Source organism: uncultured Phyllobacterium sp. (assembly GCF_902479695.1).
GTDB lineage: Bacteria > Pseudomonadota > Alphaproteobacteria > Rhizobiales > Rhizobiaceae > Phyllobacterium > Phyllobacterium calauticae.
This window is the reverse complement of the sequence record NZ_CABSQF010000031.1, coordinates 1-52,981: the sequence shown is the minus strand read 5'-3', so window position 1 is coordinate 52,981 and position 52,981 is coordinate 1. Positions and strand designations below refer to the sequence as shown.

The window sequence follows — 52,981 nt, the reverse complement described above, 5'->3', positions numbered from 1 at the left end:
AACTGATGGGCGCGGCCATTGTCGTGCGCTCCATGCTCGGCGTCAGCCCGTCCGCCTATGAGGAGGCCTGTGCGGTGCTCGGCCAGGAAAACGCCGCCATTGCCATGGCCTGCATCCTGCAAAGGGCCGATCAGATCAATTCGGCCGGCGGGTATCTGCGCTCCCTCACCGACAAGGCGGCCAAGGGCGAATTCTCCGTCTGGCCAATGCTGCTCGCCCAGCTCAGGGCCAATGGCACCCATGTCAGACTGGTCAAAGGGCAGCTGGAATGACGCCGATGCCACGCGCCAACCCACCGTTTCGCGGGCGAAACCACCAGGAAAAACCCCAGCAAATCCAGCATGTACAAACGCGCAAGACGCAAGAAAACGAACAGTTGTATATGCCGATAAGAGAAAAACATCGGCGAGTACGCGGGTGACGGGACAGAGCGAAAAGGGCAGGGGAGGCTTAAAACGTTGAGCAGAAGCAGGAAAAGCAAGCAAATCAGCCCTCAGCACGGCCACAGAACGAAATTCGCCCTGTAAGGCAGCCCGGCAGGCGCATATCGCATTCGGGATCATGGTTAAGAGAAGATTATCAGTCCATGATAAAGAATCTATCGTCGAAATAGGTGCGGGTTAGGATAAATAATATAATAAAAACAATGAATGATAGACTCTAGCGAATATAAAAGCCCGTGGCTCAACAGGATTCTGAGCGTCCATGTTGAGTCCTCGCGGCATATCGGCGCGAGCTGCTAAATCCCTGTCCCGTCGAGCTCGCGCGCGTCGTCGCCTTCCCATGGTGACGGCATGGAGCTGCCATCGAGATTGGCAGTGGGCATTGGCATCCAGCATTTCAATTCCGGCTCGGCATATTCGACGAGGCGGCCAGGCGAGGAATCGGAAGCACGCCAGCCTTCTGTGCCGAACTGATCACCCTTCGACCAATAGGCAAGGTCGACTTCTGCCGGCCCCTGTTCGGATGGCCGAATCGTGACGAGGATCCGCCGGCCATCTCTCGGCGCGGCTGCCATGTGGCGCCAGCGGTCAGGCTCATTCATCATTTTTCCTCCTGCCTTGCGGTGGATTGCAAGTGTTGCCTCGTCATCAAAAACGGTCAACTCAAATTATTTGACAGCCAACATGCGCATTCCACTGCAAGCCACCGCTTGATAACAAGTGCGCGGCGGCTGGGAGATCGCTCAAGAGCCAGCGACGACCGATGTGAGAATGCCGAGCAAATATATGAGACGTTTGTTTCCGCTGCGACCACACCAAAACCGAGGGTCTTTATATGGGATATGTCTCGTCGAAATTTCAGTTGCGGGTAAGAATGCGCGTCCTGCGATTAAACCGTTCATGCAATTTAGGACTGGCCAGAATTGTCCAGCGATGGATCGCAGAATGATCGATCAAAATGACGGCCCTTGAACATCACCATTCCCGTCTTCACCATTCGGCAAAGGAGCCGTCCTTGTGCCGCCAGATCGGGTTGCGCCAGCGGTGTCCTTCCTTGGCGCGTTCGATGACGTATTCCTCATTGATTTCAATACCGAGGCCGGGGCCTTCCGGAATTGCCACATAACCATCCTCGTAGTGAAAGACGGATTTGTCCTTGGCGTAGTCGAGCAAATCATTGGTACTGTTATAGTGGATACCGAGGCTTTGTTCCTGGATGAAGGCGTTGTAACTGACAGCATCAAGCTGCAGGCAAGCTGCCAGTGCAATTGGGCCAAGCGGGCAATGGGGTGCCAGCGCCACGTCGTAGGCTTCGGCCATGGCTGCGATCTTGCGGCATTCCGTAATGCCGCCCGCGTGAGACAGGTCGGGCTGGATGATATCAACGGCCCCTTGCTCAAGAACGCTCTTGAAATCCCAGCGGCTATAAAGGCGCTCGCCCAGTGCAATCGGCGCTGATGAAAAAGCGGCAATTTCCTTGAGCGCCTCACGGTTCTCGCTCAGCACCGGTTCTTCGATGAACATCAGGCGATAGGGATCGAGTTCCTTGACCAGTGCCCGTGCCATCGGCCGGTGAACACGGCCGTGAAAATCGACGGCAATGCCGATGTTCGGTCCGACTGCCTGGCGAACAGTCGCGACACGCTCGATGACGGCATCGATCTTGTCGTGGCTGTCCACGATCTGCAATTCTTCCGTGCCGTTCATCTTGAGTGCGGTGAAGCCGCGGCTGGTGACGTCAAGGGCGCCGGCGGCGATGTCAGCCGGCCGGTCACCGCCGATCCAGGAATATACCTTGATCCGGTCGCGGAGTTTGCCGCCGAGAAGCGCATGGACAGGCACGCCCAGTGCTTTGCCCTTGATGTCCCAAAGCGCCTGATCGACACCGGCGATCGCACTCATCAGGATGGGGCCGCCGCGATAGAAGGCGCCGCGATACATCACTGTCCAGTGATCCTCGATCAGACGCGGATCCTTGCCGATCAGATAATCGGCAAGTTCTGTGATCGCGGTTTCAACCGTGTGCGCCCGGCCTTCGACAACGGGTTCGCCCCAGCCGCTGACACCCTCGTCGGTTTCAATTTTCAGAAAGAGCCAGCGCGGGGGAACAATGAATGTCTTGAGTGCGGTGATTTTCATCGTCTGTCTGACCTTTAAACGGTTTTGCCTGCATTGATGGATTTTGCCGCGGCAAGATCGCGTGCGGCGAGGTCCAGGATGTCACTGGCGGCCTTGCGTGCAGCGGCAGCGTCGCGCATCCGCAATGCTTCGACCATGGCGCGGTGCGCTTTGATCGCTTCGCTTCTCTGATCGTTGGAAGTGGTGGCGGTGGTTTCGAGAACGAATTTCAGTGCCGCGTCGATCAGTCCGCCAATCTGACGGAACACCGGGTTGTGGCTTGCCGCGTACAGAATCTGGTGGAACGCTATGTCTGAACGCGAGAACTGCTCCACATCGTTCGCTGCGTCGGCCATGCCCTGCCAGGCAAGCTCGAGATCGGCGATTTCCTGCAGCGTGGCCCTGCTCGCTGCAAGTTCCGCAACCAGCGGTTCTATGGCGCGGCGTGTTTCAAGGATGGCGTCGAACAGGCGGTCGTCCAGGAGGTGCGGCGCATGCCATTCCAGCACCTGGGGGTCGATGATGTTCCAGTTATCCGGATCACATACGGTTGTTCCGATGCGCGGACGGCTGCTGACCAATCCCTTGGCGGCCAAAACCTTCAGCGCCTCCCGGATAACCGTCCGGCTAACGCCATAGGCGTCGCCGAGGTCGCTTTCCCGCGGCAAAAGGCTGCCGCTTGGATAACGGCCGGCAAATATGTCACGTGCAAGCGCGCGCACCACATCCGGCATCACGCGGGGGCGGCGTGTTTTCTGCGCGCCTGCAGTCGACGGATCAGTGGCTTGGCTCATCATTTCTTCCCCTCTGTGACGCGACGGCGTCACAGCCTTATCGATCATCGTGTCGAGAATTCCAATCCCTCGAGCAATAGACTATTTATCATACCAGAGCAATTGACTAGTATGATAAAAATGATTAATTGTACCATCACGATCGGAAAACGGGATCGTGCTTTTGGGAGGAATGACAATGAATTTAATCAAGACGGCGATTCTCGCCGGCGCACTCGCAACGATGTCTGTCGTGTCCATGGTTCCTGCCAGTGCGCAGGATGCCAAAATCGGATTCATCGTGAAACAGCCGGAGGAGCCCTGGTTCCAGGATGAGTGGAAATTTGCCGACCAGGCAGCCAAGGAGAAGGGATTTACCCTCGTCAAGATTGGCGCTGAGGATGGCGAGAAGCTGATGTCGGCAATCGACAATCTTGGCGCGCAAGGCGCTCAGGGCTTTGTCGTCTGCACGCCCGATGTGAAGCTTGGACCGGGCATTGTGGCGAAGGCGGCTGCGAACAATCTCAAGATGATGACGGTCGATGACCGTTTGGTCGATGCCGCCGGCAAACCGCTTGAGGATGTGCCGCATATGGGGATTTCCGCCACCAAGATCGGCGAAGCCGTCGGGCAGGGCATCGTTGACGAGATGAAGGCACGCGGCTGGAAGCCGGAAGAAGTGGGGGCCATTCGCGTTTCCTACGATCAGCTGCCGACGGCCGTTGACCGTGTCGAGGGTGCCATTTCGGTGCTGAAGGCAAATGGCTTCAAGGCTGAGAACATCTTTCCGGCGCCTCAGGCCAAGACGGATACCGAAGCTGCTCTGAATGCTGCAACCGTGGTGTTGAATGCGCATGCCGGTATCAAGAAGTGGGTCGCTTTCGGCCTCAATGACGAGGCGGTGCTCGGCGCTGTGCGCGCGACGGAGAGTGTGGGCATTCCGGCAGACGGTGTGATCGGCGTTGGCATCGGCGGGGCGGACTCGGCGATCAACGAGTTCAAGAAGCCGACCGCTACCGGTTTTGTCGGGACTGTTATCATTTCCCCCAAGCGTCATGGCTATGAGACCGCCACCAACATGTATGAGTGGGTGGCGAACGGCAAGCAGCCGGAAAAGCTTACCCTGACATCGGGCGCTCTCGCCAAGCGGGATACCTTCCAGCAGGTACGCAAGGAACTCGGTATCGAGTAATCCTCGCCGTATATTGAAATCCCTGGCGGCGGTTTGTTCCGCCGCCAAGCTGGAGGGGAAGCCACGTGTCGTTTTTACAGTTCACAAATCTTACGAAGACCTATCCCGGCGTGAAAGCGCTGTCCGGCATCAGTTTCGATGTACGCAAGGGTGCCGTGCATGGATTGATGGGTGAGAACGGTGCCGGTAAATCAACCCTCATCCGAATTCTGTCCGGAGATCAGCATGCGAACGAGGGCGAAATACGCATTGACGGCGACGTTCAGGCGTATGGCTCTTCAAGAGACGCCTTCGAACATGGTGTGATCGTCATCCACCAGGAGCTGCAGCTCGTACCCGAGTTGAGCGTGGCGGAAAACCTGTATCTAGGCCGGTTCCCGGCAAAGGCGGGTGTAGTTGCCTCTGCAAAAATGTTCGCCGATGTTACCGAAAAACTGAAGAATGCAGGAATCGATATCGACCCGCGCCAGAAGGTAAAGACGCTGTCCATCGGTGAACGGCAGATGGTGGAAATCGCCAAGGCAGTGATGCTCGATGCACGGGTGATTGCCCTTGATGAGCCGACCTCTTCGCTTTCTTCCCGCGAAAGTGAAATTCTTTTCACGCTGATTGACCGCTTGCGGGCCGAAGGCAAGGTTATCCTCTATGTTTCGCATCGGCTGGATGAGGTTTTCAGGCTTTGCGACAGTTTGACGGTTTTGCGCGATGGCAAGCTCGCAGCACACCATGAGACTTTGCAAGGTGTAACGCGTGATCAGATCGTAGCCGAAATGGTCGGGCGGGAAATCAACGATATCTGGGGCTGGCGTGGCCGTGAGGCAGGCGCCGTGCGTCTGAAGGTGGAGAATGTTTCCGGAGAACGCCTGCCGGAGCCTGCGAGCTTTGATGTGCGCGCCGGCGAGATTGTCGGCTTCTTCGGCCTTATCGGTGCGGGCCGTTCCGAACTGATGCGACTGGTCTTTGGAGCCGATCCGCAGTTTTCCGGTGCAACCTCGATCGACGGTGCCCAGGTGAAAGCCGGGAACCCGCGTCAGGCGATCCGGTCGGGGATTGTTCTGTGCTCGGAGGACCGCAAGCATGACGGTATTCTCCAGGGGCGCTCGATCGAAGAGAACATCAATGTTTCGTCACGCCGCCATTACAGCCCGTTCGGATTGCTTGACCGGAAGAGGGAGGTGGAGGTTGCGGAAACCTTCATCAAGCGCCTGAAGGTACGCACCCCTTCGCGCAAGCAGGACATCGTCAACCTCTCCGGCGGCAATCAGCAGAAAGTCATATTGGGTCGCTGGCTGGCGGAGCAGGGTGTGAAGGTCCTGATCGTCGATGAACCGACGCGTGGCATCGATGTCGGCGCCAAGTCCGAAATCTACGAGATTCTCTACGAACTTGCCGAAAGCGGGATGGGCATCGTCGTGGTTTCGAGCGAACTGCCCGAGGTGATGGGTATCTGTGACCGTATCCTGGTCATGTGCGCCGGGAAAATCGCGGCCGGGTTGAACCGTGACCAGTTTGAAGAAAATGCGATCCTGGCAGCGGCGCTTCCGGACGTGAAGCAGCCAACAGAAATTGCGTATTGAGGACACAGGCATGACCAATCAGTTGAAGAAGATTTTGCTGGGGGACCAGGGCATCGTCCTGATTTTCATCGTGGCCTTCACGATCGTGGCATTGCTGGTTCCCAATTTCCTGACCGAACGCAATATGCTTGGCCTGCTGCAGTCGGTGGTTACGGTGGGGATTGTCGCCTGCACCATGATGTTTTGTCTCGCAGCACGGGACTTCGATCTGTCGGTCGGCTCGACTGCGGCTTTCACCGGGATGGTCGCTGTCATGGCGTCGAACACCACCGGATCAATCCTGGTCGGGATCGGTGCAGCACTTCTGTGCGGTGCGTTCGTCGGGTTCGTCAACGGCTTCGTCATTGCAAAGTTCAGGATCAACGCGCTCATCACCACACTGGCGACCATGCAGATTGTGCGTGGCCTTGCCCTGATATCGTCGGATGGGCGCGCCATAGGTATCAATGATCCGGGTTTCTATCAGTTGGCGCTCTCGAAATTGTTCGGCATCCCGACGCCGGTCTGGATACTTGCTGGCCTCTTCGTGATCTTTGGCTTTGTCTTGAACCGCACGGTCTTCGGCAAGAATACCCTGGCCATTGGCGGCAATCCGGAGGCTTCGCGCCTTGCCGGCGTCAATGTCGACAAGACCAGAATCTGGATTTTTGCCTTGCAAGGTGTGGTCTGTGCCGTGGCGGGGATATTGCTCGCGTCCCGTATTACATCAGGTCAACCGAATGCGGCAGTCGGCCTTGAACTTTCAGTCATATCCGCCTGTGTTCTCGGCGGCGTATCGCTTGCGGGCGGACGAGCCACGATGGCGGGTGTCATTGTGGGCGTGATGATCATGGGCATTGCGGAGAACGTCATGAACCTCATGAACATTCCCGCCTTCTATCAGTATATCGTGCGCGGCCTCATCCTGCTCTTGGCGGTGATGCTCGACAATCTGCGGTCCAGCGCATTCATCAGGCGATAAAATGCCATCCGGGAAACAGTCAGTTCCAGCGGATTTTCTGGTCCTGCACAATGCGCATATGACTGTCCGCGTCGCCTCAAAGGGCGGCGCGGTGGTGGATGGCAAGACGTCGGATGGCCGTTTCGTTCTGCGCCCTTACACCGGGACAGAACAGGAATTCACGGTGCAACGGGCGGCATGTTTTCCGCTTGTTCCAATCGGCAACCGGGTCGCTGGCAACGGTTTCCACTTTGGCGGCAAGCGTCGATCATTCGTTCCGAATACGCAGGAAAGCCTTTATCTCCATGGTGACGGCTGGCTTGGCGACTGGAATGTGCTGGAGGCATCGGTTGAAGCGGTGACACTGGAGTTCAGCAGGAAGGCGGATGAAAATTCCCCTTATGCTTACAGGGCAATGCAAACAATCCGGCTCACGGGCACCACGCTTGACATGCAGCTTTCCATAACCAATAGCGGCGACGAGACACTGCCTTTCGGTATTGGATTTCATCCCTTTTTTCCGCGAACGCCCAAAACCACCTTGAAGGCATCGGCAGTCCGTTGGTGGACGGAGGCGCCATCGCATCTTCCACATACCCTTGAAGCGCCGCCCGAGGATATGGTTTTTGCACGTTCGACATCGCTACCGGATCGCTGGATCAACAATGCATTCGAGGGTTGGGACGGCAAGGCCACCATTGCATGGCCGGAGCACAATCTTTCTCTCAGCGTGGAAGCCACGGAAGTCTTCGCGCGGTTCATGCTCTTTGCGCCAGACACTGACCGCAGTTTCTTCTGCTTCGAGCCGATGAGCCATACGCCGAATGCGCTGGCCTCGGTCGAAGCCGATCCCATGGGGCTCGCATTGCTGGCTCCGGCGGAGGAAATAAGCGGCGGACTATCACTGACAATTCTTGATGGGAGTGAAGTGCCATGACGAACCGACTTGCCGGAAAAAGGATAGTCATCACAGGCGCTGCGCAGGGGATTGGTCTGGCAATCACCGAGGCGTGCCTGGCGGAAGGTGCCCGGCTTTTTCTCATCGATCGGGACCGTGCATTGCTCGAAAGCGCGGTAGATGAATTGCGGGCAAGGTCAATTTCCGTTGGATTTGCCATAGCTGATATCAGCGATGCTGCGGCTGTTCTTGCCGCCGTCAATCAGGCTGCATCTGAAATCGGCGCGATCAACGCCCTGATCAACAATGCCGGCATCAATGTGTTCTCCACCCCTCTCGAAACCACGGAAGAGCAGTGGAACCGCAACTTTGATGTCAATGTCAAAGGCGCGTGGAACTGCAGCAAGGCTGTACTGCCATCGATGCTGGAGCAGGGTGGCGGCGTCATCCTGAACATCGCCTCGACACACAGCTTTACGATCATACCGCAGACTTTTCCCTATCCGGTCGCCAAACATGCCCTGCTTGGCCTGACCAAATCGCTTGCACTCGAATATGCGGGCAAAGGGGTGCGGGTGAACGCGCTGGCACCCGGCTATGTGGAAACGCAGAAGGTGCTCGACTACTGGAACAGCTTTGAAGACCCGGCTGTGGCGCGCGCCAAGACACTCGCCCTTCATCCGGGCGGGCGCATCGCCTCACCGCAGGAGATCGCGCAGGCGGCTGTGTTCATGATTTCCGATGAGTGCCCGTTCATGAACGCCGCCTGCCTTGTCGTGGACGGCGGTCTCAGCCAGCAGCAACACCCGAACAATTAGCAAAGACAGAGCATTTATCATGACGAAGAGACGATCCCAGCATTGGTTTGGCGGCAACGGCAAGGATGCATTCATCCATCGCAGCTGGATGAAAAATGGCGGATTGCCGGATGATGCCTTTGATGGCCGTCCGGTGATCGGTATCTGCAATACATTTTCTGAATTCACGCCGTGCAATGCGCATTTCCGCGGTCTCGTCGAACATATCAAGGCGGGCGTGCTGGAGGCGGGCGGGTTGCCGCTGGAATTCCCCGTCTTCTCCTGCGGCGAATCCAATCTGCGGCCAACGGCGATGCTGTTTCGCAATCTGGCGTCGATGGACGTCGAGGAATCGATCCGGGGCAATCCCATGGACGGCGTGGTCCTCATGGCAGGCTGCGACAAGACCACGCCATCCCTGGTCATGGGCGCGGCATCCTGCGACCTGCCGTCCATCGTGATATCGGGCGGCCCCATGCTGAACGGCCGCTTCAAGGGAAAGCAGATCGGTTCGGGAACGGATGTGTGGAAATTCTCGGAGGATGTCCGGGCAGGCGTCATGAGCGAACAGGAGTTTGCCAATGCTGAAAGTGCCATGTCCCGGTCGCCGGGACATTGCATGACCATGGGCACTGCGTCGACAATGGCATCGATGGTTGAGGCATTGGGAATTGCCCTGCCGGGAAATGCCGCCTATCCGGCGGTCGATGCGCATCGCGCACGCCTTGCCCGCATGACCGGGCGCCGTATCGTTGAGATGGTGCATGAAGATCTGCGGCTTTCGGCGATCTTGAAGCGCGAGGCGTTTGCCAATGCCATCCGGATAAACGGGGCTATCGGGGGCTCGACCAATGCCGTCGTTCATCTGCTGGCCATTGCCGGACGGATCGGTTGCGAATTGTCACTCGACGATTGGGACAGGTTCGGCCGCGACATTCCCACCATCCTTGATCTCATGCCGTCGGGGCGTTTCCTGATGGAGGATTTCTGTTACGCAGGCGGACTTCCGGCCGTCATGAAAGAGATAGCTGCCCTGATCGAGCTTGATGCAATGACCGTCACCGGCAAAACCGTGGGCGAAAACATTGCCCAGGCGGAAAATTTCGATCCGGAAGTTATCCGTCCGACGGAAAAAGCTTTGACGGCGCAAGGCGGCATAGCTGTGTTGCGCGGCAACCTTGCGCCCTCGGGCGCGATCATAAAGCCCTCCGCTGCATCGCCTGAACTCATGCGCCATCGCGGGCGTGCCGTGGTTTTTGAAGACATCGACCATTACAAGGCCGTCATTGACGATCCGGCGCTGGATATTGACGAAACCTGCATCATGGTACTGAAGAATTGCGGCCCCAAGGGGTATCCTGGAATGGCCGAGGTCGGCAACATGGCTCTGCCGCAGAAGCTGCTGCAGAAGGGCGTGCGCGACATGGTGCGTATCTCCGATGCTCGTATGTCAGGGACGGCATTCGGGACGGTTGTCCTCCACGTCGCACCGGAAGCGGCCGTCGGCGGTCCGCTGGCCCTGGTGCGCAACGGCGACTTCATCGAACTCGACGTCGAAGCACGCAAACTTCATCTGGATGTGTCTGACGCTGAACTGGACCTGCGCCGTCAGTCCTGGCAGGCTCCTGTCCCGGCTATGGAAGGCGGGTACCAGCATCTTTATACAGAGCGTGTTCTGCAGGCTGACCGCGGGGCTGACCTTGATTTTCTGGTGGGGTGTCGCGGTGCCGGGATACCGCGTGAGAGCCATTGAAGCTTCGCTCGCTTCAACCGACGGACTGCAGAAACCCCGTGGTATGCTGCAGGACCTTCTCCATATTGGCGCGTGCGGCTTCGGGATCGCCGCGCGCTATCGCATCGGCAACCTCGCCGTGATTGTCGAGGTTGTGGGTGAATGTGCCAACCGTATGGGGAAAAATGGCATCGAGAATGGACTCGATCGTCTGGCGCAGGCTCTGCAAAACAGGGTTGTGCGTTGCGTCCAGAATTGCGAGATGGAACTGCTTGTCGGCGAGTATGGCCTCCTGCGGTGATGCGCGGCCTGTCTTCATCCGTTCATAGGCTGCGACGATCTCCGCGCGCTGTTTCTGCGTTGCCCGCAGGGCGGCAAGAGCTGCAGCGCCAGGCTCGATGATCTGCCGTGCCTCGGCGAATGCCAGGAGATCACTCTTGGCGGCCTTGCCGTTTGCCAGCCAGCTGATGAGCTCGCCATCCATCCACATCCACTGCTCACGCGGGTTGACATGGGTTCCATGTCGCTGGCGCACGGTCACCAGGCCTTTGGCCGACAGGATCTTGGTGGCTTCGCGAATGACGGTACGGCTGACCTCGTATTCTTGCTCAAGCACCGTTTCCGAGGGCAGGAGTGCCCCGGGCGCAAACTCGCCGCTTGCGATGCGGGCCCCGAGCGCTGCCACTACAATCCGGGTTCGGTTCGGCTTCCGGATTCTCATGGCTTTTACCTCATCGACCAATTGTTGCGTGCTTCATCACCCATACACAATCGGGGTGGAACTCCAAAAAAGTTTCTTGCCTATCAAACATCATATGTTAAACGTATGATGTTTGATAGGCCGCTTGGGAGAGCGGCTCTGGGGAGGAATAAATGACTGCTTACAACACGTCCGACGCGATCAGGCGCGTCAACCGACGCATTTTGCCCTTTGTGATGCTGCTTTATCTGGTCGCCTATATCGACCGGTCGAACATCTCCGTAGCGGCATTGGGGATGAACGCGGAATTGCAACTGACAGAGCGCATGTACGGGATTGCGGCTGGCCTGTTCTTTGCCACCTACATCGTCTTCGAAATTCCCAGCAATATCGCGCTGACGCGATTTGGCGCACGCCGGTGGATCGCCCGCATCATGGTAACATGGGGAATCATCGCCGCAGGCATGGCGCTGGTAACAAGCGCTTACCAGCTTTACGGCATGCGGCTTCTGCTGGGCGCAGCGGAAGCCGGGTTTACACCGGGGATCATCTACTACCTTGCCAGATGGTATCCATCGAGGGATCGCGCCCATGCCATGTCGTTCTTCTATATCGGCGCCGCCCTTGCTTCCGTTGTCGGCTTGCCTCTTTCAGGATTGCTGTTGAATGCCCACGGTGTACTGGGCGTTTCGGGCTGGCGGTGGGTTTTCCTCATCGAAGGCGTACCGGCCATCCTGTTGGGTTTCCTGGTTCTCAGGTTCCTGCCGGACCGGCCCGCCGATGCACGCTGGCTGACGCCGGAGCAGCAGAGCGGTCTGGAACAGGCGATCCAGAGCGAACAGGCGGCGGTTGTATCACACAAGACCTCGTGGGTTGCAGCGTTTGCTGATATGCACATCTGGTTGCTGGCGGTGTTCTGGCTGCTGCAGGCCTTCGGCACAATCGGGTTGACACTTTTCATGCCTTTGATCGTCAAAGATCTGTCGGGCAGCAACAATCTGATCGTCAGTCTGCTTTCAGCAGTGCCATTTGTTGCAGCCTGCATTTTCATGTTTCTCAATGGCCGGCATTCCGATGCGACCGGCGAAAGAGCTCTGCATCTCGGCCTTCCTCTTGTCGCATCAGGCGTTGCGATCATCGCGGCAATCTTTTCCGGCGACATCTATGTCCGCTACGCCTTGCTCGTTCTTTCTGTTGGACTGAACTGGGCGGTCATTCCGATATTCTGGGCTGTCACCACGGAATATGTATCCGGCGTTGCCGCTGCTGTCTCCATCGCGTTGATCAACGCCCTTGCGAATGTCGCCGGTCTTGCTCTGCCACCGGTTATCGGCAGCATCCGGCAGGCAACAGGCAACTATAATATAGCCTTGGGCCTTGTTGCTGCTGCGCTTGTCATCGGCGGGATATTGGGCATTGCCCTTGCACGCCGTGCTCGTTCCAATCTGCCATTGCCTATTCTGGGGAAACAATTTTGAACGCTACATCCAATGATTTTTCCGGCATCCACGCCATTTTGTACGCCTTCTTCAATCGGGACGAAAAACTCGATCGCCAAGCCATGCGCAAGCAGACCGAGATTGCCATTTCGACCGGCGTGCAGGGTATCGCCGCGCTTGGGTTGGCGACGGAAGTCGCCAAATTGACCGAACATGAGAGGCGGACGGTTATGGATTGGCTGGCCGAGGACAATGCCGGACGCCTGCCGCTGGCCTTTACGATCTTCGGCACGTCTGTTGCCGAACAGATCGCGCAGGTGCGCCATGCCGAACGGGTGGGGGCGAACTGGGTTATCCTCCAGCCGCCCATTGCCGGAAGCTTCAATGCACAGGAATACATAGCCTTTTTCGGAAGGGTGGCCGATGCCACGTCATTGCCCGTCGCCATACAGAATGCGCCGGCATTTCTGGGCCGCGGCCTCGGGGCAGCGGATATGACGGCTCTTACCACGCGTCACCCCAATATCCGCCTGCTGAAAGCCGAGGCATCGGCTGTGGATGTCGAAACCCTCATTCAGGCGATAGGCACCAGCGTTCCGGTGTTCAATGGCCGCGGCGGACTTGAACTGATCGATGGGCTCAATGGAGGCTGCGCCGGCTATATCCTTGCGCCGGACATCATCGATTATGCCGTACGGGCCTATAAGGATTACAGGTCCGGCAATCTGGCATCGGCGGAAGACACCTATGCGCAGATGCTGCCCGCCGTGGCGTTTGTCATGCAGGGAATCGAACATTTGATGTGTTACGGCAAACGCCTCTTCGCCGCACGGGCTGGGATCGAGGTTTTCGACCGAGCTCCGGCGATGCGCCCGACCGCCTTCGGTGAGCGGCTGGTGCAGCTTCACGCCCGGCGCCTCGGCCGGTTCGGACAAACACCAGTAACAGACGCCCAGCAACAGCCGGCCTGATGGATTCGGCTGCTTCACCCACAATGCCTCTTGGAGAATATCATGGTCGTAGAAAAACAGCTGATAAGCAAGATATCGTGGCGCTTGATGCCATTCCTCGGCATCCTCTATCTGATCGCCTATATCGATCGGCAGAATGTCAGCTTTGCCAAACTGCAGATGGTCGATGCTCTCGGCATGAGCGAGTATGCCTATGGGCTTGGAGCGTCGCTGTTTTTTATCGGCTATTTCATCTTTGAAGTTCCAAGCAACCTGTTTCTGGAAAAATTCGGTGCGAGCCGATGGTTCGCCCGAATTCTCGTCTCATGGGGCCTGGTGACCATAGCGCTGGCATTCACGCAGAGCGCCGGCATGTTTTACGTCCTTCGTTTTCTGCTGGGTGTGTGTGAGGCCGGCTTTTTCCCCGGCGTGCTTTATCTGATGACGCTGTGGTATCCAGCGCGTTATCGCGGTGCAATGGTCGGTCTCTTCATGATATTCAGTGCCGTTGCCAATGCCATCGGAGCGCCGCTTGGCGGATCGTTGTTGGCCATGGATGGCCTTCTTGGCCTCAAAGGCTGGGAATGGGTATTTCTTGTTACCGGCGTTCCCGCGGTGATTGCCGGGATCGTGACGTGGTTCTATCTGGACGACCGGCCGGAAAAGGCAACATTCCTGACAGCAGCGGAAAAGGATTGGCTGAAAAAGCGCATCGACGACGAGAATTCAAATCTCGGGACGGAAGGCGGCCATGCATTCAAGGCGCTCCTTGACCCGCGTGTCCTGCTCATGTCGGTATGTTTCATCGGCTTTCCGCTCTCGGCCTATGGTTTGAGCTATTGGTTGCCAACCGTTCTGAAAAGCTTCGGCATCGGCAATGTTGCCAACGGTTTTCTGAACATCATTCCCTGGGTGGTGGTGTCTGTGGCGCTTTATGTCGTGCCGCATATGGCGGCGCGGGCACGCTGGCAGACACCCTACATCGTCGTACCAGCCTTTTTTGGCGCGATCTGCCTGGTCTTATCTGCCGTGATTTCCAATCAGACGCTGCAGTTTGCTTTTCTTTGCCTTGCCGCCGGTGGAATATTCGCCGGGCAACCCGTGTTCTGGAGCATGCCCTCGCGGTTTCTCAGAGGCGCCGGCGCGGCAGCAGGGTTGGCCGCGATCAATTCGGTGGGCAATCTGGGCGGGTTCATTGCCCAAAACGTCGTGCCATGGATAAAGGATGCGACGGGCAGCACGATTGCACCGATGTTCTTTCTCGCGGCATGTTTGACGGTGGCGGGATGCCTTGTATTCATCGTCGAGCGGCTGATTTCTCGGGGTGAAGAGCAGTCTCAAGAAAGCGCGAAAATTTCATGAAGCGGGTTCGGACCCTGGTTGGCCCACCCGGTTGGTCAACGAAGATTGGAGACCGGTTCAGTCGACAGCGTCAACATATCAACTTCAGGCAGCCGCAGCACTGACAAACCAACAATTCCTGCTTTGCTTGAGGGCGATGTGCTGTTGCCGTGGATGGATGTGGCTGGACCCACCTCCGAGAGACCATTAGTCTGTCAATGTTCGCCATAGCGGGTTTCATTTGATTGACCACTGTGGACGCGATAACGCAATGCGAATGAGAGGGAAGCTCATGAGACTGGGATTCATCGGATCCGGCGCGATAACTGAGGCGGTCGTGACTGGCCTAATGAAATCAAGATCCGATGTCGAAACCCTTGTTGTCTCGCCTCGCAGTTCAAGCGTCGCTGCCCGACTTGACGAGATGTTTCCGATCGTGCGCGTAGGAAAAGACAATCAGGATGTGGTTGACAGCACCGACATCGTGTTTCTTGCGGTAAGACCGCAAATTGCCGAGGAAGTAATCGGGGAACTCAGATTTCGCGACGATCAACATGTGGTGAGCTTTATTGCCGCTATCCAAATCGAAGCGCTTGCCAGGTGGATTGACGCGCCCGTCACGATTACCCGGGCAATTCCTCTTCCTTTCGTGGCTGATCTACAGGGCGCCACAGCCATATATCCGCCTCATGACCAGATAGCTGATCTGTTTTCTTCGTTGGGAACCGCAGTTCAGGCAAAAGATCTCAAGCAGTACGATCTTTTTGGCGCAGCGAGTGCGTTGATGGGCACATATTTCGGCCTGTTGGAAACAAGCGCCCGCTGGCTTGAAGCGGAAGGAATGTCCTATGACCAAGCGAGCACCTATTTAAGGCAGCTGTTTGGGGGCCTGTCCCACGCAACGGGTGCAGCGGAGGCGCGATCGTTCGAGGCGATGGCGTCCGATTTTTCGACAAAGGGCGGTCTGAATGAGCAGGTCTTGACGGAGTTTGCCGAGAACGGCGGCACACAGGCTCTGACGCTGGCTCTTGAATCCGTGCTCAAACGCATAGAGCAGCGATAATGTGTGCCGAACAGCTGCCGCAGGCAAAGTGACGTTGCAGCGCACAGGAACCACCGCAGGATGTACCACGGTGGCAAGTCACCTATTCGATGACTGCAATCACTGCGGCACAGTCCCCGGCATTGACCAATCCGGGAAAATGCCGGGCGGCAAGAATCCCTGAAAGTTGGGCCTTGATCTCCGCTGGCGCTGCTCCGGTTCGGCCGATGGGATAGATACGGGCGATGACCTGGCCCGCGGTGACCGGATCGCCAAGATCGGCCATCGTTTCGATCATGCCGGCATCTTCGGCGAACGAGAAACAGTCTGCCGAGGGCATGTCGATCCACCGTGTTTCATGCAGCTCGACATCACCGCTCAAAATACCGGTATGCCGGAGAAAATTGCTGACGCCGCGCTTGGCAATGCGGATTGTTTCGGCGCTGGCGGTGCCGCCCCCGCCAAGTTCGGTTGTAACGAAGGTCTTGCCCAGTTCTTCAACCGTGGTGTCGTACATGCCGACCGCATCGATCTCCAGCATCCGCATGGACCAGGGCGCCGAGAACGCCTTGACCGCATCGAAACCACGCGCTTCCTGGGCCTTGTCAAGCAGGACGTGAGCGGCGGCGAACGGCAGGAAATCGAGTGTCTTGCCGCCCGAATGAAAATCCAGAACCACATCGGCGCGGGGCAACAGCTCCCGCGTGAAATAGTCGGCGATCTTCTGCGTGACGGTCCCGTCGGGCCGCCCCGGGAAACTGCGGTTCATGTTGCCCTTGTCAATGGGCGAAGTGCGTGTCCCGGCGCGGAAGGCCGGATAGTTCATGGCGGGGACGATGATCACAGTGCCGTTGACCTCTTTCGGGTCGAGCGTGCGCGCCAGATCCGAGAGAGCGATTGGTCCTTCGTATTCGTCGCCGTGGTTCCCGCCCGTCAAAAGCGCTGTCGGACCCTTGCCATTGCGGATGACCGCAATGGGAATCATGACCGACCCCCAAGCGGAATCATCCCTGCTGTAAGGCAGGCGCAGGAAGCCATGCTGCACGCCGTCCCTGTCAAAATCGACGGTCGGCGTGATGGGGGATGGGGCTAGAAGATTAGCTGATGTCATGGGTGTCAATTCTTCACAAAAAGCTGCCGGGGCACGTTGGCAAGACATTCGACGCCGGTTTCCGTGATCAGGATGCTTTCGGTGATCTCGAGACCCATGGTTTCAAGCCAGAGACCGGTCATGAAATGGAATGTCATGCCCGGTTCCAGCACGGTTTTGTCCCCGGGGCGCAGGCTCATGGTGCGCTCGCCCCAATCCGGCGGATAGGAAATCCCGATGGGGTAACCCGTGCGGTTGTCCTTGACGATGCCGTATTTCCTGAGCACGCCGAAAAAGGCATTGGCAATGTCTTCGCAGGTATTGCCCGGTTTGGCGGCGGCAAGCCCTGCTTCCATCCCCTCAAGCGTCGCCTTTTCCGCATCCAGAAATGCCTGGGTTGGTTTGCCCAGGAAAACCGTACGGGACAGCGGTACGTGGTAGCGGTTGAAGCAACCGGCGATTTCGAAGAACGTGCCTTCGCCGCTCTTCATGGGCTGGTCATCCCAGGTCAGGTGGGGGGCAGATGCGTCCGCTCCGGATGGAAGCAGCGGCACGATGGCCGGATAGTCGCCGCCGAATGCATTGGTGCCGCGAATGCCGGCATCGTAGATTTCGGCAACGAGATCGCATTTGCGCATGCCGACTTCGATTTTGTCGACGATCCGCTGGTGCATGAGTTCGACAATGCGTGCGGCCTTGCGCATATAGTCGAGCTCTGTCTTGCTTTTCACGGCGCGCTGCCAGTTGACGAGTGCGGTTCCATCGACAAACCGGGCATTGGGCAAATGTTTTTGCAACGAGGCGAAGGCTGCTGCCGTGAACCAGTAATTGTCCATCTCGACGCCGATGGTCTTCTTGCTCCATCCGCGCTCGTCCAGAAGTTTTGACAGAAAATCCATCGGGTGACGTTCAATGGATTGAACGTAGTGATCGGGATAGCCGACGATATTGTCGTGCTCGAGATAGGCGGTACGCTTCGCGCCGTTCGCATCCTGCCCGCGGCCGTACCAGATAGGTTCGCCTTCCGGTGGAACGATCACTGCCTGATGCACGTAAAACGACCAGCCATCATAACCCGTCAGCCATGCCATGTTGGAGGGATCGCTGCAGATCAGTACGTCGATGCCCTTTTTCTCCATGGACTTGCGGGTTTTTGCCAGCCTATGCGCAAACTCGTCGCGGCTGAACTTCAGATTGGGCTCGGTCATTCTGGTTTCCTCACTTTCGAATATCAACTTTCAAACGCCGTACCGGCACCGGCCCTTTGGGCACGGTCACGGGCAAGCGTGGCAATGGCTGTGTCTTGGACGCCGGTACCGGTCAGATCGGCAATGGTGATCGCATGGTCCGATTGCCGGCCGGCGCTGGTGCCGGCAATGATGGCACCGAGTTCCGGAAAGGCCTGGTTCTCGGGAATAAGGCCTGCGGCTATGGCGTGATGGAGTTCGCCCAGCCGCCGCGTCTGTTTCAGGCTGTCGGCCACATAGAGATCGGCAAACCGGATAACGGCCGGATCAATTTCGTTCTTGTGCTCGGCATCGGACCCCATTGCGGTCACATGCTGACCGGGTTCCAGCCACTCCGCCCGAAGCAATGGCTTCTCGGATGGCGTTGTCGTGACGATGATATGGCTCCCTGCGACGGCTTTCGACGGATCGCTTTCAACAAAGATCCGGATGCCAAGCTCTGCCCGTATATTGGCTGCGGTCGCTTCGGCTTTTTGCGGATCACGCGCCCACAGGCGCGCTTCGCCAATAGGACGAACCAGTGCCAGTGCCTTGAGCTGCAGTTGTGCCTGCACACCCGCACCGAAGATCGTTGCAATGCTTGCGTCCTTGCGGGCGAGATATTTCGCTGCCACTGCTCCGGCGGCCGCTGTGCGGACATCCGTCAGATAGCCGTTGTCGAGCAGCAAGGCTTCGACCAGTCCCGTCTTGCTGGAGAACAGCACCATCATGCCGTTGACGCTGGGAAGGCCGATCTGGGGATTGTTGAAAAAGCCGGGGCTGATCTTGATCGCAAAGGCATCGATACCGGGCACATAGGCGGTTTTGACATCCACTTCGCCGCGATGTTCGGGGATGTCGAGCCGCAGGATCGGCGGCATGGCAACGGCCTTCGTAGCAAGGGCTTCAAAGGCAGCTTCGACGCATGCAACCGCATCCAGATCGAGAGAAACGATGCGGCGCAGTTCGGCTTCGGTGAGAATGGTCATGCGGGACATGGCACGGCCTCCCCTGTGTGATATCCGGCGACAATGCGGCGGTGCTGGTCCATGTCGATATTGCGGCCGGACAGCAGGGCGATCACCGGTCCCTGCAACCGGATCTTGCCCGCAAGAAGCGCTCCGATACCGACGGCCGCCGCGCCTTCGATGATTTCCCGCTCCTGCGCGTAGGCGTGGACGATGCCCGCCGCTATTTCTTCTTCAGAGAGCAGCACGACCTCATCGACGAGCGCGCGCACCATCCCGAAGGTCACGCTATTGTTGAGGCCGATGCCGCCGCCGAGGGAATCCGCCAGGCTTTGCCGTTCCACAACGTTGACGGGGTGACCGGCTTTCAGGCTGGCGGCCATTGCCGCGCCGTTCTGCATGGAAATGCCGATGATCCTGGTTTTTGGCTTCAAGCCTTTGATTGCCGCAGCAATCCCGGCGATGAGCCCGCCGCCGGAAAGCGGGACGAGAACGGTTTCCACGTCCGGCACGTCCTCGACGATCTCCAGTCCAATCGTTCCCTGACCGGCAACGATAGCCGGGTCGTCAAACGGCGGAACCATGACGAGACCGTCCCTTGCGACGATCTTCTCGACTTCCTCCTGGGCCTCATCCTGCGACGTGCCGACAATCCGGATTTCCGCGCCGAGCTTGCGGATCTCATCCACCTTGTTGCCAGGCACAAGGTTCGACATGCAGATAACGGAGCGAATGCTTTGCAGCCCTGAAGCATAGGCGAGGGCGCGGCCGTGATTGCCGGTTGACGCGGTGACAACACCGCGCTGTCTTTCATCCGGTGACAGGCCGTTCAAGGCGTTAAGGGCGCCCCGCAGCTTGAATGCTCCGGTGATTTGCCGGTGTTCCAGTTTGAGATGGACGGGCAGTCCCATTCGTTCGGTCAGGCTTGCCGAGGGAACCGCGGGGGTGCGCAGGATGTGCGGTGCAATCACGGCGCGGGCTGCCTTGATCTCGGTCAGGGTGACGAATGTTCGGGTCATGCTGATTTACCAGGCAGCCATGGGACGGGTCATCAACTGTCCCAGTTCCGGTCGTGGTTGATTTTCGCCGCACAGACGCAATGTTGCCCATGCCGTGGCGAGATTACTTGTGACAACGGGTTTGCCGATCACTGCTTCGATCTGCGGGGCGGCGATGGCGGCGCGCAATGCGGTGCAGGATATGAACAGGGCATCGCAATCCGGAGCCGTGGCTTCAGTTGCTGCTGCTACGAGCGATGCGGGCTTGATGCGTGCCATTTCCCGGTCGTCTTCAAGGCCGAAACAGGTGAAGCGGGCAATATCGAAACCCTTGGCCTGGAAATAAGCCAGCATCGGGGTACTTGTCTCGACGGTATACGGCGTAAGCACACTGATCCGGCGGGCGCCGAAGGCATTGAGACCCTGAACGGCGGCGAGCGGCGGAGTAATGACCGGCACGCCCGGCTTGGCGGCCTTGATCGCGGCCTCGACCGCATCGTCGCCGATAACCACCGATGCGGAGGTGCAGGAATAGCAAATCGCGTCGAGATCCTCGTCGGGCAGGATCAATCCGGCCCCAACCGTCAGTCCGGGCTGCATGCGACGCAGATTCTCCGGTGTCGTCGGATTGGCATAGGGGATGCGCGCCGTATAGAGCCCGATCGTGTCGCTGGCGACCATGCGCTGAAAGTCCGGTTCCGTCGTGTGATCCGTGGCCAGGATCACGAGACCGATGCGCCTGGCAATGGGGCGGTCATCGAAGCCAAGCGGCGTCATCGTCTGGGTGACCTTGATCGGAATACCCATATTATCTCTCCTCGATCTGCCCATAGCGGCGTTCGAGCCAGCGCAGGGCAATGACGGACACAAGACTGATCACCAGGAAGAATGCGCCTACCAGCGTGATCGGCTCAATGTAGCGATAGTTGTAATTGGCGATGCTGCGCGCCTGGTTCATCAGCTCAAGCACGGTGATGGCGGAAAGCAACGGCGTTTCCTTGAACATGGCGATGAAGTAGTTGGCGAGTGCGGGGATCATCGGCGGCAGGGCTTGCGGCAGAATGATCCGGGTCCAGGTCTGGAACGCCGAGAGATTGCAGGCGCGGGCAGCTTCCCACTGGCCGCGCGCCACGTTGTCAATGCCACCGCGATAGACCTCGGCCGTATAGGTGCCGTAATGCAGGCCAAGACCGATGACGCCGGCGACCAGCGGTGAAAGGGTAATGCCCGCGTCGGGCAGCACGTAGAAGATGAAGTACAGCTGCACGAGCAACGGCGTGCCGCGAATGAAGTCGGCAAGAAAGCCAACCGGTTTCGAGACAAAGACATTCTTCGAGCGGCGCAGGATGGCCAAGCCAAGGCCGATAATGGCAGCAAGCACCGATCCCAGAAGGGTTGCCAGAATGGTGATCTTCACGCCCTCGATCATGGTCGGAAGAATTTCGACAACAAAGGCCCAATCCCACTCCATCTCAGGACCTCACGCCGTCAAGGCCGCGGGTCAGATAACGCTCCAATCCGCGGATCGAGGCGGAGATGACCGACGACATAAGGAAGTAGAGAACGAGAATGGTCAGGAATGGCATCAATGTGCTGCCTGTCTGCGCGCGCACGACCTGCGCCTGGAACGTCATGTCCGAAAGTGAAATCAGTGACACCACGGCGGAGGCCTTCAAAAGCTCAATCGCATTGTTGCCAAAAGTTGGCAGCATCAGCACGAAGGCCTGCGGCAGAATGATATGGCGCAAGCTCTGCCAGCGGCTGAAGTTCAGCGCAATGCACGCCTCATACTGTTCCCGGCCGATGGACTTGATCGCGCCGCGTACGACTTCGGCGCCGTAGGCTCCCACGTTGAGACCCAGCGCCAGAACACCTGCCTGCAGCGGTGTGAGCGAGAAGCCGAGCAGCGGCAGCACGAAATAGGCCCAGAAAAGCTGGACAAAGATGGATGTGCCGCGAAAGAATTCGATATAGGTGGTGGCCAATGCGCGCACAGCCCGGAAGCGCGATATCCGGCCGAGCCCGGCGACAAAGGCCATGATCAGCGCAAGCACCGACCCCATCAGGGTCAGCTTGATCGTAACCAGCGCCCCTTCCAGAATCAGCTGTAAGTATCCGGCCCATTGGCCCATCGGTCATGCTCTCATTCGTGACGGAAATTGCGGGTGATCACTCCGGTTTCAACACCGGAGTGATCGTGACAGGGTGTGTGTCAGCCGGCGCAAAGCTTGTCGCGCGTGGTTGACATGGCAGCCTTGGCGGAGAAGCCGTAGGGTTCGACAATCCTTGCAAATTCACCTGATGTCTTCATCTCGGCGAGGACCTTGTCGAACTCGTCACGCAGGGTGGTCTGGTCTTTGCGGAAGGCAGCACCATCGCAATAGACCGGTGCGTTGACGACGGGAGCGAAGACTTCGACATTCGGATCATTGGCCTTCTTGACCAGATCGTTGATCGAAAGAACCGGCAGGGAATACACATCGATACGCCCGTCCTGCAGCATCTTGATGCCGCTCTGGCCATCGGGGACAACGATCACGCGGTCACGCGGCACACCGGCTTCCAGCGCCAGCCGCTCTTCCGTGCCGCCACCGGGCGCGCCGATCGTCGCTTTCGCATCCACGGCGATATCCTTGTAGCTCTTGAAGCCCTTGGGGTTACCCTTCTTGACCAGAAAAGCTTCGGCATCGCACAGGATCGGCTCGGAATAGGCAACGGCCTTGCAGCGCTCCGGTTTCATGAACAAGCCGGCTGTCACCACATCATGACGTCCTGCCTGAAGGCCCGGGATCATGGCTCCATACTCGGAAATGGAGGCGACCACGTCGGCGACGCCGAGCTTCTTGAAGACGGCCCGGGCGACATCAGGGCCCGCGCCGGACACCGTGCCATCCGGCTTGACCGCGGTGAAAGGTGGTTCATTGGCAATGGCAATGCGGGCAAAGCCCTGCGCTTTCAGTTTGTCGAGCGCTTCATCCGCTTTTGCAGGCATGGAAAGCGCCATGGCGGACAGTGCAATCGCTCCGATCGACGCACTCATTGTTTTCAAGTTCAACATGTTCCCAACTCCTCAGTTTTCTTTGTTTTAAGGTGTGCAGGTGCCGCCCCGGTCAAACCCTGTGACCGGCGGCGATGATCTTTTTCAGGAATGCCTGCGTGCGTTCCTGTTTGGGATGGCGGAAAATTTCGTCGGGTTTGCCATCCTCGATGATCTTGCCCCGGTCAAAGAACAGGACCCGATCGGCAAATTCGTGGGCAAACCCCATTTCGTGGGTGACGAGCAGCATGGTCATGTCCGTTTCCTCGGACAGACGCCACAGGACGTTGAGCACTTCCTCGACCAGTTCAGGATCCAGTGCTGATGTCACTTCGTCAAAAAGCATGATCTTGGGTTGCAGCGCCAGGGCACGGGCAATGGCAACACGCTGTTTCTGCCCGCCCGACAGCTGCGAAGGCATGGATTTGGCCTTGTCGGCAAGCCCGACCATCTCAAGCAATTGCATGGCCTGCTCTTCGGCCTGCCTGCGCGGCGTGTTTTTCGTCAGCATGGGTGCCAGCGTCACGTTATCGAGAACGCATTTGTGGGGGAACAGATTGAAGAGCTGGAACACCATGCCAATCTGGGCGCGCATTTTGTGCAGATGGTTCTCGTCAGCCGGTTGTAGGCCGCCATTCTTCTGCATCCGGTAGAGATTTTCGCCTGCAACGCGAATATCGCCGCTGTCGATGCCTTCCAGTGTCATGAGAATACGCAGGATCGTGGTCTTGCCGGAACCGGACGGTCCTATAAGTGCCAGCTTCTCACCCGGCGCGACATTGAATGACAACTGATCAAGAACCTTGAACGCGCCGAAGCTCTTGCTGATGCCGTCGATCTCGATGATCGGCGGCTGAGCCGTGGTTGCTGTTCTTGTGTCGTTGATTGGCGGCATGCGTCTCTCCCTCTGGTTGAGACCGGCTATGCCTAAACGATGAGAGACTTATCAAATCATGTCAATTATAAAAATTAAATCATGACAATATAAGTTTTATTGCCATGAAATTGCGCGCTTTGACTAAATGGCGAGCAGCAGGTGTTCGGGATCACCCTGCAGCAGACTTCCGACGACCGTGAGGCCGCGCAGCAATTCCTCTTCCGTGGTGGAGCCGAGGGATATGCGCACGGCCGGTGTCCAGTCTTCCTGCGAAATGCGGAATGATGCACCGGGTGCAATGGCCACATTCTGCAGGCGCGCCTGAGCGACGAAGGTCTCTTCCGTTCGCCCGTCAGTCAGTGGCAGCCAGATGTGCAGGCTTTGCGGATGCGAGCGAAAAAATGTGCCCGAAAGCACCTGGGATGCAATTTCATGTCTGCGCCGCAGAGCTTCGCGCTGCCATTCGACCAGCTCCATGGCCGTGCCGTCCTCAACCCAGCGTGTGGCGATCTCCGCGACCATCGGGGTTGCCATCCAGTTGGAAACGAGGTGGCGGTTGGCGACGGCGGCGACGTAACGGTCGGGTGCCGCGAGATAGCCGATGCGCAAACCGGGTACGACAGTCTTGGTAAAGCTGGTGAAATAGAGGGTCCGCTCTGGAGCCAGTGCGGCAATCGGCGGCGGGCGATCCTCGACCAGGGGGCCGAGTATGTCGCTTTCGACGATGGCAATATCGCGCTTGCGTGCAACCTCGACAATCTGGGCGCGGCGGACCGATCCCATCACCGTGGCATACGGATTGATCGCTGCCGGCTGTACAAATAGCGCGCGAATGCTGGATTCCTTGCACGCGGCGTCCAACGCCTCGGGGATGATACCCTGATCGTCAATGGCGATGCCTTTGAGCGTGAGGCCCAGATAGGAGGCGAGTGGCACAAGGGTATGGTGCCCGGTGGCCTCGGTCGCAATCATTGAACCGACAGGCGCAACGCTCATGATCGCGACTGTCATCGCAGCGGTCGCGCCGTTGGTAATGCTGATATTCGAGGCAGGGACATCAAGGCCGCACGCGCGCAGCCATTTGACTGCAGTGGTGCGGTGGCGTGGGAAAACCACGTTCGGGCGGAACGACAGGGCCGAACTTGCCGGCAGGGTTTCGGACAGCCAACCCAGCGCCTTCTTCAAACGCTCATGATGCATTTTCTCGCAGACAGGCTTGAGAATTGAAAGATCAATCACTTCGCCGAGCCGTTCCGGCAGATAGGGTTGATCGATTTCGCGCCGCTGCGCCTTGACGAAACTGCCGCGCCCGGTTTCGCCAGAAAGCATGCCGCGGCGAATGAGTTCCTCATAGGCGCGGCTGACCGTCTGCACGGACAGGTGCAGATCCTCTGCCATCTTCCGGTGGGTCGGCAGGCGGGCGCCTGCTTCCAGCGTGCCGTCACCGACGGCGCGCGCAATCTGGTCCGCCAGGGAGAGATAGGCGGGGCGGGTGAGTGAACTGATATCGGGTCGCCATAATGTCATGATTTTAGATTGATTGAAATCAGGTCAATTGACAATGAGAAAAACACAAGGCCATGATCAATCCACTCTTTGAACTGGAACAGTGATGGGCGCACCAAGGCTTGACGCAATCGACATCCGTATTCTCGACGCCATCCAAAGGGACGGACGGATCACCAAACTCGCCCTTGCCGAACGTGCTGGTATCTCTCCGACGCCGTGCTGGACAAGGCTTCGCCGGCTGGAAAAGGCGGGGATTATCACAGGCTACCATGCGCGCCTGGCTCTCCGGCTGGTTGCGCCGGTTGCCAGCATTCTGGTGGAAGTCACTCTTGCATCGCACAGGCAGGCGGATTTCGAGCGGTTTGAGCGGGCGATCAAGCTTTTGCCTGAGGTGACCTCGTGCTGGTCGGTTGGCGGCGGCGTCGATTACATTCTGAAAATTGTCGCCCGGGACATCGATGCCTATCAGCGGCTGATTGATGATCTGTTGCAGCGGGAGCTCGGTATCGACCGGTATTTTTCCTACATCATCACCAAGACGGTGAAAGAGGAAACGGCTTTGCCTGTGCATGACCTGATCCAGCCGGAAGGCTGACACTCCGGTCCATCTCTCCAAATCAGGTGGCTCAATCAGACAATCTCTCTCTGCGGGCGGCGCATTACAGTTACTCTCTCCAGACGGGATGGGCGAGCATCGCTGGATATTCTCAGGGAGAGCCCGATGTCTGCCCATTTCGCAAGACCCGAACGCCATGATGGACTTGACCGCCTGCAGGACCGCAGGATGTTGCGCGATCTTGGCTATATTGATGGCCATTGGAGCTCAGCCAAAGGTGGGCAGACATTCGAGGTGCGTGACCCGGCATCGGGAATGCCGGTGGCATGGGTCGCCGCTCTCGGTCCGCAGGAAACGTCTCTTGCCATCGATGCGGCGTCACGCGCGTTCCGTTCATGGCGCTCGTTGCTGCCGCAACAGCGTGCTGCCGTTTTACGCAAATGGTACGATCTCGTTCTGGCGGCAAAGGAAGATCTCGCGCTGATCATGACGCTCGAGCAAGGCAAGCCGCTGGATGAGTCGTGCGGAGAGATCGAATACGCCGCATCCTTCATCGAGTTCTACGCGGAGGAGGGGAAGCGGCTGAACGCGGAAGGCGTGACCAGCCACCTGCCCGGTGCGCAGATGATGGTCAGCCGTGAAGCGATTGGCGTTGTCGGCATCGTCACCCCGTGGAATTTCCCGTCTGCCATGCTGACCCGCAAGGCAGCTGCTGCTCTTGCGGCCGGTTGCACCGTTGTCGCGCATCCCTCATCCGAGACGCCGTTGTCAGCCCTTGCCCTGGCGGAACTGGCAGAGCGGGCCGGGGTGCCAGCCGGTGTTTTCAATATCATCACCGGCAAGGCAGCACCTATCGTCGAGGCGCTTTGTGCCGATCCGCGTGTGCGGGCCTTGAGTTTCACGGGCTCGACCGAGGTCGGACGTCTGATTGCAGCGCAGTGCGCACCGACAATGAAGAATCTCGTCATGGAACTGGGTGGACACGCGCCCCTGATTATCTTTGCCGATAGCGATATTGATCGCGCCGTGGAAATTGCGATCGGTGCAAAGTTTGCCACTTCTGGCCAGGACTGTCTGGCGGCCAATCGCATTTATGTGGAGCGGTCGGTGCATGACGTTTTTGCTGCTGCGTTTGCCCGGAAAATTGCGGCGTTGAAAGTGGCATCCGGTCTGACGCAAGGTGCGGAAATCGGCCCGTTGATGCACGAAAAGGCCGTGCAGAAGGTCGAAGAACAGGTGCAGGACGCGCTCGGTCGCGGTGCAGAGTGTCTTGCCGGCGGCAAGCGTCACGCAGCCGGCCCTCTGTTTTTTCAGCCGACGCTGCTGACCAATGTTCCCGACACCGCGCTGATCATGCGCGAGGAAACATTCGGACCGGTGGCCGCTGTGACCGTGTTTGATGACGAGGATGAGGTCATCCGCCGTGCCAATGATACGGAATATGGTCTTGTGGCCTATGTGGTTACCCGCGACGGCCAGCGCATGCTGCGTCTGGGCCGGGCGCTCGAATATGGCATGGTTGCGATCAACCGGGTGAAAATCACCGGTGCACCCATCCCCTTTGGCGGCGTGAAGCAATCCGGTCTCGGACGGGAAGGATCGCGCCACGGCATCGAAGCCTTCACCGAACTCAAATATCTCTGCCTCGAAGCAAGCTGAGGCAAAAAATCAGGAGCAATAGACATGTTGGACCGTTCGAACGAGCTGAACGCCTGGGACCGCGATCACTTTTTCCATCCCTCCACCCATATGGGCACCCATGCCCGCGGCGAAAGCCCGACGCGGGTGATAAAAGGCGGCGAAGGCGTGCATATTTTTGATGTGAACGGCAGGAAAAGCCTTGATGCCTTTGCTGGGCTCTACTGCGTCAATGTCGGATACGGGCGGCAGGAAATAGCCGACGCGATTGCGCAGCAGGCCAAAGAGCTTGCCTATTATCATGCCTATGTCGGCCATGGCACCGAAGTCTCGATCAAGCTGGCCAAGATGATCATCGACCGGGCGCCGGAAGGGATGAGCCGGGTTTATTTCGGTCTTTCCGGGTCCGATGCCAACGAAACCAACATCAAGCTGATCTGGTACTACAACAATGTGCTTGGACGGCCGGACAAGAAGAAGATCATTTCCCGCTGGCGCGGCTATCATGGCTCAGGCGTCATGACGGGAAGCCTGACGGGTCTCGACCTCTTCCACAATGCCTTCGACCTGCCCCGGGCACCGATCCTGCATACGGAAGCGCCGTATTATTTCCGCCGGGAAGACCGCTCGATGAGCGAAGAGCAGTTCTCCCAGCACTGCGCCGACAAACTGGAGGAAATGATCCTTGCGGAAGGGCCCGAGACCGTGGCGGCATTCATCGGCGAACCGATCCTTGGCACCGGAGGCATCGTGCCGCCGCCTGCCGGGTACTGGGAGAAAATACAGGCCGTTCTCAACACATATGATGTGCTTCTGGTCGCCGATGAGGTTGTAACGGGTTTTGGTCGTCTGGGCACCATGTTCGGTTCCGATCATTATGGCATCAAGCCTGATCTGATCACGATTGCCAAGGGCCTGACCTCGGCCTATGCGCCGCTCTCCGGCGTCATCGTCGGAGACAAGGTCTGGCAGGTTCTGGTGCAGGGCTCGGACAAACTCGGATCACTCGGTCATGGATGGACCTATTCGGCTCATCCGATCTGTGCCGCTGCCGGCGTTGCCAATCTGGAACTGATCGACACGCTGGATCTCGTGACCAATGCAGGAGAGACCGGCGCCTATTTCCGCAACGCACTTACCGAAGCACTGGGACATCATCCCATCGTCGGCGAGGTGCGTGGTGACGGCATGCTGGCTGCGGTTGAATTCGTCAAAGACCGGGACGACAGGGTGTTCTTTGACGCGTCGCAAAAGGTCGGCCCGCAAGTTGCGGCAGCACTGGCGGAACGCGGTGTGATCGGGCGGGCCATGCCGCAGGGCGATATCCTCGGATTTGCGCCTCCATTGTGTCTCACGCGGGACGAGGCGGATATTGTCGTCAACGCGGCCGTTGCGGCTGTCGATGCCGTTGCAAAGGCGCTCTGAGGTCCGGGATGATGGATACGGTTTCCCGAACAATGTCAGCCGTGTTGCTGACCGGGCACGGCGATCTCGACAAGCTGGTGTACCGGACCGATGTGCCGGTGGCGCAACCGGCGGCAGGCGAGGTTCTGATCGAAATCTCCGCCTGCGGCATGAACAACACGGATGTGTGGGTGCGCCAGGGCGCTTATGGTACGGAGAATGATGCGAGCGCGGTTTCCAGCTGGCGGCGGCAGGACCCGACGCTCACCTTTCCGCGCATCCAGGGCAAGGATATTGTCGGCCACGTCGTGGCTGTAGGCGCAGGTGTTGCCTATAGTCGTATCGGCGAGCGCGTCATGGTGGATTTTTCCATCTATAACCGTGAAGACGACAGTCTTGCCGACATTGATTATATCGGTCATGGCCGCGATGGCGGCTACGCGGAATATGTCGCGGTGCCCGGTGAAAATGCCCATGTGGTCAACACCGATCTGAGTGATATCGAACTGGCGACCTTCTGTTGTGCTTATCTGACCGGTGAACAGATGCTTGAGCGAGCCGGATTGAAATCCGGTGAACGGGTTCTTGTCACGGGTGCTTCGGGCGGTGTTGGCTCGGGCATCGTTCAATTGGCGCGGGCGCGCGGTGCCATTCCCTATGCGGTGGTTGGCGCCGGCAAGGAGCAGGCGCTGCTTGATATCGGCGCCGAGGCAGTGATTACCCGCGGTGACGGTGATCTTGTCACTGCCGTGGAGCGTGTTCTCAACGGCAAGCCCATCGATGTGGTTGCCGATCTTGTCGGTGGCCCCCTGTTCAATGATCTTCTGCGCATCCTGCGGCCGGAAGGCCGCTATACGACGGCCGGTGCCATCGGCGGACCTGTGGTACAACTCGACCTTCGGACCATGTATCTGAAACAGCTGCAACTACACGGATCGTCCCAGGGCACACGCGGCGATTTCCGCCGCATTGTCCGCTATATCGAGGAAGGCAAGATCAAACCGCTTGTCGGTGGTGTCTACCCGCTCTCCGAATTTCACCGCGCGCAGAGTGATTTCATGGCGAAGGCATTTGTCGGTAAACTCGTCGTCGTACCCGATGGGAAATATGAGCTGGCTTGAGTAAGGGTAAAATGGCGTCGCCCAGCAGCGTTACCCCGCTGGTTTGCCATGGTTGCGGCGCGCTCGATCTTTGCCGGCAGGCGCGTCACGGCGCACTGAACTCGATGACCGATCCAAGACACCGTCAGAGCTTTATCGGGTGCGTCCGCATCAAGTTGTCAAGCGACAGATTCCCGGCGCCTCCAACGACCAGGGCAAACATGCCGCCCGCAATGGCGAGATCCTTTTCGAAATGCAGCAGCTCGTTCTGGTTGGCGAAATCGGTGTGGAACAGTACCGCGGTCAGCAGGCAGAATATCCCCAGCGCCAAAGCGCCAAGGCGGGCGTAACAGCCAAAAGCAATGGAAATGCCAGCACAGATCTGAAGGGCGATGGTCGCCAGGGCAAGCGGTGCGTTCACACCAAGTTTTGCCATGACTGCAATTGTCCCATCCAGGTTTGCAGCCAGCGTAAAACCCTCGTGCAGAAATATCCAGGCCAGCAACAGCCGGCTGAACAGCATCAAAACATCGGCGAGATGCGTGCCTTTTGCCATCATGTTCACGACGTTTTCTCCCTTTGGGCTGGCGAAAAGGGCAGGCGGCAGTGGGCCGCCTGCCTTAGCGTTATTTGGTGCCGTTTGAGGCAATGAATTTTTGCAGGTCTTCAAGCTCTTCACAGCCATTCGGACAGAGCCGTGTCAGCGATGCCACCTGCTCGTTTGCCTTGTCCATTTTGCCGGTCTCGACATAGAGCTCGCCCAAATATTCACGGGCGGCCTTGTGATCAGGCTGGAGTTCCAAGGCTTTGGTATAATAGGTCAGGGATGTCTCGAAATCACCTGTCTTGCGCAGTGTGTAGCCGAGAAGGTTGTAGACGTCGGCCTGTGGGCTGTCTTCGGCCAGCCCGCGCAGCTCCTCCAAAGCGCCGGTATAGTTCTTTGCTGCGATCTTTGCGCGCGCTGATGTCAGATCCGGAGCGCCTGCCGTCTCCATATTATCGACGGCGTAGGCCGGGGCGACAACGGTGCCGGGCATAAGGGTTGCAGCAGTGACAAGGCTTACAAAGCCGATGAATGCAGTCTTGATCATGATCCTATCTCCTTTGTGTTTCTAAGCTTGGACGGTGGCCGTGAAGCCATAGGCGTTGCCGTCCTTGACGAAGGTGCCCGAGCCGGGGAATGGAAAATGTGAACCGCAGATCTGTATCTTGTCGGCGATCACACGATCGATGAGCTTGCGGCGGGTGGTAATGGCGGTCGGGCCATCCTGATCGTAGCTGCCCTGCCATTCCGGGTGGGGCGCGAGCAGGGCAGGCACGTACATCGTGTCGGCCGAGACAAGCAATTGCTCATTGCCGGAGGTGACAAGGAATGCGGAGTGTCCGGGTGTATGACCAGGCGCCGCAATCAGGTGTATGCTGGGGGCGATTTCCGCGCCGTCCTTGACCAGATGCCAGTTCTTCCATGTCGGGAAAACCTGGGCAATACGCTTGCCGGCCGGTTTGCGGCCCTCTGCCAGCTTGTCAACGCGTCCCGGTTCGGTCCACCAATTGTATTCGGTCTCGTTCACGACCAGTTCGGCATTCGGAAATACCGGGGCATTCGTCTCCTTTTCCATCAGCCCCCACACATGATCGGGGTGGAAGTGCGAGATGATGACGGTGTCGATCTTTGTATGATCTATTCCGGCCGCCTGCATGTTTGCCGGCAGATGGGTGGCATTCGCCTGCCATTGGCCAACGCCGGAGCCCGCATCCATCATCACCAGCCGGTCGCCGATTTTCAGTACGACGACAGTCAGCGGAATGGGCATGAATTCAGTGGTCAGGCCCGCCTTTGCCAAGGCCTGCTTGGTCTCGTCGACAGAAGCATTTTTGATGAATGCCGGGTCATGGGGTTTGCGCCAGATGCCGTCATAGACGGCCGTGATCTCGACCGATCCGACCTTGTATTTGTAAAAGCCTACGGACGGTTCGATTGGCGTTTCAGCCCATGTCGGCGGGATAAATTCGAGTTGCCTGGAAAGCCCGAAGGCCGCCGCAGCGGCCGCGGATCCGAGAACGGCGCGACGTGTAATGTCGAACATTGGAATTCTCCTTCAATGGAAAGCTCTAGCCAAACGGAGAACATGGTTCGATCAGTGCCTCCGCTGATGAAATAGATTGAGATCAGCAGGGGTTTATTCGCATTGGCCGCAGGTTTTTATGCAAGGCATTGAAAATACTGCGGTAATTCTGACGGCCGGGAACTGCGCAAGGCACCGTAAAACGGTGTAAGATGAGCATTCTGCGCCAGCGGCGAAACAATTTGCGGGTTTCGGGAATATTCTGACGTTCCGTTCGATCTAGGTAACAAACGGCTTGTGGAATTTCGGAGAGGATTCAAGCGCGGCGACCGTGCCGCTTGGGAACACCATGACACAAATGCACCTGGCGACCATATCCATGCTTGTTCCAAATTCCACCCGTGCGGCGCTTGCCTGGCGGTTGCGGCTTGTGGGTATGCGCGCATTTCTGGCAAATGTGCTGTCGCGGTGCACCCCCGGCGGACAAAGCGGGGGATTGCCGGGCCTCATTGTGCATATGGCAGGGCTGGCGGGTCATGGCGTCGCCTCGGAAAGGGCGCGCCCTGCGGCCGATACTGCAGCGCGATTTAACCGGCTGATCATTCCGCATTTGGACGCCGCTTACAATTTTGCCCGCTTTCTGAGCCGTGACGGGGACGCCGCGCAGGACATTGTTCAGGATGCATTCCTGCGCGCCTATCGCAGCTTTGACGGGTATCGCGGCGGTGACGCGCGATCCTGGGTCTTTGCCATTGTCAGAAATTGCTACCATGTCTGGCTGCAGGAAAATCGCCGCAAGTCTCGCGTTGAAATGCCTCTGACGGACAACAATGACGGGGCGTCACCCTCTATCGCCGAGAACATCGCCACCGAAGAGGATACGCCCGAGGCCGCTTTGATCCGCAAGACGGAATCCGAGCATGTCCGTATGGTCATATATTCGCTCCCCGATGCGTTGCGTGAAATATTGGTGTTGCGCGAACTCGAACAGCTTTCGTATCGGCAGATTGCCGACATCACAGAACTGCCCATTGGGACGGTCATGTCACGGCTCGCCCGTGCCCGGCAGGAATTCGCCAAGGCTTGGCACGGTGAAGCCAGCAACGAGGCGGCAGCATCATGAGCGAGACCAAACCGGAAAAATGCTCCGACTGGGCTGTCATGCTGCACGGCTTCATCGATGGCGAGCTCGATTCAATGCACGCGCTGCAATTTGAAGAGCACCTTGCCACCTGTGCAAATTGTACGGCGGAGCTGGAGAAGTTCACAGAACTGAAAAACATCATTGGTCAGGGCGGTGTCCGGTGGCAGATGCCCGAGCGTGTTCGCGAGCGGATCGTGACAGCTCTTTCCCATGAGATCGACGGAGCGCCATCAAGCTCCCCCGCATCGGCATATCGCCTCGCCACGTGGCGGACAGCCGCGGATTTCATCAGGCGCTGGAGTTTTGTTCCGTCATTCGCGGCATTGGCTGCAGGTATTTTTCTCGTATTGTCGGTGCCGCCCCAGACCGCTGTACTCCAGGATGAGATTCTTGCCAGCCACGTGCGATCCCTGCTCGTCGACCACCTGACCGATGTGCAGACATCCGATCAACATACGGTCAAACCCTGGTTCAACGGCAAGATCGATTATTCTCCGCCGGTCATCGACCTCTCAGCACAGGGCTTTCCCCTCGTGGGCGGCCGCGTGGACTATATCAAAGGCAGGGTGGTGGCGGTTCTGGTGTACCGCCGGCACGGTCACGTCATGAATGTGTTCGTATGGCCGGCATCTCCCATTGCGGCGGCAAGCAGGACACGCGAGGGCTATAATTTTGCCGAATGGTCCAGCGGCGGCCTGACATTCTGGGCGGTGTCGGATGTCAGCGTTGCTGATCTTGCGGCCTTCCGCGCGGATTTTGTCGCAGCTGTCGAGAAGTAGGGATGACAGGAACAGGTCTTCGGATGACGGGCCGCAGCGGCTCATCCCTATGCTCATGTTCGTCGGGCCGGCGGCACGAGATTGGCCATCAGTCTGAAAGCGCCGGGCACCAGCTTGTCGAGCTGATGATGCAGGACAAGGCCGGTGTGGGTGTGCCTGCCCTTGCCGACGCGAGCCGATATCAGCCCGCCGTTCAGCGGCTGTTCGTTGGCATCATGCATGGACAACAGCGGCTCATAGGCATCGTCAAAATCCGACGCGAAATAAAGCCCGCGTTCCTTGTCCCATCCGTCCCAATCGGCTGGCCCAATGATATTGGGGCCTGTCAGCAGGGGGTGTCGGGGTGACAATATCGTTACCGGGGCATGGGGATCGATCACGCGCCAGCGCAGTGACGGTGATCCGATTTTCAGATAGCGCGGCGGCGTGACGCTGGAAATCCAACCGTCACTGGGACGATGGTACAGCGTGACGAGATGACCGCCGTTTTCAACGAAGCTGTGCAGGCGCGCTGTCGCTGCACTCAGGTCTTTCCGCAGGCCGAATGTGAAAATGCCGACGACTATGGTGGTAAAGTACGAGAGGTCGCCGCCAAGGGTCTCCGTGTCGAGTTCCGTGATATCCAGTCCCATGCGCTGAAGCCACAGGGCAACCTTGTCGGCTCCGCCGCCGACGTAACCGATCTTGGCGCCTTCCGGCAGCTTCAAGTCCAGCGTCAACACCCGTAGCCGTTCAGGGGCGATGAATACCGAGCGTCCGGTGTGCGGGTAGGAAATGGATGTGGTGCGCATGGCCGGGTGCCCGGATATCTCCGGCGTGATCTGGATGATCCCGGCGGGCAGCGTCTCCGGAGCAGACAGCAGCCATTTGCCGTCCTGCGGCTTGATTGTCCAGCCGGGCGGCGCGTCAAAGCGCAAAGCAACCGCGGGATCCGTCCCGTCGACCCCGATCTGCCAGCTGCGCATCGTATCACCGCGTTTGGCGATGATGGCCTCGGGCATGAGTGTCAGGGAATGCCTGGGCACGATGCTCAATGGCTCTTCAAGATCGAACGTGCCTCGAACCTGCCGGTTGCCAATTCTGGCGGTAACATTGGCGAAAGCCACGCCGTTTCCACCGAGGCTGGACCATGCGCGTCCATATGGATTTGTCAGCGCTGCCGCTGCAGACGCTTCGATGTCGAAGGACCGGGACCTTGCGGCGTCCTGCGATCGCGTAACAGCTACGCCGGATGGCAGCACGATCGATATATCGCCGGGGAGCGGAATGGACGGATTGCCCATATGCACCGTAATGCGGCCGGTGCTTTCGGGTGACAGGTGCTGCGGTTCTGTAACCGCCCGCACGTCTATCCCGGCCGTTTCAAGCAATGCCGCGTCAATTTCCCGGCGTTTGCGATCCAGCCGATGTCCGTGCCGTGTCATGAAGTCCGGCGAGGCCAGCATTTCGATACTGTCGATATGGCCGGCAGCATCCAAGAGAAGCGTGGTGATGCGGTCGCGGTCTGGAAAGGCCTGGATGGCTGCATTGAGGGCGTCGTGGACCGATGCGAGCGCTTGGCTCACGGAATGATCTGCGGTGTTGGCAAGCTCTGCAAATGTCGCCGGAATGTCTTCGAGAATGGAACGTTCGGATCGACTTCCCCTCGGACCATACAGCAGATGCAGCGGCCACGCCGATCGCGGCGTATCGCGCCAGACCCCCATGCCTTGGGAGGCATGATAGGCGCGTGACCATTCGCCGATATGATCGTAAGCGGCTCCTGTTGCCGCTTCGGTACCCGAGGCGTCGATGGCAATCGTTGCATCCGGCGGGGGAATCTCGTCATCATAGGTGTCGCCGCCGCCCGGCCAGGCGGGAAGGTAGTACTTTGCCACGCGCCACGGCGTCAGGCCCTCGGCAAAATGTTCGGGATAGACCTCGGCATCCGCTGCGAGGGCAATGGCCGCTTCGGCAGCGCGGGTCATGGCGCGGTGATGACCATGCTGTCCGGGAACATCCAGAAATGTTGGAATGACGATATCCGGGCGCTCCTGCCGATAGGCGCGCACCAGGCGCTCGACGATGCGCTTCTCGTCCCATCGCGCAAATGTCGCGTCGCCGTCCTTGGAAAAACCGAAATCATGCACCGGGTCTTCCGGCCCGTGTCCGAGCCAATGGACATCCGCATCGAGCTGCCGGGCCGCCTCCTCCAATTCACGCGATCGCAGCACGCCGAGCGCGCCCAGCCGCTCAGGCCCGAGCGCATTCTGCCCGCCTTCGCCACGGGTCGAGCAGGCGATCACAACCCGCATTCCCAGGCCGAAGCGGAACATGGCCAAGAGACCGTTCTGCTCGTCATCGGGATGAGCGCCAGTGTTCATGACAGTCACGGTCGATGTCAATCGGGACAGTGCATGGTGCAGCCGGACGAGGGCCGGCCGGGACTTTTGTCGTTCGATCCGCTCATGGGACGTCAGCACGGTATCCTCCTGCCGCTTATAACGTGTTGTGGGCTATGTCTGTTGGCGATGTATCGAGTTTGGGGGTCACGACTTCGAAGAGCGGCAGCGCGGCCGCGCCAAGTGCGGCGGTCAATTGACCCGTCTGGCCGCGCTGGACGCGCGGGAGGGAGCGCGCACGGCGGCTCGCCACAGACACCGGCAAATGATGCATGGCGGAAATGATGTCATCGATGATTGCATCCGGCATGGCTCCGCCCAGCATCACGGTTTCCGGATCAAGAATATTTTCCAGCATCGAAACCATCGGGCTCAAATAGTCCGCGGCCTCGCCAATCCACGCTCTCAGAACGGGATGGTTGGCGGTATGAAGGGCTTCAAGGTCGGAAAATTCGCTGGCGGCGATGCCTGCCTCGCGCAGCTTTTCCTTCAGGGCATGCAGCGAGGCATAGAGTTCGAGGCAGCCGCTCTGGCCGCACGGGCATTGTTTTCCGCGCGGTGCGACCACGATATGTCCGATTTCACCGGCATTGCCGAAAGCACCGCGAAACGGTGTTCCCTCGTGGATGACGCCAAGGCCGATACCGGCTCCGAAGTAAATCATGCAAAAATCAGAAATCGCCTGGCCGGCACCGAACAGCCGCTCGCCTACCACGGCGGCGGTGGCGTCGTTTTCAACAATGACCAGTTCGCCGCTCGCCTCGGATAGAACTTTTGCAGTGTCAATCGCTCCCCAGCCGGGAAGGGTGGTTGGGCCAACGGACGTCATGCCATCGATCTCAAACGGTCCGGGCATCACCACGCCGATGCCAAGTAGCTTCGATTTGAAGAGACCCCGAATCTTGTCCACCTCGCCGACAAAGCGGGGAATGAAATGTTCGGGCGTGGTGTTTTTGACGGGAACGATTTCCTTGGAACGCACTTGGCCCGCAAGGTCCAAAACAACGATCACCATGTGATCCGCGGCGATCTCGATGCCGATGGTAATGGCGCCCTCGGGATTGACTGCGAACTGTATGGGAGGCTGGCCACGACCGGACCGCAGGCGTCCGACTTCCATCAGCAGGTTGTCGCTTACCAGTTCATCGACGATATTGGCCACCGCCTGGGCGGTCAGCTGGGTGAGCTTGGCGATGTGCATGCGTCCCAGCGAGCCATGAATGCGCACGACATCCAGCACAACGCGCCGGTTGTGATGCCGGCTGCGCTCGGGGTTTTTGCCGATGGCAATCTGATGCGTACCGCTCATCTGTCGGGTCATGTCGCAAACCTTCGATTCCAGTCTTTTACCGATACCTCCAAGAGGCGTTCTGACGCAATACAATAATTCAAGTAAAGTATGTTATTGACAAATCATCGCTGACGGTGAAGCTTATAAGTAAGCCGCGACAACGTTCGCGGTTGCTGCAGCAGAAACATTGCCATGCGGTGGGATGAGGTCATGGGCATCGCCGATGCCTGGGGAACAAGGAAGCTCTGCATCCGATGATGGATATGGCAGGGCACAGGAGGTTTATATGCGTAAAGGAATTCTATTGGCCGGTCTGCTTGCGGGATTCGCCACGTTTGCCGCAAGCACGGCGCAGGCGGTCGAGATCGAATATTGGCAGTATGTGTACGAAACCCGCGTCAAGGCAATGGATCAGCTGATTGCCAATTTCGAGAAGGCCAATCCCGGCATCACCGTCAAGCAGACGACCTTCCCCTATGCCGATTACCAGACACGCATCGTTGCAGCCAATATGGGCGGCAAGGGTCCGGATGTCATGCAGCTGTTTTACGGATGGCTCGACAAGTTCGTTGCGGGCAAGCTGCTGCAGCCGCTGCCGGCCGACACGTTTCCGCACGACAAGATTGAAAGCGATTTCTTTCCCATCGTGACAGCCATGAAGAGGGGCAATGATTACTATGGCCTGCCGACGGCTGTCCGCTCGCTGGCGCTGTTCTACAACAAGAAATTGCTGAAAGAAGCGGGCATTGAAAATCCGCCGAAGACGCTGGACGATTTTGTTGCAGCGGGCGTTGCGACAACCAAGCGCGATGCAGCCGGAAACCTTGTCGTCGCCGGCACCACGCTTGATATGGCAGGGCAGGATCACCAGTGGTGGCGTGAAATTCTCATCCGGCAATATGGCGGCGAACCCTATTCGGCCGACAATACCAAGGTCACATACAACAGTGACGCCGGCATCAAGGCCCTGAAGTTCTACACCAGCCTGCAGACGGAGAAGAAGATCGGCCAGGTCGGCTTCATGGACGAAGGCCAGGCGGCGTTTCGCGCAGGTATGGCGGCCATGACCATCGACGGGACTTTCCGTCTCGGCTCCTTCAAGACGATCAACACCTTCGAATGGGGTGTCACCGAATTGCCAGCCAATGCGGAAGGCGTGCGGTCCAACTATGCGAGCTATTTCGCTAACGGTATTGGCGCACGCGTCAGCGGGGAAAAACTGGAAGCGTCGAAGAAGTTCCTGGCCTATATCTCGTCACCGGAAGCCATGGACATCTGGCTGAAGACGGTGGGCGAATTGCCCGCACGCCGTTCCGCCGCCCTGACAGAAGCCAATCTTGCCGATCCGATCTTTGGCCCGTTCCTCAAGGGTCTTGAATATGCGCATACCACGCAATTCGTCGACGAGGCCGCGCAGCGCCAGACGGCCATGGACATGACCAACCGTGTTCTTCTGGAAGGACAGTCGCCGGAAGCCTCGATTGCCCAGGCGGCAACCGCCGAACAGGCAATCATCGATTCTGCCAAGAAGTAAGGGCGCCGTCCAATGGTCTCCACACCTGTCAATACGGAAGGGGCGGTCGCAAGCCGCCCCACCGGGCCCGTGTGGGACCGGCTGTCCATGAAAACCAAGCGGCTGATCTGGGTTTGGTCGTTTCTCGCCCTGCCCATCCTGTTCTACAGCGTCATCCGTTTCTATCCGACCCTGCAAGCCTTCTGGCTGTCGCTGACGGATTGGGATCTGATGCGGCCGCCGGTGTTCATCGGTCTGGGCAATTACGAGCGGTTGTTCACCGATCCGCAGTTCTGGAAAGTCTTCCGCAATACCTTCACCTATCTGTTGATCGGCACACCGATCAGCCTGCTCCTTGCATTCACCATAGCTTACTATCTCGATCGCGTGCGGTTCATGCACGCCTTCATCCGGGCGTTGTACTTCCTGCCGTTTCTGACCACGGCAGCCGCCATGGCCTGGGTATGGCGATGGTTTTATCAGCCGGCGCCGATCGGTGTCATCAACGATGTCCTCGGGCTTTTCGGCTTGCCCCAGCAGCCGTTCATCCGATCGGTCAGTCAGGCACTGCCATCCATTATGGTGACCTCGATTTGGGCTGGTCTTGGCTTCCAGATCATTATCTTCATGGCTGGTCTGCGCGCCATTCCCGGTACCTACTATGAAGCCGCCCGCATCGATGGCCTCGGCGAGTGGGCCATCCTGCGCCGCATTACCTTGCCGTTGCTCAAACCAACGACCGTCTTTCTGGTGGTTTTTTCCTCCATCGGCTTCCTGCGGATTTTTGACCAGGTCTACAACATGACCACCAATGATCCCGGTGGTCCGCTGGGTTCGACGAAGCCCCTGGTGCTGATGATCTTCCAGACGGCCTTTTCATCCTACCAGATGGGTTATGCGGCGGCACAGACGGTTGTCTTGTTTTCCATCCTGCTGGTGGTGTCGTTGCTGCAGCTGCGCGTCTTGAGGGATAAATGATATGACGAGTGCTCTCCCGAAGCCGGCAGGATTGTACCGCGCCAACATAAAACCCGCGCAGATCCTTGTCTGGACGCTTCTTCTGATCGGCGGTCTGATCATGATCACGCCGCTGCTGTTCATGTTCTCCACCTCGCTGAAGACGGCAGGCCAGGTCTACGATCTGCGCATCATTCCCGCAGCGCCGACATTGGAGAACTATGCCAAGGTGCTGCTGGACGGCCGCTTCATGCGCTGGTTTCTCAATTCCAGCATTGTCGCCGTCACGGTGACGCTTTCCAACGTTTTCTTCGACAGCCTTGTCGGCTACACGCTGGCCAAGTTCGAATTCCGCGGCCGCTACCTGATCTTCCTCGCCATCCTGTCGACCCTGATGATACCGACCGAGATGCTGGTTATTCCGTGGTACCTGATGTCAAGCCAGCTCGGTTGGCTGGATAGCTATTGGGGCATCATGTTCCCGGGCATGATGACCGCTTTCGGGACTTTCCTGATGAAGCAGTTCTTCGACACCATCCCCAACGACTTTCTGGAAGCTGCGCGGATCGATGGTCTGAACGAGTTCCAGATCTGGTGGAAGGTGGCGATGCCGCTGGTTACGCCGGCGCTGTCTGCTCTTGCCATTTTCACCTTCCTTGGCAACTGGACGGCGTTCTTCTGGCCGCTGATCGTGACCACGAGCAAGGAACTCTACACACTTCCCGTCGGCCTCTCGAGCTTTGCCGTCGAACAGTCGATCCAGTGGGAGCTGATCATGACTGGTGCTGCCATCGCCACGCTGCCGACGCTCATCGTTTTCCTGGTGCTACAGCGCTACATCGTGCGCGGCGTGATGCTGGCCGGACTGAAAGGATAATCGCCATGACGTTGAATGATCCGCGTCTCTCGGACAAAAGTATCTTCCCCGATCCGGTCTACAAGGAAGCGGTGCTGCGACCTCTGTTTGACGGCGCCAAGTCGCATCATGTCGATGGCTTCCGCCGCATCGACCGCGCGCATCTGGTGATGCTTGTGGAAACGGGTATCGTCGAGCGTAATCAGGCCGCCAAGATCGGGGCAGCGCTCGAAGCCATTGACCGCGACATCGATCCGGCTTCGCTCGTCTATACGGGGGAAGTGGAGGACTTCTTCTTCCTGATCGAGAAGGAACTGAAACACCGGGTTGGAGCCGATATTGCAGGACGCCTCCACACGGCCCGCTCGCGCAATGATATCGATCATACGCTTTTCAAGCTTGGGTTGAAGACGCGCATCGATGCACTGATGGGCAAGGCGCGCCACCTGCTTGATACCCTGATCGATGCCGCCGAGCGCGAGAAGGCAACGCTGATCGTTGCCTATACCCATGGCCAGCCGGCCCAGCCGACGACCTTCGGTCATTACCTGTCTGCCGTCATCGAAGTTTTGATACGCGACATGAACCGCTTCGAGGAAGCGCGGCAGATCGTCGATCTCAGCCCCATGGGTGCCGCAGCGATCACCACCTCCGGATTTGCAATCGATCGCGCCCGCGTGGCGGAGCTTCTCGGTTTTTCCGCTCCCTTGCGCAATTCCTACAGCTGCATCGCCGCGGTCGACTATATCACCTCCACCTACAGTGCCATCGAATTGCTGTTCCTGCACCTTGGCCGGCTGATCCAGGATTTCCAGTTCTGGACCAGCTTTGAAGTGGGGCAGGTCTATGTCCCGAATGCGCTGGTGCAAATCTCGTCGATCATGCCGCAGAAGCGCAATCCGGTGCCCATCGAGCACATGCGGCTGCTGGCAAGCCAGACATTCGGCCGGGCGCGGACCGTGCTTGACGTCATGCACAACACCCCGTTCACCGACATGAATGACAGCGAGGGCGAAACCCAGTCGATGGGTTATGAGGCCTTTGTTTCCGCCGGGCGCGTTCTTGATCTCATGGCGTCCTTCGTGTCGGCGATCCGTATCGATTCCGAGCGTGTCGCCGGCAATATCCGCCGCTCCTGCATTACCATCACCGAACTTGCCGATTCACTCGTGCGTCGCGAAGGCCTATCGTTCCGGGAAGCACATGAAATCGCCGCCACGGTCGCCAAGGCAGTCGTTGCCAAACAAGGCGATCTGCCCACCGATGGCTTCGAGCCGTTTCTGGCGGCCTTCGAACATGCGACCGGGCGCAAGCCGTCGGTTGATCGCGATCAGTTCGCGGAAATCGTATCGCCGGACTATTTTGTCCGTGTCCGCAGCCGGTTCGGCGGTCCTGCCGCCGAACCCATGGCCGAGGCATTATCGTCCTATCGCGACAGGGCTTCGGCGTTCGCGAAATTGGCGGCCGATCACGCAGCCAGCGAGAGCCGGGCGGCCCATGAACTTGACCGTAATTTCAAAGCATTGGTAGGAGCTGCCTGATGGCGACAATTGAACTTCAGGGCCTGGTCAAGCGCTATGGCAAGACCGATGTGGTCCACGGCATCGACCTTGAGATCGCCGATGGCGAATTCGTTGTCTTCGTCGGTCCGTCCGGCTGCGGCAAATCAACGACGCTGCGGATGATTGCGGGCCTCGAGGATATTTCCGGAGGCACGCTGCGTATCGGTGGTGACGTGGTCAATGAGCGGGAACCCAAGCAGCGCAACATTGCCATGGTGTTCCAGAACTATGCCATCTATCCGCATCTGACCGTCCGGCAGAATATCGGCTTCGGTCTTTATACCTCGAAAATGTCGAGGGAAGACAAAGACAAGCGCATCGATGAGACTGCCAAAATGCTTGGGCTGACCGCCTTGCTCGAACGGCGTCCTTCGGCATTGTCCGGCGGCCAGCGCCAGCGCGTCGCCATCGGCCGTGCAATGGTGCGCAATCCCTCCGCCTTCCTGTTCGACGAGCCTTTGTCCAATCTTGACGCGCAATTGCGGGCGCAAATGCGCATCGAGGTCAAACGTCTGCATCAGCGGCTGGGCACGACCATCGTCTATGTCACCCACGATCAGGTGGAGGCCATGACCATGGCCGACCGGATCGTGGTGATGCGCGACGGCCACATCCTGCAGACCGGAACGCCGATGGAAATCTACGAAAACCCGCTGGATGTGTTTACCGCACGGTTCATCGGCAGCCCCTCAATGAACCTCATTCCAGGGCGCCGGACAGATACGGGCGTCGCTGTGGAAGCCGGTGGTGCCATGCTGATCGGTATTCGCCCGCATGATCTGGTGATCGGGGAGGCCGCGCCGGGTAATTTCAAACTGGAGGGCGTCGTGTCGGCGGTCGAGCCGCTTGGATCCGAAACGCTGGTGCATTTCGATGTCGCCGGACAATCGGTCATTGCAACAGCACCGGGCAAACTGATCCCGGCGACAGGAAGCATGGTCACTGCTTATGCCGCGCCTACGGCACTCTACCTCTTCGATGCAAAAACCGAGAAGTCGCTGGGCCGTTTATGAAATCCAATTCAGCCGAAATGAATGCCGTTCTGAGTATCGGCAGGATTTACTGTGACCTGATTTTTACCGGGCTTGAGACAATGCCGGTGCTCGGGCGTGAAGTCTTTGCCAGCAACATGGCCATCACCGGCGGCGGCGGCGCGTTCATCGTCGCGGCCTATCTGGCCCATACGGGCAGGACCACGGCGCTTCTTGCCCGGCTTGGTACGGACTCCCTGTCCGTGGGACTGCTGGATCAACTCGCGACAAGCGGCATTGATCTGCGCTTTCTTGAGCAGGCACCGGATGCAGGTCCCCAGGTCTCCGTTGCGATCAATCATAGTCATGAGCGGGCGTTCCTGTCACGCCGGGCCGGTTCGGCGCAGCCGGCGGCGTTGCTGCCGGCTCTCGCCTGGGAGAAGGCGACACATCTTCATATCGCTGAATATGCCACTCTCGCTGAGATCCCTGATCTGGTCCGGAATGCGAAGGCGCATGGCCTGACGGTTTCTCTCGATCCCAGCTGGGATGAAACCCTGATTTTCGATCCTGCCTTTATCGGAAACTGCATGGGTGTGGACATCTTCCTGCCGAATGAGGAAGAGGCGACGGCGATCACCGGCCTGTCCGACCCGGTTGAAAGCCTGCGCAAGCTCGCTGAAGACTTTCCGATCGTCGTCGTCAAATCCGGCGCGCGGGGCGCTCATCTGATGATGAATGGCCGTTATTTCTACAGCGTCGCTCCGAGCGTCGCGGTCGTTGACACGACCGGTGCCGGTGATGCATTCGATGCAGGATTCATCAATGCCTGGCTCGACAGGCTGGATCCGCAATCCTGCCTCAATGCCGGTGTTGCTCTGGGAAGTTTGGCTGTCCAGGCTGCCGGCGGCGCCACAGCACTCGGGCAGGCCATGGATGTGGCCGGCATCGCATCATAGTTGCGGGCTGTCCGAGCCCGCATTTCGGGAAATGCCTTGGCACATCATGTCTCAAGATAAATGGCCGCCTGGCTTTCGATTTTATCTAATCGGCTGTGTAAACAGTAGCCCGAATGGGGAGGGCGCTACTCAAAAGGGCTACTTGTCCTAACCGCCGCAGCATATTCCGCTTGGAGGCCATCCGGCCCTATAATCGCCTTCAAATATCCAATGGGGACAGACAAGCCGCCAACCGGCGGATTGTCTCTGTGAGCAATAACATTCGTCTTGCTCGTTCTGGCTTGAGGTCGATCGGCAATGGAACACGCCATATCGCTCAATATTGTTTTAAGCTTTGCTCAATCCGGGCTTTCACGCCATGTTTGTTGACGCCAGAGAACTTCCAGCGGGTTCGGTCCTGGATGCCGCGATATGCATCGTTGGCGGTGGCGTTGCAGGGATTACGCTTGCGCTCGAATTCCAGAAGCGGGGCATTGAAACGATCGTTCTCGAAGGCGGGGGATTGAACTTCAATGCCGCGTCGCAATCCCTTTACCAAGGCGAAAACCTTGGCATCCCTTACGACCTTCAAGCGAGCAGAACCCGGCAATTCGGCGGCAGTTCCAATTGCTGGGGCGGGTGGATACGACCGTTCATCGGCATTGATTTTGAGCCGCGGCACTGGGTTCCCAATAGCGGCTGGCCGTTTGATCTGACAGAGATGCAGCGGTTCTATGCCCGCGCAAGTAACCTGGTCCAGGTCAACAATCACGGTTTTGAACCGCAGTTCTGGCACAAACACCTCGTGGGTGACCGTTCCATACTGCTGGAGCTGAATGACGCCTCGCTTGAGACAATGGTGAGCAAGTTTAGCCCGCCGACACGTTTTGGCCGCGACTATGAAGTGTTTCTGCGCGCCGCCCAAACGACGAAAGTGCTGCTGAATGCCAATGCGACCGAGATCGCGACGCTTGAAGATCCATCAATCGTCACCGGCGTGCACGTGGCGACGTATGGGCAAAAGATGATGTTCGTGCGGGCGGAAAGAGTCATTCTGGCCGCGGGAGGTATCGAAAACGCGCGTCTTCTCCTGCTATCCAATCGGCGCGATCAGCGGGGGCTTGGTAATCAGCACGATGTGGTCGGCCGCTATTTCATGGAGCACCCGCGTATTCGCCGCGGTCAGATGATACCTGCGGTCAATGCCGCCGCGTTTCGCTTTTATGATGCCCGCTACACCTATCACAACCCCAAGCTAGCCGTGGATGGTACCAGCGCAAGCGCGCATCTCGGCTTGACGGAACAGGTGCAGCGGGATGAACAACTGGTGCAGTGCCGCACCTATTTCCGGGCATGCCGGGCGGGCGAGGACAGTACGCTGACCGAGCGGTTCCACGAGATATACAATGCCATCCGGTGGCGGCATTATCGCGACTTCAAACTGAGAACGTTTGCCACTGTTGCGCTTGGCAGCCCCAATCTGATGGCATCCTTGCTTTATCGGAAGCTGAGGCTTGCCGCGAAGTCCGATTATTTTCAGATCGAGAGTGTTATCGAGCCCGTTCCCAACAGGGAGAGCAGGGTCACACTGTCGGAGCAACGGGACAGGTTGGGCCTTAACCGGGCAGCGCTTGATTGGCGCGTCGGTGATCTGGAAAAACACACTCACTCACGGATGCTGGGATTGATAAAGGATGAGTTTGAAGCATCCGGCGTCGGACATGTCGATCTCGAACAGTCGGCTGAAGAGCCTGAGCTTTCGATCATCGGATGCAATCATCATATGGGAACCACCCGGATGCATACCGATCCGCATATGGGCGTCGTGGACCAGAACTGCACGGTGCATGGCATCCACAACCTGCACGTCGCCGGCAGTTCAGTGTTTCCGACATGTGGCAATGATATGCCGACACTGACAATTGTCGCGCTGGCGTTGCGCCTTGCCGATCATATCAAGGCTCTGCAAGGCGTCCACGAGAGTATCGCAGCTTTTGGGACGGGCGAGGAACGCGCTGCGGCCGTGTAAAGAGCTGATGGGTTCCGGCCAGGCAAGCGCATTCTGGGGTGCCGGGAACGCCTTGCAAATAACATCCAAAAATCATTGTTGAACGTTTCGAAGCAGGTGTTCCCGGAAGAAAACACCTGCTTATAACACTCAACCTGTTGCGTATGACCGCATTCTTGCGTGGCGCTACCCGCTTAGGCGGTGTCGTGCAGTTGGCCAGCGCCGGCGGTTTCCCGTGCTCGCAGGGCAAACCTGTCGCGGGCATGCTGAACCGGGTCACGCAAGCCCATGAAGCGGGGTATGCCGAGACGCAGAAGAGCCATCAGGTGCTCGCGCCCGCCTTCATAACCAACGATCGGTGCGAACGGCACCATGGGTGGGCAGAGGCCTGCAGGGTAGAGCCGCGTGTATTCAGCGAAGTTTGTAAAGCTTTCATGATTGCTGTCGCGGAGCAGGAAGGTTTCGGCCGGTGCACCCTCGGCGAAGACCACCTCATGGGTATCAAGCACAATGTGGAAATATTCGATGATCTGACGGTCAGCTGGAAGGGATGGTGCAATGGAGAGGCCGTTGACCAGGTCTTTTGCGCGGATGAGAACGCCATCGATATACAGCGCGTGATTAGGGGAGAGGTAGAGATCCGAGTGGGGTGTTCGTTGATCAAAAGCGTGGCGTGAAATACGGATTGGCATCACGCTGGCTGCCCAGGACGGGCTGTTCCTTTTGTAAACCTGACGCCCTATCCATCTTACGGTGGCAGCTTTGCCGTTCATGGTTTCAATGTTGTCGCCGATCCGAAGATCTTCAATGCAAACTTCACCTGTCGGGGTCTTGATGGATGTTCCCCGGAGAAAACAATTTTGATTGTTGCCACCCGGGTTATGGCTGGGCTCGCCGCTATGTCTCCACCATTTCCGTCCCATAGCCCGCGCGGGGAAGGAAGACATGGCCGTGGCCAAGCCGGTGATTGCCGCGACCTTGACGCTTGTGGAAACCACCACGCCGAGAAAGTGTCGTCGCGCATGGCTGAGTGGCCGGTGCCGCTCTGTAGTTGGTGACATAGTCCCCTCCGTGGTTACAGTGCAACTTTCAATCCAAATATTCCGATGACCATCCTATAGGAAGGCATGGCGAGAAACGCTTTGGATTTTGGCGGCTGTCCGATGCTGAAATTGGCCTACTGGGTGCTGAAAAAAACCAACCAGGAGCGAAAGCCGCATCCTTTTGGAGGAGGGATCATACATCTAAGATGTGCTGGCGCTTACATCTTCCAAGGATAGGCTTTTTGCCGCCCCGGTTGATCCCCTCAGTGCTGAGCCCGGAGTTTTTGCCACTGCGTCGTTTCGTTGAACAACCAGCCGGTAAGAGGCGCTCCTGACTTCTTGGCTTCGTCCGGGTATTTGCCTTCAAGCAGCACTTTCAACAAGGCTTGTGCATCCTGTCTTTTGACATTGCGAATGAAAGGTTTCAGCCGTTCGGCGGCGTGAGCGATATCGGAAGCCAGGACGTCGAATATACAAGCCCAGCTCCTGTCCTTGAAGAACACCGCATTGGCTTTGTCGCGGATCAGCGCATGCTCCTCGGGAGCGATCGCCGATGCAGCCAATGCGGCATCCAGGGTGGCATCTACAGTGACCATGGCTTCCGTGAAGGCGGTATAGCCAAACTCCGCCGGCGCGTGCACTTGTGCCACTGCAGCGTCGTCTTCCAATCCGCCGAAAGCGTAGCGCGCAAAAACATCCCCAATACCGATCATGCCGAATGGATGACATTCGGCAGCGCGCAGCGCGCCCATGCTCGCTGCGCCGAGGACCGTAACGCCGCGCGAAAGCGCATACAGTATTTCCTTGTGCCAGACCGCAGCAACGTCCTCAAATCGGCCGTCGATCAACCCGATCACGTTGTAACCTTCGTCCACCGCACGGGTGAGATCACCGCACTTCGCAGGGCCTCGACATGTCAATGAAAGATGGGGCAGCAACCGGTCTTCGTTTGAGCGCCGCGGCACAAACTCGGTTCCCGAAAGACTTGGGCCTGCAAACAGGATCTTCATTGCAGCAACATGGCGTTCAACGCCCTTCCACCAAAGCGATGTTTGCGTATGCCGGCCGGACTTTCCAGCTCATTGATCAGGACGCGGCAAACGGACATTCCGCACTCTTCGCCGCCGAGCGGAACAACAATCACACTGCCGATACCGCGTTTGCGCAAAGGGTCGAGATAAGTATCGAGACGAGCGCGCTGAGACGGCACCGGTTCATCAAACTGCCAATGAGCCCTTGGCTCTGCGTTTATATAAACACCAAGGTCCGGAGCGAGGCGCTGTGCATATTCCGAGGGGTCGAAATCATCCCGCGCGCCTGAAATATTGGTGATACGCGTCTGGGCCGCTTCGGTGATCGCCCGCATGGCAGCCACGCGCGGCGACAGGTGGCAACCATAACCCGCAGCAAGATCGAAATGCAGATAGGTGCCCTTCCGTGCGATGGGGTTGATGGTTGCCATGAATACCGGAAGGTCAATATCGGATCGAATATCGAAAAGACGCAGCAGAAAACCCGCCTGCTCAATCCTCTCTGCCAGCCAACTGATGCCGGCATCTGAGAACACGGCGGGGTCAACGCATTGGGCATGGACTGCGCCGTCACGCTTGAAACGCCATAATTCGGTAGCATCGCGTTCAACCCGCTCGCACAGACCGTGAATAACAGCTTCAAGCAGGCAGTTGCCCGAGGCAAGGCCATCAGTTGACTGGCAGTAGTGGCGAGACTTTCGCGCCGATGTAAAATCCAGAGATACGAGTTCTCTCGGAACGAAAACCTTGCTTTTTTTCAGAAGGTCATAGCCCTCGAGCCATTCATCAACCGCGTCGGACGCAGGTTCATCGGCGCCCTTCATAACCAGCATCCGGCCGTCAAAGACTGCTTTGCCGGCAAGCAGCAAATCCTGGCGGCTGGCACTGATCGACGCGAGCGGTATGTTTTCGGCTATGGCAATCTCAGCCGCTTCCATCACAGCGGAAGCGCGCGCATGAGCTGTTGTAATCCCCTTGCCCTGGCTTACCGCGAGGGTCTTGCTGTTCGGGCGAACCGCCATCCACACGGGGATTCCTATCCGGTCCAACCCTGTTGTCTCAGCCAGCCGGACAATACCCAAACGGGAAAAATACGGGCGCAATTTCTGCACCGTCAAATCTGCGTCCATCAATCTTGTCGAAGACTGGTGTTCCACATTGGCGGCGGAACAAAGATTCACTTCATCCGCCGCCAGTCTATCCAGAATTGAAGTCTCGGCCAATTGCTCCATTGTTACTCCAGCGAACCGATATCATCGTGACCATATCGATAAATGCGATGATCCTCTGGAATAGCGCAGCCTATTGCAAGGGGCTCGCGGACGATAGTCTTTCTGCGGGTCCGTTCCTATAACCTTCAGTAATCATTATGTTTTCTGATCGGTTACTTATAGTCTTTATGAAGTCATACCCGGCCAATCCAGAGCATTCAATCATGCTCCGATCAAGACTCTCAACGGTTTTTTCTTCCAGATTGACCAGCCAAAGCGTATCGGTCTCGGGCTCATCGATAATGTAAAACTTTGCCATGCGAGTAACCTTTCCATGAAGGAGAACCACATAGCAACCGTACGTTGATTCGTTTCTAGATCAATTCATTATTATTGATGAGGTTTCTTATCCAACGACATTTCTATTTTACTTAACTGTCGGGTCTGTAACTGACATTTTCACATCCGCGCCCGTTCGGCTATTTGTGGCAATCGCGATACTTATGCCCTTGATGAGCGTCAATCCGTTTTTCCGTGCTGTATTGATTGTTTCGATAACGGGTCCTGCGGCAATGCCGCTCAACTTCTCAACACGGTTTTCGGTCGTGTTAACAAGCCAAAGTTCATCAGTCCCGGCTTCCCCGATGATAAAATACTTTTCCATGCATGTTTTCCCCTGTTTGGATTGGACGTTTTGTCACTGGAATCCCGCTTCGCGTAAGGATTCTTCATACATCCTACGGTGGGCAGGCACTCTGAGGCTCATCGACTTTACCCATTCATCAATTCGGAACGACGGGTTATCTTGCAGAGCATAGTTTCTGTATTCTGCGGCTTGTTCGTGTTCACCCAATCTTGCGCAGCATGCAGCCATCAAACGGGCTGCCGCTCGCGGATTTTTCATCTTCTGAATGAACGCGATGGCCTCGGCATAGCGATCGAGATAGTGAAAGGTGCCTGCGCCGACCCAATAGTAATAATCCGGCGCCAGCGGGTTTAAAGCGATCGCATGCTGGATTTTGCTGAGAGCCAACTCAAGCTCGCCGGAATGGGTCAAGGCATCGGCATAATCGGCAAGAAGGTCGGCGTGTTGCGGGTTGAGCGCTTCGCTCTGATCAAAATATTCCAGGCTTTCGTCATACTTGCCAAGATACATATTGATGGTGCCAAGCTCACGCAAAGGCCGCTCGTCATCCGGGTCGTTTGGTGCGGCTTTCTTGGCGATCTGCTCACCCTCGAGCAGAATATCCTTTTCATTGCGCGCCAGCACAAGCCATTCGCGCTGCATCGTTCGCGCGACACCGCTCAGCGCCGGCACAAAGTCTGGCGCTGCGGTCAAGGCGTTCTTGAAAGCGTCCCGCGCCGTGCGGACTTTTGTAAGATCCAGGCTGTCGATCTCTCTCTTGCCGACAAGGTACCAGTAATAGGCATCGGGATTCTGAATCAGCCTGTTGTAGCGATCCAGCTCTTCTCTTTCGATGGTGGAAACGATGGATAGAACGATGCGCATGGACAGATGGCGATACTGCTGTTCGGGCAATGTATAATCAAATTTCTGCTTTTCCGCCCAGACGATCTCCCGCGTACGCGTGTTGATGAGTTTTACCGACAGGAAACAAAAGCCATCGCCGCGCATGAGCCTGCTGTCGAAAACAAAATCCACGCCCAATTGTTCGTGAAGGTCAGAAAAGCCATTGATGCTGGATTCCGTGACAACCCGGATGGACGTATAGGGCGCAACCACTGACAGTGTGCGCAACCGGCATAGTCCTATCGTGATATCGTCGACCAGAGAAGCGGCCAATTGCTCCATGGGGTCTGCAAGGCTTTGCGGCAGATACAATACAATGATTTTTGGCAGTATGGGTTGCTTCGATAATTCGAGCGCATTTGACGGTTGAAGAAAATACGACCGGTGATGGTCCACATCATTGAGAGACAAAGACCCCAGCAGCGGTGCATGGCTGACAACTTGCGGCAGGTTGAGAGATCGTTTCGAATGCAGATTCTGGTAAAGCTCGATTGTTTCGGTCTCTGGATCGATATCCAGGTCATCGCGTAATTTTTTAGCACATTCCCGGAAGGTTCTCTCGATCATTGTGATCATCCCAAGTTGGGATGCAGTTTGCATGAGCGTGCGATAGCCGATCTCCTGGTAGGGATCGATTTCGATCAGCTTGCGTGCACATTGCCGCCTTTCATCAATGTTGAAATGCGGCAGATCAAGACTGGACCGCAGAGTAAGGATCACGTCGTCACGAAGTTTAGCGCGCTTGATATCCAGCCATTCGTCGAAATCAGAGTTGTCTGGCTCATTCTGCGCCAGAAGATCGCCATGATAAAGTTCGGAGATCTTGAGGGCGGATTCTGGCCCCCCTTGTTCGGCGCAGTTGAAAAACTCGACAAGGTCTATTTCGAGAAGGCCTTGACTGACGGAGGCTAGATTGAGCCTGACATAGGCAGCATCGCTCTCAATCAGGGTGATGCCGAATTGTTCCTGAAATCTGCGAATGCGCGCGAGGCTTTGACGCAAGTTCATGCTGGCATGGGCCTGGTCGGTTTCCGACCAGAGTGTTTGTGCCAGCTTAGCGCGCGATACCGAGTGGCAGTTGCTCTCCAGGAGGATGTAGGTGACAATGCGCAGGAAGTTCGTAGGTGCGCGCGGGACCAAGTGCCCGCCGATACTAACCGTAGCCTCTCCTAAAACCGTCAACCGCATGATGGCTAAAGCCCCCGTATGTCACCCTTATTTATGATTAGAGTCGGTCCGGAAAGTTATTCAGTTTGAACAGAGCCTTCTCAGCATGAGGCGAATGGATGCCAATTTGAGGAAGGCGAGTGCGTTGCGTGACATGTTTTCGAAGTCCTTGGCCAGCCTGCGGCAA

At 57.8% G+C, this 52,981-nt stretch carries 49 protein-coding genes and 2 pseudogenes; 24 read left to right on the top strand and 27 right to left on the bottom strand.

The window, feature by feature from the left end:
• A partial coding sequence (repC, locus tag RDL77_RS17760) for a replication initiation protein RepC (RefSeq protein ID WP_288192383.1) occupies nucleotides 1–272 on the top strand: 272 nt, incomplete at its 5' end.
• Between the two features lie 467 nt (nucleotides 273–739).
• On the opposite strand, the gene RDL77_RS17755 is transcribed toward repC, so the two are convergent.
• The 4 genes and pseudogenes from RDL77_RS17755 to RDL77_RS17745 form a co-directional block, all read right to left on the bottom strand.
• A complete protein-coding gene (locus RDL77_RS17755; protein ID WP_288194020.1) occupies nucleotides 740–1,045 on the bottom strand; it encodes a hypothetical protein in 306 nt (101 codons plus the stop codon).
• A 265-nt stretch (nucleotides 1,046–1,310) separates the two neighbouring features.
• Nucleotides 1,311–1,419, bottom strand: a pseudogene (locus tag RDL77_RS24865) (IS6 family transposase); the annotation flags it as partial.
• Between the two features lie 14 nt (nucleotides 1,420–1,433).
• Complete coding sequence (gene dgoD / locus RDL77_RS17750; RefSeq protein WP_288194018.1) at nucleotides 1,434–2,582, bottom strand: galactonate dehydratase; 1,149 nt, start codon at nucleotides 2,580–2,582, stop codon at nucleotides 1,434–1,436.
• 14 nt (nucleotides 2,583–2,596) lie between these two features.
• Nucleotides 2,597–3,355, bottom strand: coding sequence for a FadR/GntR family transcriptional regulator (locus RDL77_RS17745; RefSeq protein WP_288194017.1), 759 nt, complete (start codon nucleotides 3,353–3,355; stop codon nucleotides 2,597–2,599).
• 178 nt (nucleotides 3,356–3,533) lie between these two features.
• On the opposite strand from RDL77_RS17745, the gene RDL77_RS17740 reads away from it, so the two are divergent.
• The 6 genes from RDL77_RS17740 (at nucleotide 3,534) to RDL77_RS17715 (ending at nucleotide 10,491) form a co-directional block, all read left to right on the top strand.
• Nucleotides 3,534–4,526: an arabinose ABC transporter substrate-binding protein gene (locus RDL77_RS17740; RefSeq protein ID WP_105735011.1), complete on the top strand. Its 993-nt coding sequence runs from the start codon at nucleotides 3,534–3,536 to the stop codon at nucleotides 4,524–4,526.
• A gap of 65 nt (nucleotides 4,527–4,591) precedes the next feature.
• Nucleotides 4,592–6,103: an L-arabinose ABC transporter ATP-binding protein AraG gene (gene araG, locus RDL77_RS17735; RefSeq protein ID WP_288194016.1), complete on the top strand. Its 1,512-nt coding sequence runs from the start codon at nucleotides 4,592–4,594 to the stop codon at nucleotides 6,101–6,103.
• 10 nt (nucleotides 6,104–6,113) lie between these two features.
• Nucleotides 6,114–7,064 carry an L-arabinose ABC transporter permease AraH gene (gene araH, locus RDL77_RS17730; protein WP_223615347.1) on the top strand — a complete coding sequence of 317 codons (951 nt, stop codon included), beginning with the start codon at nucleotides 6,114–6,116 and terminating at the stop codon, nucleotides 7,062–7,064.
• Nucleotide 7,065: 1 nt separating this feature from the next.
• Complete coding sequence (locus RDL77_RS17725) at nucleotides 7,066–7,980, top strand: aldose 1-epimerase (protein WP_288194015.1); 915 nt, start codon at nucleotides 7,066–7,068, stop codon at nucleotides 7,978–7,980.
• Nucleotides 7,977–8,759, top strand: coding sequence for an SDR family oxidoreductase (locus tag RDL77_RS17720; RefSeq protein ID WP_288194013.1), 783 nt, complete (start codon nucleotides 7,977–7,979; stop codon nucleotides 8,757–8,759). The genes RDL77_RS17725 and RDL77_RS17720 overlap by 4 nt, the downstream gene beginning before the upstream one ends.
• A 19-nt stretch (nucleotides 8,760–8,778) precedes the next feature.
• Nucleotides 8,779–10,491, top strand: coding sequence for an IlvD/Edd family dehydratase (locus RDL77_RS17715; protein ID WP_223615344.1), 1,713 nt, complete (start codon nucleotides 8,779–8,781; stop codon nucleotides 10,489–10,491).
• 13 nt (nucleotides 10,492–10,504) lie between these two features.
• On the opposite strand, the gene RDL77_RS17710 is transcribed toward RDL77_RS17715, so the two are convergent.
• Nucleotides 10,505–11,191 (bottom strand): FadR/GntR family transcriptional regulator, encoded by a 687-nt coding sequence (locus RDL77_RS17710; protein WP_288194011.1) that lies wholly within the window; start codon nucleotides 11,189–11,191, stop codon nucleotides 10,505–10,507.
• A gap of 152 nt (nucleotides 11,192–11,343) precedes the next feature.
• Between RDL77_RS17710 and RDL77_RS17705 the strand changes: the two genes are divergently transcribed.
• The 4 genes from RDL77_RS17705 (at nucleotide 11,344) to RDL77_RS17690 (ending at nucleotide 15,963) form a co-directional block, all read left to right on the top strand.
• On the top strand, nucleotides 11,344–12,648 hold the full coding sequence (locus tag RDL77_RS17705) for an MFS transporter (protein ID WP_288194009.1): 1,305 nt from the start codon (nucleotides 11,344–11,346) through the stop codon (nucleotides 12,646–12,648).
• Nucleotides 12,645–13,580: a dihydrodipicolinate synthase family protein gene (locus RDL77_RS17700; RefSeq protein ID WP_288194007.1), complete on the top strand. Its 936-nt coding sequence runs from the start codon at nucleotides 12,645–12,647 to the stop codon at nucleotides 13,578–13,580. Before RDL77_RS17705 ends, RDL77_RS17700 begins: the two co-directional genes overlap by 4 nt.
• A gap of 42 nt (nucleotides 13,581–13,622) precedes the next feature.
• On the top strand, nucleotides 13,623–14,921 hold the full coding sequence (locus tag RDL77_RS17695) for an MFS transporter (protein ID WP_288194005.1): 1,299 nt from the start codon (nucleotides 13,623–13,625) through the stop codon (nucleotides 14,919–14,921).
• A 271-nt stretch (nucleotides 14,922–15,192) separates the two neighbouring features.
• Nucleotides 15,193–15,963, top strand: coding sequence for a pyrroline-5-carboxylate reductase (locus RDL77_RS17690; RefSeq protein WP_288194003.1), 771 nt, complete (start codon nucleotides 15,193–15,195; stop codon nucleotides 15,961–15,963).
• An 82-nt stretch (nucleotides 15,964–16,045) separates the two neighbouring features.
• Here RDL77_RS17690 and doeB read toward each other — a convergent pair whose 3' ends face one another.
• From doeB to RDL77_RS17640, 10 genes are all read right to left on the bottom strand, one after another.
• Nucleotides 16,046–17,053: a N(2)-acetyl-L-2,4-diaminobutanoate deacetylase DoeB gene (gene doeB / locus RDL77_RS17685; RefSeq protein ID WP_288194001.1), complete on the bottom strand. Its 1,008-nt coding sequence runs from the start codon at nucleotides 17,051–17,053 to the stop codon at nucleotides 16,046–16,048.
• 5 nt (nucleotides 17,054–17,058) lie between these two features.
• Nucleotides 17,059–18,240, bottom strand: a complete 1,182-nt coding sequence (gene doeA / locus RDL77_RS17680; RefSeq protein ID WP_288193999.1) for an ectoine hydrolase DoeA — start codon at nucleotides 18,238–18,240, stop codon at nucleotides 17,059–17,061.
• 23 nt (nucleotides 18,241–18,263) lie between these two features.
• Complete coding sequence (gene eutC / locus RDL77_RS17675; protein ID WP_288193998.1) at nucleotides 18,264–19,256, bottom strand: ectoine utilization protein EutC; 993 nt, start codon at nucleotides 19,254–19,256, stop codon at nucleotides 18,264–18,266.
• Nucleotides 19,244–20,245, bottom strand: coding sequence for a hydroxyectoine utilization dehydratase EutB (gene eutB, locus RDL77_RS17670; RefSeq protein WP_288193997.1), 1,002 nt, complete (start codon nucleotides 20,243–20,245; stop codon nucleotides 19,244–19,246). The genes eutC and eutB overlap by 13 nt, the downstream gene beginning before the upstream one ends.
• Before the next feature lie 6 nt (nucleotides 20,246–20,251).
• Nucleotides 20,252–21,031 carry an ectoine utilization protein EutA gene (eutA, locus tag RDL77_RS17665; protein WP_288193995.1) on the bottom strand — a complete coding sequence of 260 codons (780 nt, stop codon included), beginning with the start codon at nucleotides 21,029–21,031 and terminating at the stop codon, nucleotides 20,252–20,254.
• Between the two features lies 1 nt (nucleotide 21,032).
• Nucleotides 21,033–21,695, bottom strand: a complete 663-nt coding sequence (gene ehuD / locus RDL77_RS17660; RefSeq protein WP_223615333.1) for an ectoine/hydroxyectoine ABC transporter permease subunit EhuD — start codon at nucleotides 21,693–21,695, stop codon at nucleotides 21,033–21,035.
• 1 nt (nucleotide 21,696) lies between these two features.
• Nucleotides 21,697–22,356, bottom strand: a complete 660-nt coding sequence (gene ehuC / locus RDL77_RS17655) for an ectoine/hydroxyectoine ABC transporter permease subunit EhuC (RefSeq protein ID WP_288193992.1) — start codon at nucleotides 22,354–22,356, stop codon at nucleotides 21,697–21,699.
• A gap of 80 nt (nucleotides 22,357–22,436) precedes the next feature.
• Nucleotides 22,437–23,282, bottom strand: coding sequence for an ectoine/hydroxyectoine ABC transporter substrate-binding protein EhuB (gene ehuB / locus RDL77_RS17650; protein WP_374042741.1), 846 nt, complete (start codon nucleotides 23,280–23,282; stop codon nucleotides 22,437–22,439).
• 52 nt (nucleotides 23,283–23,334) lie between these two features.
• Nucleotides 23,335–24,156, bottom strand: coding sequence for an ectoine/hydroxyectoine ABC transporter ATP-binding protein EhuA (ehuA, locus tag RDL77_RS17645; protein WP_288193991.1), 822 nt, complete (start codon nucleotides 24,154–24,156; stop codon nucleotides 23,335–23,337).
• Between the two features lie 123 nt (nucleotides 24,157–24,279).
• Nucleotides 24,280–25,665, bottom strand: a complete 1,386-nt coding sequence (locus RDL77_RS17640) for a PLP-dependent aminotransferase family protein (protein ID WP_288193989.1) — start codon at nucleotides 25,663–25,665, stop codon at nucleotides 24,280–24,282.
• A gap of 85 nt (nucleotides 25,666–25,750) precedes the next feature.
• On the opposite strand from RDL77_RS17640, the gene RDL77_RS17635 reads away from it, so the two are divergent.
• The 4 genes from RDL77_RS17635 (at nucleotide 25,751) to RDL77_RS17620 (ending at nucleotide 30,366) form a co-directional block, all read left to right on the top strand.
• Nucleotides 25,751–26,242 (top strand): Lrp/AsnC family transcriptional regulator, encoded by a 492-nt coding sequence (locus RDL77_RS17635; RefSeq protein ID WP_288193987.1) that lies wholly within the window; start codon nucleotides 25,751–25,753, stop codon nucleotides 26,240–26,242.
• Nucleotides 26,243–26,368: 126 nt separating this feature from the next.
• A complete protein-coding gene (locus RDL77_RS17630) occupies nucleotides 26,369–27,862 on the top strand; it encodes an NAD-dependent succinate-semialdehyde dehydrogenase (protein WP_288193985.1) in 1,494 nt (497 codons plus the stop codon).
• Nucleotides 27,863–27,886: 24 nt separating this feature from the next.
• Nucleotides 27,887–29,266, top strand: coding sequence for an aspartate aminotransferase family protein (locus RDL77_RS17625; protein WP_288193984.1), 1,380 nt, complete (start codon nucleotides 27,887–27,889; stop codon nucleotides 29,264–29,266).
• Between the two features lie 8 nt (nucleotides 29,267–29,274).
• Nucleotides 29,275–30,366, top strand: coding sequence for an alcohol dehydrogenase family protein (locus RDL77_RS17620; protein WP_288193983.1), 1,092 nt, complete (start codon nucleotides 29,275–29,277; stop codon nucleotides 30,364–30,366).
• A 124-nt stretch (nucleotides 30,367–30,490) separates the two neighbouring features.
• Here the strand turns inward: RDL77_RS17620 and RDL77_RS17615 are convergent, their stop codons facing one another.
• The 3 genes from RDL77_RS17615 to RDL77_RS17605 all read right to left on the bottom strand — a co-directional run bounded on the left by RDL77_RS17615 (nucleotide 30,491) and on the right by RDL77_RS17605 (nucleotide 32,432).
• Nucleotides 30,491–30,904 (bottom strand): DoxX family protein, encoded by a 414-nt coding sequence (locus tag RDL77_RS17615; protein ID WP_288194022.1) that lies wholly within the window; start codon nucleotides 30,902–30,904, stop codon nucleotides 30,491–30,493.
• 67 nt (nucleotides 30,905–30,971) lie between these two features.
• A complete protein-coding gene (locus tag RDL77_RS17610) occupies nucleotides 30,972–31,382 on the bottom strand; it encodes a tetratricopeptide repeat protein (protein WP_374042743.1) in 411 nt (136 codons plus the stop codon).
• Between the two features lie 75 nt (nucleotides 31,383–31,457).
• Nucleotides 31,458–32,432, bottom strand: a complete 975-nt coding sequence (locus tag RDL77_RS17605) for an MBL fold metallo-hydrolase (RefSeq protein ID WP_288193979.1) — start codon at nucleotides 32,430–32,432, stop codon at nucleotides 31,458–31,460.
• A gap of 496 nt (nucleotides 32,433–32,928) precedes the next feature.
• Between RDL77_RS17605 and RDL77_RS17600 the strand changes: the two genes are divergently transcribed.
• Complete coding sequence (locus RDL77_RS17600) at nucleotides 32,929–33,534, top strand: sigma-70 family RNA polymerase sigma factor (RefSeq protein WP_374042742.1); 606 nt, start codon at nucleotides 32,929–32,931, stop codon at nucleotides 33,532–33,534.
• Nucleotides 33,531–34,334, top strand: a complete 804-nt coding sequence (locus RDL77_RS17595) for an anti-sigma factor (protein WP_288193976.1) — start codon at nucleotides 33,531–33,533, stop codon at nucleotides 34,332–34,334. Before RDL77_RS17600 ends, RDL77_RS17595 begins: the two co-directional genes overlap by 4 nt.
• A 53-nt stretch (nucleotides 34,335–34,387) precedes the next feature.
• Here the strand turns inward: RDL77_RS17595 and RDL77_RS17590 are convergent, their stop codons facing one another.
• Together RDL77_RS17590 and RDL77_RS17585 are read right to left on the bottom strand one after the other, a co-directional pair.
• Nucleotides 34,388–36,796, bottom strand: a complete 2,409-nt coding sequence (locus RDL77_RS17590; protein ID WP_288193974.1) for a PIG-L family deacetylase — start codon at nucleotides 36,794–36,796, stop codon at nucleotides 34,388–34,390.
• Between the two features lie 16 nt (nucleotides 36,797–36,812).
• Entirely contained in the window at nucleotides 36,813–38,036 is a 1,224-nt protein-coding gene (locus RDL77_RS17585) for an ROK family protein (protein ID WP_288193972.1), read from the bottom strand.
• A gap of 256 nt (nucleotides 38,037–38,292) precedes the next feature.
• Here RDL77_RS17585 and RDL77_RS17580 point away from each other — a divergent pair, with 256 nt between their 5' ends.
• Genes RDL77_RS17580 through RDL77_RS17555 form a run of 6 tightly spaced genes read left to right on the top strand, consistent with a single transcriptional unit; the run spans nucleotide 38,293 to nucleotide 44,824 of the window.
• Nucleotides 38,293–39,540 carry an extracellular solute-binding protein gene (locus tag RDL77_RS17580; protein ID WP_288193971.1) on the top strand — a complete coding sequence of 416 codons (1,248 nt, stop codon included), beginning with the start codon at nucleotides 38,293–38,295 and terminating at the stop codon, nucleotides 39,538–39,540.
• A 12-nt stretch (nucleotides 39,541–39,552) separates the two neighbouring features.
• Nucleotides 39,553–40,497: a carbohydrate ABC transporter permease gene (locus RDL77_RS17575; RefSeq protein WP_223615318.1), complete on the top strand. Its 945-nt coding sequence runs from the start codon at nucleotides 39,553–39,555 to the stop codon at nucleotides 40,495–40,497.
• A gap of 1 nt (nucleotide 40,498) precedes the next feature.
• Nucleotides 40,499–41,353, top strand: coding sequence for a carbohydrate ABC transporter permease (locus RDL77_RS17570; RefSeq protein ID WP_223615317.1), 855 nt, complete (start codon nucleotides 40,499–40,501; stop codon nucleotides 41,351–41,353).
• 5 nt (nucleotides 41,354–41,358) lie between these two features.
• Complete coding sequence (gene argH, locus RDL77_RS17565) at nucleotides 41,359–42,873, top strand: argininosuccinate lyase (RefSeq protein WP_288193968.1); 1,515 nt, start codon at nucleotides 41,359–41,361, stop codon at nucleotides 42,871–42,873.
• A complete protein-coding gene (locus tag RDL77_RS17560) occupies nucleotides 42,873–43,907 on the top strand; it encodes an ABC transporter ATP-binding protein (RefSeq protein ID WP_288193966.1) in 1,035 nt (344 codons plus the stop codon). The genes argH and RDL77_RS17560 overlap by 1 nt, the downstream gene beginning before the upstream one ends.
• Nucleotides 43,904–44,824: a carbohydrate kinase family protein gene (locus RDL77_RS17555; protein ID WP_288193964.1), complete on the top strand. Its 921-nt coding sequence runs from the start codon at nucleotides 43,904–43,906 to the stop codon at nucleotides 44,822–44,824. The genes RDL77_RS17560 and RDL77_RS17555 overlap by 4 nt, the downstream gene beginning before the upstream one ends.
• A gap of 316 nt (nucleotides 44,825–45,140) precedes the next feature.
• Here the strand turns inward: RDL77_RS17555 and RDL77_RS24860 are convergent, their stop codons facing one another.
• On the bottom strand, nucleotides 45,141–45,485 hold the full coding sequence (locus RDL77_RS24860; RefSeq protein ID WP_353884999.1) for a hypothetical protein: 345 nt from the start codon (nucleotides 45,483–45,485) through the stop codon (nucleotides 45,141–45,143).
• A 39-nt stretch (nucleotides 45,486–45,524) separates the two neighbouring features.
• Between RDL77_RS24860 and RDL77_RS17550 the strand changes: the two genes are divergently transcribed.
• Nucleotides 45,525–46,832 (top strand): GMC oxidoreductase, encoded by a 1,308-nt coding sequence (locus RDL77_RS17550; protein ID WP_353884998.1) that lies wholly within the window; start codon nucleotides 45,525–45,527, stop codon nucleotides 46,830–46,832.
• Between the two features lie 173 nt (nucleotides 46,833–47,005).
• Here RDL77_RS17550 and RDL77_RS17545 read toward each other — a convergent pair whose 3' ends face one another.
• From RDL77_RS17545 to RDL77_RS17520, 6 genes and pseudogenes are all read right to left on the bottom strand, one after another.
• Nucleotides 47,006–47,872, bottom strand: coding sequence for a Hint domain-containing protein (locus RDL77_RS17545; protein WP_288193962.1), 867 nt, complete (start codon nucleotides 47,870–47,872; stop codon nucleotides 47,006–47,008).
• Between the two features lie 245 nt (nucleotides 47,873–48,117).
• Entirely contained in the window at nucleotides 48,118–48,864 is a 747-nt protein-coding gene (locus RDL77_RS17540) for a TfuA-like protein (protein ID WP_288193960.1), read from the bottom strand.
• Nucleotides 48,861–50,117, bottom strand: a complete 1,257-nt coding sequence (locus tag RDL77_RS17535) for a YcaO-like family protein (RefSeq protein WP_288193958.1) — start codon at nucleotides 50,115–50,117, stop codon at nucleotides 48,861–48,863. Before RDL77_RS17535 ends, RDL77_RS17540 begins: the two co-directional genes overlap by 4 nt.
• A 406-nt stretch (nucleotides 50,118–50,523) precedes the next feature.
• Nucleotides 50,524–50,760 carry a hypothetical protein gene (locus RDL77_RS17530; protein WP_223615308.1) on the bottom strand — a complete coding sequence of 79 codons (237 nt, stop codon included), beginning with the start codon at nucleotides 50,758–50,760 and terminating at the stop codon, nucleotides 50,524–50,526.
• A gap of 33 nt (nucleotides 50,761–50,793) precedes the next feature.
• Nucleotides 50,794–52,815, bottom strand: a complete 2,022-nt coding sequence (locus RDL77_RS17525; protein ID WP_288193954.1) for a BTAD domain-containing putative transcriptional regulator — start codon at nucleotides 52,813–52,815, stop codon at nucleotides 50,794–50,796.
• Nucleotides 52,816–52,875: 60 nt separating this feature from the next.
• Nucleotides 52,876–52,981 (bottom strand): annotated as a pseudogene (locus RDL77_RS17520) (IS5/IS1182 family transposase); the annotation flags it as partial.

Coding starts and splice junctions, on each gene's coding strand:
- RDL77_RS17555 (WP_288193964.1), top strand. CDS start 43,904: ATGAAATCCAATTCAGCCGAAATGAATGCCGTTCTGAGTATCGGCAGG.
- RDL77_RS17610 (WP_374042743.1), bottom strand. CDS start 31,382: ATGCCCGGCACCGTTGTCGCCCCGGCCTACGCCGTCGATAATATGGAG.
- dgoD (WP_288194018.1), bottom strand. CDS start 2,582: ATGAAAATCACCGCACTCAAGACATTCATTGTTCCCCCGCGCTGGCTC.
- argH (WP_288193968.1), top strand. CDS start 41,359: ATGACGTTGAATGATCCGCGTCTCTCGGACAAAAGTATCTTCCCCGAT.
- RDL77_RS17715 (WP_223615344.1), top strand. CDS start 8,779: ATGACGAAGAGACGATCCCAGCATTGGTTTGGCGGCAACGGCAAGGAT.
- RDL77_RS17630 (WP_288193985.1), top strand. CDS start 26,369: ATGTCTGCCCATTTCGCAAGACCCGAACGCCATGATGGACTTGACCGC.
- RDL77_RS17625 (WP_288193984.1), top strand. CDS start 27,887: ATGTTGGACCGTTCGAACGAGCTGAACGCCTGGGACCGCGATCACTTT.
- RDL77_RS17720 (WP_288194013.1), top strand. CDS start 7,977: ATGACGAACCGACTTGCCGGAAAAAGGATAGTCATCACAGGCGCTGCG.
- RDL77_RS17585 (WP_288193972.1), bottom strand. CDS start 38,036: ATGACCCGACAGATGAGCGGTACGCATCAGATTGCCATCGGCAAAAAC.
- eutB (WP_288193997.1), bottom strand. CDS start 20,245: ATGACCCGAACATTCGTCACCCTGACCGAGATCAAGGCAGCCCGCGCC.
- RDL77_RS17640 (WP_288193989.1), bottom strand. CDS start 25,665: ATGACATTATGGCGACCCGATATCAGTTCACTCACCCGCCCCGCCTAT.
- RDL77_RS17690 (WP_288194003.1), top strand. CDS start 15,193: ATGAGACTGGGATTCATCGGATCCGGCGCGATAACTGAGGCGGTCGTG.
- RDL77_RS17745 (WP_288194017.1), bottom strand. CDS start 3,355: ATGAGCCAAGCCACTGATCCGTCGACTGCAGGCGCGCAGAAAACACGC.
- RDL77_RS17740 (WP_105735011.1), top strand. CDS start 3,534: ATGAATTTAATCAAGACGGCGATTCTCGCCGGCGCACTCGCAACGATG.
- eutC (WP_288193998.1), bottom strand. CDS start 19,256: ATGTCCCGCATGACCATTCTCACCGAAGCCGAACTGCGCCGCATCGTT.
- RDL77_RS17600 (WP_374042742.1), top strand. CDS start 32,929: ATGGCAGGGCTGGCGGGTCATGGCGTCGCCTCGGAAAGGGCGCGCCCT.
- RDL77_RS17705 (WP_288194009.1), top strand. CDS start 11,344: ATGACTGCTTACAACACGTCCGACGCGATCAGGCGCGTCAACCGACGC.
- RDL77_RS17620 (WP_288193983.1), top strand. CDS start 29,275: ATGATGGATACGGTTTCCCGAACAATGTCAGCCGTGTTGCTGACCGGG.
- RDL77_RS17570 (WP_223615317.1), top strand. CDS start 40,499: ATGACGAGTGCTCTCCCGAAGCCGGCAGGATTGTACCGCGCCAACATA.
- ehuB (WP_374042741.1), bottom strand. CDS start 23,282: ATGTTGAACTTGAAAACAATGAGTGCGTCGATCGGAGCGATTGCACTG.
- RDL77_RS17725 (WP_288194015.1), top strand. CDS start 7,066: ATGCCATCCGGGAAACAGTCAGTTCCAGCGGATTTTCTGGTCCTGCAC.
- RDL77_RS17605 (WP_288193979.1), bottom strand. CDS start 32,432: ATGTTCGACATTACACGTCGCGCCGTTCTCGGATCCGCGGCCGCTGCG.
- RDL77_RS17710 (WP_288194011.1), bottom strand. CDS start 11,191: ATGAGAATCCGGAAGCCGAACCGAACCCGGATTGTAGTGGCAGCGCTC.
- RDL77_RS17550 (WP_353884998.1), top strand. CDS start 45,525: ATGCAGCGGTTCTATGCCCGCGCAAGTAACCTGGTCCAGGTCAACAAT.
- doeB (WP_288194001.1), bottom strand. CDS start 17,053: ATGACATCAGCTAATCTTCTAGCCCCATCCCCCATCACGCCGACCGTC.
- RDL77_RS17695 (WP_288194005.1), top strand. CDS start 13,623: ATGGTCGTAGAAAAACAGCTGATAAGCAAGATATCGTGGCGCTTGATG.
- doeA (WP_288193999.1), bottom strand. CDS start 18,240: ATGACCGAGCCCAATCTGAAGTTCAGCCGCGACGAGTTTGCGCATAGG.
- RDL77_RS17560 (WP_288193966.1), top strand. CDS start 42,873: ATGGCGACAATTGAACTTCAGGGCCTGGTCAAGCGCTATGGCAAGACC.
- ehuD (WP_223615333.1), bottom strand. CDS start 21,695: ATGGAGTGGGATTGGGCCTTTGTTGTCGAAATTCTTCCGACCATGATC.
- RDL77_RS17615 (WP_288194022.1), bottom strand. CDS start 30,904: ATGATGGCAAAAGGCACGCATCTCGCCGATGTTTTGATGCTGTTCAGC.
- ehuC (WP_288193992.1), bottom strand. CDS start 22,356: ATGGGCCAATGGGCCGGATACTTACAGCTGATTCTGGAAGGGGCGCTG.
- RDL77_RS17580 (WP_288193971.1), top strand. CDS start 38,293: ATGCGTAAAGGAATTCTATTGGCCGGTCTGCTTGCGGGATTCGCCACG.
- RDL77_RS17525 (WP_288193954.1), bottom strand. CDS start 52,815: ATGCGGTTGACGGTTTTAGGAGAGGCTACGGTTAGTATCGGCGGGCAC.
- RDL77_RS17575 (WP_223615318.1), top strand. CDS start 39,553: ATGGTCTCCACACCTGTCAATACGGAAGGGGCGGTCGCAAGCCGCCCC.
- RDL77_RS17530 (WP_223615308.1), bottom strand. CDS start 50,760: ATGGAAAAGTATTTTATCATCGGGGAAGCCGGGACTGATGAACTTTGG.
- RDL77_RS17755 (WP_288194020.1), bottom strand. CDS start 1,045: ATGAATGAGCCTGACCGCTGGCGCCACATGGCAGCCGCGCCGAGAGAT.
- ehuA (WP_288193991.1), bottom strand. CDS start 24,156: ATGCCGCCAATCAACGACACAAGAACAGCAACCACGGCTCAGCCGCCG.
- eutA (WP_288193995.1), bottom strand. CDS start 21,031: ATGGGTATTCCGATCAAGGTCACCCAGACGATGACGCCGCTTGGCTTC.
- RDL77_RS17635 (WP_288193987.1), top strand. CDS start 25,751: ATGGGCGCACCAAGGCTTGACGCAATCGACATCCGTATTCTCGACGCC.
- RDL77_RS17540 (WP_288193960.1), bottom strand. CDS start 48,864: ATGAAGATCCTGTTTGCAGGCCCAAGTCTTTCGGGAACCGAGTTTGTG.
- RDL77_RS17545 (WP_288193962.1), bottom strand. CDS start 47,872: ATGTCACCAACTACAGAGCGGCACCGGCCACTCAGCCATGCGCGACGA.
- RDL77_RS17535 (WP_288193958.1), bottom strand. CDS start 50,117: ATGGAGCAATTGGCCGAGACTTCAATTCTGGATAGACTGGCGGCGGAT.
- araH (WP_223615347.1), top strand. CDS start 6,114: ATGACCAATCAGTTGAAGAAGATTTTGCTGGGGGACCAGGGCATCGTC.
- RDL77_RS17595 (WP_288193976.1), top strand. CDS start 33,531: ATGAGCGAGACCAAACCGGAAAAATGCTCCGACTGGGCTGTCATGCTG.